Consider the following 57,671-nt stretch of genomic DNA (forward strand, 5'->3'; position numbering starts at 1 on the left):
AGGTGAATTTATTTGAAAGGAAGCTCTTAAAGGCTCTGTTTTTACCTGACAAAAAGTGGAATAAGCAAGAAGAACCTCAACTGAGGTTCTTCTTGTGATATTTGTGGGACAGCAGTGCCTCTGAATCTCTTTCTAGTAGGTGCTTTTTTAAAATATATCACTTATTTTTTAACCCTATTGGGCTACAGTGTGAACTCAATGTTCTAAGCACATATTTTCATCTTTTTCAAAATGAAAAGAGCAACTAAGTTAGTTATAAATATACAGCTCCAGAAAAATATAGTGATATTTCAGATAAGAATAAAATCAAAGCATCGAATGGCGAGAATATGTAGAAAATCTTACAAATAAATAAAGTATTATTTATAAAGTCCAATGATTTTCAACTAGGGGCATATAAAGAAGTTCTTATTAACAGGCGCTCTTTCAATTCAAACACAAAACTCTAGACTTTATATTTTAATATTCAACGACAATTAATAATTTAATAAATGAGAATAATTCTCTTTCATTTTATGGGTTATTTCTTTATATTTATCCCGTTTTTCCAACTATATAAATATTTAGGGGTACTAGTGAAACACTCTTTCATAATTCTTACTTTGGGGCTGTTAATAACTACACTTTCTGGTTGTGCAACATCTCGTGGACTGATTCAAGTCCCTACACCTCATAATCCTACATCTTATCAAGAAGCAGCAAATTCTAAAAAAGTAGTGATTGCACTCGTTGAAGATGACCGAACTTTCGAAGATAAACCTGCAACTGCCGACATCCCATCTTTAAAAGATGGCTTGGCTAAGGCAACTGAAGCAGATAAAGCAAAAGCTGTTGCTCGTAAAAGAAATGGATATGGAAAAGCTTTAGGTGATATTTTGTTAGAAAAAGAAACTGTCTCAGAATTATTACAAAAACGTACTACCCTCGCTCTCGAACGATCTGGGTATGTAGTTCTTGAAAATAATGAAACTAACCGAGCAAATGCCGACTTTGTTCTCAACATTAAAATCAATAAGTTTTGGTCATGGTTCCAACCAGGATTTGCATCCATCAAAATCCATTCTGAAATTGACACAGATATTAGCAATACAAAAAATTTAGCTGCTGAACCTGTTCATGTTTACAGTAAAGTAGTTAAATCTGCACAAGTTGCCAATGGCACCAAATGGATTGAAAATATTGACAATGTCCTAAATGACTACGAAACCAAATTAATATCATCCTTAACAAAAGTAACGCCATAACAGCTTAATTCATATATCCAAGTATAATTTAGATGAATAAAGCCCTAAAAAAGGCTTTATTCATCCACATATTTAGTTTTAAGATAACCCCAAAAGAATCAAACATTGCAAGCCGTAAAGATTAATCAATAAATCAGCTACTCACTTTTATTTTTCTATCATAATGAGTGGGTGTGTCAGATTAATCTAGCCATTTTTTATTAAATTCCTCCTCTATATAGATGAAAAATTTATGATTCCCCATCAAATAAGTATTTTAATTAAAAAAGGATCTTTTTAATATTCAGCTTAAAATAAATATTTGCAGTAAATACATAGTTATTCTATTCAACATACATGCTTTTCTAAGGGAGGAAATCATTAGTGTGAAATTCACCAATTGATTTTATGACTTTTCCACTAACTATTAAGTTCAAGAAGCTTTAGGACTGCTGTCTGCGCATTTTTTTGCTGAATTTCTAATAATTAAATAGCATTACTTCTAAAAAATCATAGTAATGCACAAGTTTAAACCACGTTAAATAAATTCCGATACTCGCATTTTGGGTAAAATTTCTATAAACCTATTAGTTTTATTATTATTTTCAGCAGAAGGATCACATTTTTTGTGAGGATGTTAGAAACAAAAAAGCTTACCAAGGCTCTCTCCTTCCTTGATAAGCTTTTGTATTACAAAAATTATTTTGCAACCGATGCTTCAGTCGTGATATTCACTGTGATCTTATCACCTACGTTCGGCACATAAGCTCCTACACCAAATGCAGAACGGTCGAATGAAGTTGTCGCATTGAAACCAATAGATTGAGCTTTCGTCATTGGATGCTCACCTTGCTTATTCAATACAGCATCCAATACAACAGGCTTAGTCACGTTTTTAACAGTTAAGTCACCTGTGATTTTGTATTTGTTTGCACCAACTGCTTGTACTTTAGTACTTTTAAAAGTGATGTTTGGATATTTTGCTGCATCAAAGAAATCTGCACCCTGTAAGTGCTCATCCAAAGCTTTTACATTGGTGTTCAAGCTAGATAATGGAATCGTTACATTCACATACGAATTTGCAGGTTTTGCATTATCAACATTAATGACACCCTGAATGTCGCTAAAGTTTGCAGATGGTGTTGAAAAACCGAAGTGGTTCCATGAAAACACTGTTGCAGTATGTGTAGGGTCAATTTGATATGCTACAGGTTTCGCCATAGCAAATGTCGTTGCAGTTGCAACAGCCAAACCGATTGTTAAAGCTTTAAAGTTCATGTTTTTATCTCACACTGGAATACTGTTTAGTTTATAGAGTTTTACAGCGAATACACCCATAAAGATAAAACGATATGTTGCAAGTTTAGAACGATAAATTTGTTCTAAAATGTAGTCTTAGCACTACATTTTATATTGAATAAAACCTGTTTTCTTCGCGACTTTATTATAGAGTTGCTGAGCGACTAAATTATCCTGATGGGTAAGCCAATAGACTCGATCACATGCTCGCTTTTCAGTATGCATTTTGACATGTTCGATTCAAGCTCTTGCACCCCCTAGCCCACGATAGCCCTCATGCGTAAACAAATCTTGTAAGTAGGCATAAAGCTTTAGCATCTAACAGCTATCATGTTCTACCACATGCACATTACCTACAATTTGCTCATCGAGTTTCGTGGAAAAATCATACATATGTACAAGCTTAGGATCGGTAAGTTTATTCCATGTATGTTCAAAGATTTACTGATCCAGATCAGCCAGATAAAACGTTGATAGGCCTGCCACAACACCAGCCAATAGGACTGATTTATTTCGTCCAGTCGCACAATATGAATATTTTGTACTTTCATTTTGCTCTCAAAGGGATGTTAATTTTTTGTATGGCTTATATTTAAACTGAAATCGTCATAAAGAAAAAGCCTTATTGAATCACTTCAATAAGGCTTCTTTTAGACGTGAAAACCATCATAATTTTTCAATCAAAATCCGATCAATCAGCTTCATACCCGTCTGTTTTTCATGGTTTTTACGGCGAATCTTAATTTGCTTATCCTCTGCCAAGTCTTGCAATAGTAGTTCAACCGCCACCATCGCTTCCAAAGGTAGATCTGGTCCAATCCACTTCTGTTCGCCCGCATCCATTAACACGACTTCGTCATGAATTTGATCATATAAGCTCATATCTTCACCTAAAATTTATGCAACTACTGGCATCAGTATTTTGCATGTTGTATATGTCATTCAAAATAAAAAACGCCCCTAAACTGGGGCGTCTTTTTAACAGTCAACCGAGGGGGATTAAGCTGTCAATTCTTTTACTGCAGCAACGACCGCTTCAGTGGTAATACCGAAGTATTGGTATAAGTCTTTCGCTGGTGCAGATTCACCATAAGTCGTCATACCAATTACACGACCATCAAGACCTACAAACTTCCACCAGTAATCTACGTGCGCTGCTTCAACAGCAACACGTGCACGAATATTTGATGGAAGAACCGCTTCACGGTACGCTACATCTTGTTTCACAAACTCTTCTGCGCATGGCATAGATACGACACGCACACCTTCAAGCTGTGCATGTGCTTCCATTGCTAAAGATACTTCAGAGCCTGTCGCGATAATAATCGCTTTTAATTCGCCCTTTTCTTCAGCCAATACATAACCACCTTTCGCTACATTTGCAATTTGTGCATCTGTACGTGCTTGGAATGGTAGGTTTTGACGAGAGAAGATCAACGCAGTTGGGCCTTCTGAACGTACAAGTGCAGATTTCCAAGACACAGCAGCTTCAACGGTGTCACATGGACGCCAAGTATTTAAGTTTGGTGTACCACGTAAAGATGCAATTTGCTCTACAGGTTGATGCGTTGGACCATCTTCACCCAAACCAATTGAGTCATGTGTATATACATGGATTACACGTTGTTTCATCAACGCAGACATACGTACTGCATTACGCGCATATTCCATAAACATAAGGAATGTTGCAACGTAAGGAATGAAACCACCGTGAAGCGCAACACCGTTTGCAATTGCAGTCATACCAAACTCACGTACGCCATAGTGTACGTAGTTACCCGCTGGATTGTCTTGAACGCCTTGGCAACCTTTCCAAAGTGTTAAGTTAGAACCAGCCAAGTCCGCAGAACCGCCTAATAATTCAGGCAATAATGGACCGAATGCTTGCAATGTGTTTTGGCTTGCTTTACGTGTAGCAATGGTTTCGGCTTTTGCATTAGTTTCAGCAATAAACGCATCGGCTTGAGCAAGGAATTCAGCTGGCAATTCACCTGAAAGGCGACGTTTCAATTCAACTGCTTCAGTTGGATATTTTGCTGCATATTGCGCAAATAACTCATTCCAAGCCGCTTCAGAAGCTGTGCCTTTTGCTTTTGCATCCCATGCTGCATAAACGTCAGCAGGAATTTCAAATGGACCTTCTGCCCAACCTAATGCTTCACGTGTTAATGCGATTTCGTCATTACCAAGTGGCGCACCGTGACAGTCTTCTTTACCTTGTTTGTTTGGTGAACCTAGGCCAATAATCGTTTTGCAGATAATGATCGTTGGTTTTTTCGTTTCAGCTTTTGCTTGCAAAGTTGCAGCACGTAATGCATCTGCATCATGACCATCAGCTTTAAGAACTTGCCAACCGTAAGCCAAGAAACGTTGCTCTGTATCGTCAGAGAACCAACCTTCTACTTCACCATCAATCGAAATACCGTTGTCATCATAGTAAGCAATCAGTTTACCCAGACCTAAAGTACCTGCAAGTGAACATGCTTCGTGAGAAACACCTTCCATTAAACAGCCATCACCTAAGAAACAGTAAGTGAAATGGTCAACAACACTTAGGTCATCTTTATTGAACTGCGCTGCTAAAGTTTTTTCAGCTAGAGCGAAACCAACTGCGTTTGCAATCCCCTGACCAAGCGGGCCAGTCGTAGTTTCAATACCTGGTGCATAACCTAATTCTGGGTGACCCGGCGTTTTAGAGTGCAGTTGACGAAATGCTTTTAAATCTTCAATTGATAAATCATAGCCCGTAAGGTGCAATAACGCATATTGCAACATAGAGCCATGACCATTTGATAGTACAAAACGGTCACGGTTCGCCCATTGTGGGTTAGTCGGGTTATGGTTGAAAAACTCACGCCATACCACATCAGCGATATCAGCCATCCCCATTGGCGCACCTGGATGTCCAGAGTTTGCTTTTTGCACAGCATCCATTGCCAATACACGAATTGCGTTTGCAATACGACGTTCGTTAAGCGGGGTTGTCATAGGTCAGAGTCCAAACAAATGATTTAAAGAGTAAGATGAATAGAATTCAAAGATAGGTGTATTGTCTTAAAAAAAGAGGAATGGGTAAAGCCTAATGGACAATATTTCGCTATTTATTCATCATCAATGTCTAATAAATGCAGGCATTGCCTAAAATCACAACAATTTCACTCAGAAATGCCTCACTAGCTTTTCTCTAGTTCAAATCCCATACGATAGAATCTTCAACTTTTAAAAACAAAGCTCAAGCATCCTATTCACTAATCAGAACAAACCGCTATCTTTGAGTATCAAACACATCACAGCATACATTTGTATTTTTTACATACAATTAAACACGCATGGTGAATTTTATTCATTTTTTTAGATTTTTCATGAATTAGTACAAATTATTGATTATTTTCTGATGCTTATTTTGAGCATTTTTTATTTACCAACTTAACACCCAAGCCAACAAAAATTTAAACAAGCTATTGTTTTACAATTAGATAGAACCAAAGCACAAAATCTCATGATAGGTACCTGTATACTTTGAACCAAAACCCGTTATTTTGTCATTTCGAACTAAAAATAAACGCTATATCAATTTTTTAGATGCTTATATCAGATAAAAAGTCGTTGAATTGAAATAAATTCAGTCATTTTGGTCGTGTAGAACTGGCTCAAATGGCTAAGTCGATGTACCATATTGCGTCTTTTAAATTAACTGTGATAGGACTTATGCGCGAGTACGCTGTATTTACCTCGGAATCTGTAAGCGAAGGCCATCCAGATAAAATGGCTGACCAAATCAGTGATGCTATCTTGGATGCGATCTTAAAAGAAGACCCATATGCGCGGGTTGCTTGTGAAACGCTTGTAAAAACGGGTGCGGTAGTACTTGCCGGTGAAATCACAACAACTGCAAATGTTGACTTTGAAGCAGTAGTACGCCAAACCGTAAATGGCATTGGCTATCACCATTCTGACCTAGGTTTTGATGGTTCAACCTGTGCTGTGATCAACATGATTGGTAAACAGTCACCAGAGATTGCTCAAGGTGTAGACCGCCAAAAGCCTGAAGATCAAGGCGCAGGTGACCAAGGTTTAATGTTTGGTTATGCAAGCCGTGAAACTGACGTGCTTATGCCTGCTCCAATTTCATACGCACACCGTTTAATGGAAAAGCAAGCTGAACTACGTCGCAGTGGTGCTTTACCATGGTTACGTCCAGATGCAAAAAGCCAAGTGACTTTTGCTTATGAAAATGGCATGCCTGTTCGTTTAGACGCAGTGGTTCTGTCTACCCAGCACGATCCTGAAATTTCTCAAAGCAACTTAAAAGAAGCTGTTATTGAAGAAATCGTGAAAAAAGTAATTCCTGCTGAGATGTTCCATGCAGACACCAAATTCCACATCAACCCAACAGGAATGTTTGTGATTGGTGGCCCAGTGGGCGACTGTGGTTTAACAGGCCGTAAAATCATCGTAGACACCTACGGTGGTATGGCACGTCACGGTGGTGGTGCTTTCTCTGGTAAAGATCCATCTAAAGTTGACCGTTCTGCTGCTTACGCAGGTCGTTATGTTGCGAAAAACATTGTAGCTGCGGGTCTTGCAGACAAATGTGAAATCCAAGTGTCGTATGCCATTGGTGTGGCTGAGCCAACGTCTATTTCAATCAATACCTTCAATACAGCAAAAGTATCTGAAGAGCTGATCATTGCATTAGTCCGTGAACACTTCGACTTACGTCCATACGGTATCACTCGTATGCTTGACCTCATTCAACCGATGTATAAGCAAACTGCTGCTTATGGTCACTTCGGTCGCGAAGGTTCAGATACTGCATTTACATGGGAAAAAACTGACAAAGTGGAAGCGCTTAAAGCTGCAGCTGGTCTATAAGTTTGATTCCAAAAGAAACCCGCTTAATGCGGGTTTTTTTATTTTCACTGATGGAAAATAGCCCATCAGTTCAATCGTGAAGTCATTGAACATCACTTACTTTGGTTTATTTTCATGATTAAGCACATCAAAAAGTGAAGTCACAGCGGTAGGTTCACTATTTCGATCCGTCAAATAAACTTGTACAGATTTAACAATAATGGCCGCTGCTAAACATGCAACAATACAGAAAATCCAAAATCCAAAAGGGCTTCTAATATTGTGTGATCCACAGTTTGGGCAGTCTTTGTCTGTTGATGCGACAACTGTTTCGCAACAAGCGCAGTGATATTGATAGAGCATAACTTTCCCCCTTTGTTTTCTTACTTTCTTGTTTTTATTGTCCATCACCCTGCCTCACAGAATGTTAGATTAATTTATCTTATGTGAGTATTTGTTGAGGCACAAGTACCATTAACCTGAAATGCTGTCAGCAAAAACTTACACCGTAAAACTAATCAACTGAATTAAAAACAATTCCTTGTTATAACACCCAATCATGACAATTTCATTTTGTAACATAATAGTTTTTGACGTATTCCATCATATTTGCTTAAAACCCTTTAGTTTTCTAGCGATTGTTTATTAAAATACGATGCAACGATGAGGAAGAAAGAATGGTTCAGTTGATCAAAAAAGGCGGTTTACGCGAACGTGCCAACCGTAGTCGTAGCTATAAGGGCTCAGAAAATACCGAAGCGACATTGCAGCCTAACCGTTATACACAGAGTAAAAAAGACGAGGCCTCCACCTTGGAACAGATCCCATCATCTAAAGAACTTAAAGAGAACTTAGATGTAGATTGCAAGAGCATCATACCAAAGCCATAAAGCAAAAATCAGGAACAACCCACCAGAAAAAATGTCGATATAACATCCTGAACGCTGATAAGCCGCCTTAATTTTAGGTAATGACAAAAGCATCATCAACAATGCAAAAGTCATAAAAGTTTGAATTGGAATAATCACCGCAAGCTGCATTTTTAAGTAAGGACTTGCGCTAGAACTCAAGGCTAGTGAAAACACACTACTAAAATAAATCAGCGTTTTCGGGTTGGACAAGTTCGTCAGCAAACCTGACATGAAATAATGGTTGGCCTTCGGTGTAGCCAGTTTTTGACCATCATCCAGCATTGCGTCTTGCTGTATTGTGTTGATGCCTGTTTTCAACATGAACCAGCCCATACGTGCGAGAAACACCCCACCAACCAACATCAATAGCTGTTGAATCCATGGCATTTTGTCGATGAGTACAGTAAAACCTAACAAGGTTAAAACCACCCAAACCACGATGCCAACGGAAATACCTAAGATAGTTTTTAACGTATTTTTTTGTGTGGTCGAAGCTGAACTTTTGGCAATCAGCAAAACATCAGGACCGGGACTAAGCTGTGCAACAAAATGCAAAGCACAAATCGTGAAAAGCAATGACATAAAAAGAAGTATAATTTTAAAAATTAATTATATCGTTTGTTATATTTATTTTAAATCATCAACACCTCAACATTTTTAAAGCAATAAAAAAAGCCGAGTCAAACTCGGCTTTAAGATTAAATATGAAATTATTTGTTCACATCTTTCATTTCAATTTTTTTCGCATCGGGTGTTACTTCTCGTGCTTCACCATCAATAATACTCGAGTCACGGTAGCCTGAACCACCCTGCTGTTGTTGCATTTCCTGCATCTGACGCATGATGTCTGCAAATGGGTTTTGACCTTGAGCACCACCGCCCATGCCATTCATATCGCCCATCATGCCACCCATCATTTTTTCCATCATCGTTTGTTGACGCTTCATCATCACTTTCATCAATGCGCCTGTCATGGCTTTTTGGACAGCAGGGATAAGTAAAAGCACAGCTAGCACGTCCGTTAGCAAACCAGGAATCAATAAAAGAAAACCTGCAATAATTTTAGGTAGATTACTGGTTAGTGCAGGATCACCGCTCATCTGCCCTGTTTGCATTTGCTGCATTTGCGGCATTAAACCTGCTGAGTACTTGCGAATCAGGCTCATGCCAATAAAGAAAGCAGCAATAAACCAGAAGAATACGTACCACATACTACCAACGAGGTCGCCCACGCCAATCCATACGAAAACTTCGAGAATGACACCAGCCAATATAAAAAGAAATAATTTCATGAAAATTAATCTAATCTCAACAAAATGAATAAGGTGCAATGATCAACTGCTCAATCTACATCAAGCTTTTTTCATCCGCTTATGTAACAATATGGGCATATATTTTTTTTTAAAGGGCTTGCATGTCATTAATTATTGGTATTGACCCCGGTTCTCGCCTCACAGGCTACGGTATTATTCAAAAAGAAGGTCAAAAACTAATTTTTGTCGATGCTGGCACGATTCGTACTGAAACAGCTGATATGCCTGAACGGCTAAAGCGTATTTTTGCAGGGATTGATCGTATTGTAAAATTTCATGGTCCAACTGAAGCTGCTGTTGAACAAGTCTTTATGGCACAAAACCCTGACTCCGCACTGAAGCTCGGGCAAGCACGTGGTGCCGCAATTGCTGCACTAGTAAACCTAGACTTACAAGTTGCAGAATACACAGCCCGTCAAATTAAACAGTCTGTGGTCGGTTACGGTGCTGCAGACAAAGAACAAGTACAAATTATGGTGATGAAACTTTTAAACCTGAGCATCAAACCACAGCAAGATGCCGCCGATGCGCTTGCTGCTGCCATCTGTCATGCGCATGCTTCGGGCAGTATGACCAAACTTGCTGTACTCAATGCTTTAGGCGGCATGGCACGTGGACGCAGCCGTAGTAGCTCTCGTCGACGCTAATGAATTAAGTGACATAGCCTTTAAAATCTTTACGCATTTCACGTACTGAAGGTGCTTTGGGATAGGTGGCGATCAGCATTCTTCCTGAAGTGCGCAAATTTTTCTTTTGAGCAGGGTCAATACGGATAAAGACCAACTCTTCTGGTTCATTGCGATGGTTGATCTCACAAATCATAATGGTGTAATTTTTTTCAATCACTTTATAACGACTAAATGCCTGTTGCACAATTTGCTTAAAGTTTTTTTGCCCACCTGTTGGTGCAAGTTGAGTGTAAATCACCAAAAGTATACATGCACCAACCACCAAGGCGACCAGTAAGTATTTATCCATTCTTCCCCCATTTTTATTTTTGAATTCAATAGTTTCTATTCAAACGCTAGAAACATCATAAGATTGACCAATAAAATATGCAAAAAAGATCACCAAAAGTTTCATACGAGAATAAGATTAAATCAATCATTTACGTCCTATTCAGGAGGCACTTTTCTAAAGCTTGAATATTTGCAGAAATTAATTCTTTTCTCCAAATTAATTCAATCTGGATGCGTCCTAATGCTGAATCTATATAATGTACGGACAATAAATCTTGATTTGGAAAAGTATCTAACATCGTTTTGGGAATAATCGCAATCCCCATGCCCGCGGCTACACCACCTAGAATTGCGTGATAGGATGCAACCTCAGCTATCCTTTTTGGTGTGATATTAAAGGACTGATACCAGTTTAAAAGTCGATCCCGATAAGAACAACCCTCTTTAAATGCAAGAATAGTTGCACTTTCAGCATCTGAAGGCATTAAAATTTTAGGATGCCCCTTAGGTGCAATAATTATAAGTTCTTCATCATAAATGAGCGAACGATTCAACAGTGGATTTTGAGGAGCATCTCCAATTAGAACAACATCTAACTCGCCATCCAGTAAAGATTGATATAAACCATCGCGTATACCTGTAACCAGTTCCAATTTAATTGCAGGATAAATCGAATATAACTGAGCTAGTGGTGCGGGTAATCTTGTTGCCGCCATACTTTCCAATGCCCCCACTCGTAAAGGCCCACTAGGCTGATCAGCTTTGATTGTATTTTCAGCTTCATACGCCAGTGCTACGATTTGCTTTGCATATTGATATAGTAATAATGCTTTGGGTGTCGCAACTAAACTTTTTTTCTCTCGAATAAAAAGTGACACTCCCAAATACTCCTCAAGCTGTTGTAAGCGAATAGTAATTGCGGAAGGTACTCGGTTTAACTTTTTGGCTGCACCAGTAATACTTCCAGTTTCAATAAGCACAATAAGTGTTTTAAGTTGGCTAATTTCCATGATTCAATAAAATTAAACGATTTACTCAATATTATTTAATTTTATTGAAGAAAAATACCCTCTAACATTCGAGACCTTAATTTTATAATGTGTAGAAGATGTCGATGCCTTTCGTAAATGTGAAAGTGACAGGTGGAAATGAAGCGCCTACGATTGAACAAAAGAAGCAAATTATTGACGGGATTACTCAGCTCTTAGTCACCGTTTTAAATAAAAATCCAGCAACAACGATGGTCATTATTGATGAAGTTGAAATGGACAATTGGGGTGTCGCGGGAAAAACCACAACAGAACGTCGACTAGAGGCTCAAAAATGAAAAAACTTGGATTAATTGGTGGTATAGGCCCCGAATCTACCCTGCTTTATTATAAAAAACTGGTTTATTCCTTACAGGAAAAAGTTGGACCAACATTCTTCCCCAACTTAGCAATCGAAAGCCTAAATGTATTTGAAGTTTTAGCGTTCTGTGAGCATGAAGATTTTGAAGGGCTGATTTCATACTTAATGAAAGGAATTAATAGCCTCATTGCTGGTGGTGCAGAAATTATTGCCTTAACAGGCAACACCCCTCACATTGTGTTTGATCAACTTCAAGCAAATTCGACAGTACCCTTAATAAGTATTGTAGAGGCGACAAAAAAGGAAGCACAACGTCAAAATTATGCAAAAATTGGGCTATTCGGAACACAGTTTACAATGCAGGCAGCGTTTTTTAAAAAGCCTTTTGTAGAAGCTGGAATAAATATTGTGATGCCTCACTCGGATGAGCAGTTATTTATTGCAGACAAAATTTCTAACGAATTAGAGCATGGGATTGTTTCCGTTGAAACACAAAAACAGATGCTCCAAATTGTGCAACGAATGCATGAAGAAGATGATATTGATGCCATTATATTAGGCTGTACGGAACTGCCTTTAATATTTAAGGATACTATTTTACCGCTCCCTACTTTGAATACCTTAGAGATTCACATTCAAGAGTTAATCAACGTAATTTGTAATTAATATACCCCCTAAAAGTGACTTCATCTAGATTCCCAGAAAGTTCCAATTGTGCAAATAGAGATTAATGGATTTTATATATTTACTCCTAAACCATCCATTTTATAGTGTAATAAGTATATTAAATATATCTAAGACACTGATTATCAAATATTTCAGGAGAATTATAGCCTTTCAGTTCTATGAGTTGCTTTATATAAAAATTCAACTAAGTAAAGAAATACTGAATTATATATTTTTACTCTTCGCATATTGAAAAGCTTTCGTTCCTGTCTATCTAACGTCTCTTTTTTACTCTGCATCTAAAACAATAGACCTCTTGTGTAAGTACTATTTTCAATCATTTTAGAATTGATCAAACTTAATAAAATCAACGCTTACACCTGATTATATTTTGACTTTTGCAAGAGGTCTAATATAAAAAAGCCCATCAAATGAGATGGGCTTTTTTACAACTGGTTTAATCTACACCGTTCAAACTTACTTTTTCTTTTTAGATTTTAGATATTCCTGATAAGACTCTTCCGCAAAACGTCGTAATGAATCACCAATGGCTGCATATTGAAATTCATTCAGATTTGCTAAGGATGCACGTGCAGAAGGATGTTGTACGCCAAAACCTGAGCCTGGAAGTAAAACCACGCCCGTTTCATCCGCCACACGGAAAAGTAATTCAGTTGGGTTTTTATTTTTCATAACCCAGTCTGCAAACTCATCACCATAAAGCGTCCGCGAAGTATTTTCCAAATTCACCAGTGTATAGTAATCGACTGCATTTGGATCTTGAGGAACATCAACACCCAGTTGTCGATACAGTGCTGCATCACGCTCACGCACCACAGATTTAACTGCTTTTTTATAACTTTGACGTGAATCCATTAAGTTAAATAACGCAAATAAAACCATTTGAACCTGTTGTGGTGTAGACAGTCCAGCGGTGTGATTTAAGGCCACATTACGACTATCTGCCACCAGACGATCAATAAATTTGATACTCGATGGGTCAGTCGTAAGTGATGAATAGCGTTCTTCTAGTTCTTTTTTGTCTTTTTTAGATAATTCAGTAAGCTTCTTATCCAAAATATTATTGTTGGTCATGGCGATGACCCCAAGACGCCAGCCTGTCGCACCAAAGTATTTGGAGAACGAATAAACCAAAATGGTGTTATCTGGACAAATGGCGAATAATGATTTGAAATTATCAGCAAATGTTCCATACACATCATCGGTCAAAATAATCAGATCAGGACGTTTTTTAACAATATCTGCCAAAATCGCCAAGCCTTCATCACTCATTTTAACTGAGGGCGGATTACTTGGATTCACCAAGAAGAAAGCTTTAATTGATGGATCTTCTAGTTTGCGAAGCTCTGACTCTGGATATTGCCATCCTTGTTTTGGATCTGCCTCAATCAATACTTCTTCTAGCTGATAATCATTGAGTTTTGGAATTTCTAAATAAGGGGTAAAAATCGGGGTACCGATGGCAATTCGATCACCCGTAGCAATAATTTTATTTTCTTTAAGCGAGTTAAAAATATATGCCATTGCTGCTGTTCCGCCCTCTACGGCAAACAGGTCTAAGCCATCTTTTGGCATACCTTGCACGCCCATTTCACGTAGCACATATTCTTTAATGATGGTTTCGCTGAGGCGTAGCATCCGATCTGGAACAGGATAATTACAACCCAAAATACCTTCAACCATTTCCAGTAAAAATGCATCTGGGTCTAAGCCCAGCTGGTCTCTGACGTAAGAAATTGCTTTTCCTAAAAACACTACGCCTGGCTTATCACGATTTTCAAGTACAAAGTTATCAAAGCGAGATTGCAAACCGACAGGTCGTGGAAAACCCCCGAGCCCTTCTGGCATATATGAAAATGAAAACTCAGATTCGGTTGCAGAAAATAAACCCAGTTGGAAAAAAGCCCTACGAGGCACAGTTGCAAGGAAGTTTGGGTTTCCTCGACCTGCGTTCAGCATCATCCGATCAGTTCGACTTTCTGCGAGTGCAATCAGTTTATCTTTTAATTCAAATGGGCTTAGTTTTGCGTATTTTGAGTAATCAACGTTCCCCATGGGAAGTCTCCTTTAATTATAGTGAAGCCAAAGATTTATTGTTAAACATCAATTTTTAAGCTAAACCCACAATCAGTGGACCCAACAAGGTGAGGAAAACATTGGCCAATGCATAGGTAATTGCAAAAGGAACCGTAGGAATTGAATTGCCTGCTTTATCAAGCACTCCACCAAATGCTGGGTTTGCACTGCGTGAACCAGTTAAAGCACCTGCCATGACTGCGACATTGTCATAACGCAGGACATAACGTGCGAAAAGCATCGAAAGAATGAGTGGCACAACGGTGACCACCACACCAATCATAAATAATGACAAGCCACTGTCTTTAATGGTTTGAATGGCCTGTAAGCCTGACTGCAAGCAAACTGCCGCCACAAATCCTGCAAGACCTAGATCTTTAAGTAACTGCGAAGCGGCTAAAGGCATATTGCCATGAACTTGATTTCGGCTACGTAACCAACCAAACAACAGACCTGATAAAAGTGCTCCACCGCCAGCACCAAGCGTCAGCGGAACATCACCGATACGCACGACAAATAAGCCAATTAATAGACCCACCACTAAACCCGCGCCATGGAAGATCCAGTCTGTTTTTAAGCTCTCTGGTAAGGCTTTACCTGCTTCTTTGACTAAACGCTCAAGATCACTTTTGGTTCCGTATACGGTCACCACATCGCCTTGACGCAACATGGTTTCATCATTTAAGAGTTGTGTTTCGTCCTGACGTTTAATGCCCAATACATAAATACCGTGTTTAAGATAATCAGGCGTATTGGCTTTGACATCGCCTAGTGTTCGATTGATGTATTTAGAATTTCTTAAAATGACATCCGTCGTATCCATGACCATTTCCATGCCTTGGGACGATTGGAGTTCTGAACCAATATTCTCTGCAATAGAAACAACACTTGCTCTGCGACCGACAATGAGAACCACATCATCTGTTTGTAACGTAATTTCAGGAGATACATCAATAAACTGATCTTTACGTTTAAGCCGCTCAATGGTAATGCCTGATTTTTGGGCTTCTAATTCTGCAATTGTTTTTCCAGAGGCTTGTTGGACTTTATAAATTCGTCCTACAATTTCTGGCATCGCCAGTTCTTGACCTGGGGCAAGTTCAAAAGCACCTTTTAAACGCTCAGACTGCGCTTTAAGTGCATCATCATGAATTTCTCGCCCCATAAATTTCGGCAAGATGTTCACACAAATAATAATCGCACCTAGAGAACCAAAAATATAAGTCACGGCATAGCCAATTGCGACATTGGCTTGCAGTCGTTGAATCTCTGCCATTGGCAAATCTAAGCGCGAGAGAGCATCGCCTGCTGTGCCAATAATGGCAGACTGTGTCATACCACCTGCGGCTAAGCCTGCAGCCAAACCTTTATCTAGATCAAAGATTTTTGCCATAGCAAGCACGGTGATAAGTCCGCAAATGGCCATAAAGGCAGCCAGTAAAATTTCTTTAATCGACTGAGGTCCGAGAGATTTGAAGAATTGCGGCCCACTTTCAAACCCAACCGCATAAATAAATAGGGCAAATAGAATAGCTTTCACACCATTATCAACAGGGATACCAATCAAACTGAGAATCACTGCAACCAGCAATGATCCTGCGACACCACCAAATTGAAACTTACCAAATTGAAATTGACCAATCCAAAAGCCTATTGCCAAAGACAAAAACAATAGAATTTCGGGACTATGTTTTAATTCACCTTGTAGCCACTCAATCATATTATGGACTCACTTTTATTATTAGGCTTATTGTTAAAACTAAGAATTATTTTCCAACTGTTAAAATACGCCTCAGAAAATATAAATGCAAATATATTGGTTGTATTTATAAAAATGAATATTATTTATTTCAAAATTATTTAATTTTTATATCACCAACCAAAATAGTCGAAATTAATGTTTTTTCGTGTAACAAAAACCCCATGTAATATTTAAAATAATTTTTATTATATGTATTTTGTTTTTACATATTAATATAAATATATGATTTATTTATTTTTAAAAAAAAATCTTGTTTTAATAATCCATTTTTTATATTGTGATTTAGTTCACAACTAGAATTTTAAAATTGCTCGCATCCTTGCGAATTTTACTCAACCATATTTTGTAGCTACTTTGAAGCCCTCAAGTTTCGAAATTGAACTGTGCAAAAAATATAGAAAGTGCATGTTGCGCAATTTCAGCATCTTGAAAAGATTTTGCACCTGATACTCCGATTGCTCCAACCAATTGCCCTTCATACATAATCGGTTCGCCACCTTCGAGCATTCCCGAAAAGCTTTGCATGCTCAGAAAACCCATCTGCCCAGATCGAATCAAGTCTTCAAATAACTTTGATGGGCGACGACTCATTGCTGAACATTTGGCTTTTTCAATACATAAATTTGCTGTCATAGGCGATGCTCCATCCATTCGCTTCATTGTCAGTAAAACTCCTGTTTCATCTACAACAGCAATACTTACATTAAGTTCATGCGTCTGAGCATAATCAAAAGCATGACTTAGTATAAATTCAGCATCTACCAACGTTAAACAATGTTTGATTTTCATTTTTCATTCCTCCAAATACCTAATACAAAAAAGCCCATCAATTAAGATGGGCTGTATAATGATAGAACTGAAAATTTACTTCATGCTGGCAAAAACATCTTTTGCGGCCTGAAGAGTAAATTCAATGTCTTCATCTGTATGTGCGGCAGAAATAAAACCTGCTTCAAATGCTGAAGGTGCAAGGTTCACGCCACGGTCTAACATGCCATGGAAGAATTTACGGAATGCGTCGATATCGCACTTGAGCATCGAGTCGAAGCTGGTAATGTCTTCTTGATCGGTAAAGTACAAACCAAACATACCACCTACTTGTTGTGTTTTAAAAGCAATACCTGCTTCATTGGCCGCTACTTGTAAACCAGCAAGAAGTTTTTCTAGCTGCGCTGTCAATTTTTCGTAGAATCCCTCTTGGCGCAGGTGCTTAAACATCTCAATCCCTGCACGCATTGCAAGTGGATTCCCCGACAATGTTCCAGCTTGGTAAACTTTACCCAGTGGAGCAATACACTCCATCACTTCTCGTTTACCGCCAAATGCACCAACAGGTAAGCCTGCACCAATAATTTTGCCCAAGGTGGTTAAATCTGGGGTCACGCCATAGTGAGCTTGCGCACCGCCTAGCCCAACACGGAAACCTGTCATCACTTCATCAATGATAAAAACAGAACCATATTCATCACACACATCACGAATCGCTTGCAAGAATCCATCAATTGGTTTCACAAGGTTCATGTTTCCTGCTACAGGTTCAACAATCACCCCTGCAATCTCGGAACCAAACTTAGCAAAGCACTCTTTTAAGGTTGCAATATCGTTATACGGAAGTGTGAGCGTATGTTTGGCAAAGTCAGCAGGAACGCCCGCTGAGGTGGCTTCCCCCTCACCATTGGTTAACAAGCCTGAACCCGCTTTGACCAATAATGAGTCTGAATGACCGTGGTAACAGCCTTCAAATTTGACAATCTTGTCACGACCTGTGTAGCCTCGCGCAAGACGAATCGCAGTCATAGTTGCTTCAGTACCTGAATTGGTCATACGTACCAACTCAATTGACGGCATAATTTCGCAAATAATGTCGGCCAAAGTCGTTTCATGTACAGTAGGTGCACCAAAACTTAAACCATCTACCGCAGCACTTTGTACAGCTTTAATAATTTCAGGATGAGCATGACCTAAAATCATTGGTCCCCATGAGCCTACGTAGTCCACATAGCGTTTACCATCCACATCATACAAATACGCACCTTGCGCCTTTTCAATAAAGACAGGCGTTCCACCTACACTATTAAAGGCACGTACAGGTGAGTTCACACCACCTGGAATATGTTTGCTAGCTTGTTTAAACAATTGTTCTTGCTTTGGAGATAAGCTCATGAAATTACTCAACTCAAAAAATAAAAAGACATCTAAAACACTTAAGCTTTAGATGCAAATAAATCAGCCCACTGTTCAATACGATCGGGAATCGCAGACATTGATCGACCTAATATATCACTAATCACTGCGCAAAGGTCGGCACCCGCATCAATCACTTCACTTGAATTTTCAACTGTTAAACCGCCAATTGCACAAATGGGCACATTCAATCTGGCTTTGGCTTCTTTTAAAGTCTCCAAACCAATATGACCTGCTTCTGGCTTGGTATGAGTTGCATATATTGCACCAAAAGCCACATAAGTTGCCCCTTCAGCAATCGCTTTTTCAGCAAGTTCAATCGAGTTTAGACAAGTACGACCGATAACCACGCCTTGAGGCAAACGGGCAACAGCTTCAGCAACTTCACCATCATCTTGTCCCAAATGCACCCCAACGCCGTACTTAACCGCCATTTCCAAGTCATCATTAATCACAAAAGGAACTCGATATTCAGCACACATAGCTTTCATGTACTCAACTTCATAGTCTTGCTGTTCTTTGGGTACTTTCTTACGACGATATTGCAAAATCGCAATTTCACCAGTTGCCATCGCACCCTCCAACTTAGCCAAAAGTAGCTCTAATGGATCATCATTTGTAATTAGATATAAACCGCGCATTTAATTCTACCTTTGGGTTATGTTGTTCTATTATAAAGCTAAAAATCAATCTAACCTTAATGAATTGAGATTGAAAACATACTGCTTTGTACAAAAAAGTCGCGACTAAACAAGTGCCGTCTAAAAATACCTATTATCAGTGATAGCCACCCCAACGCTTTCGCAGTTTAATGGATACATAAGGTAACAAGAACAAAATTAAAATAACAACTTCATAACAAGAATAAGAGATGAGCAGCGATCTAAACGGCTTTTTAGCTTTTTAAACCAGTGATGTTCAAACAACATCATAAAAAGCTAAAAAGCCGCGTATTTTATTTGAATATGACATAAAAAAAGCCTAGAGAAGGTCACTCTAGGCTTGGAAAACTCAAAGCAAAGATAAGCTAAATGTGCCTACTTGCAATAAGATGAAAATATATACAACGACTTCATTATTAGAACATTCACTTTAACATTGCAACTGTTAATTTCGGGTTGCGACGAATATTTTCATCATTTGGTCATAAAGTACTTCACTCACTTGGAATTTTATCAAAAGTACGATCTTGTAAGCTAAGGTTTCCGCGTAACACATCGAAGAACATGCGCCAATCCGAGATAAAACTATACACAGGCTGTTTAAAACTGGCTGGCTTATTTTTTTCAAAAACAAAATGACCTACCCACGCACAGGCATAGCCAGAGACTAAGCCGTAGACAAAATAACGTGGTTTGCGTTTAAGTATGGCTTTAGAGAAAAAGTACAGCCCCATCGAACTGCCCGTGACGTGCAACCGACGGCTCATGATATTACGGTGTTCTGTTAGATAAAAACGATAAAACTGCTGAAAGTCCTTAATCGGCAACTGAAAATTAGGTTCTACATCACGTTCCTGTTTCGGTTCAACCTGTGCATTCATCTGTCATCATCCTGATGGTTTTCTACCAACATAGCCGAAAATGTTCAGTCTGCAAAGTGCAATCGCCTCTAAGAAAGTTTCCAATAAAAACAGAATTGTTTTTTGATCAATCTCTCACTGCAACTTTGTTTTATTGTGTCGTCAAGTCTTACATACGGTCTCTTTTTCGCTACAATTCAGTTGTCCATTGGTGTGCCTTTAGCGCACATAAAACAAACTACAGATCATGCATCTAAATACATAAAGGCTTGGCACTGACCTAGCCCCTCGAATTAGGAATTTTTCATGGTTGAAATTGAATTAAAATTTCAGATTAGCGAAGCACGACGTACCGCCCTTCTTAAAGCTTTAGATCCTAAAAAATCTGAAAATATTCAACTTCAAGCCAAGTATTTTGATACGCCTGACCGCCTTTTGGCTCAACACGGCGCTGCTTTGCGTCAGCGTCTCGAAGGCACTTGCTGGATTCAAACACTCAAAGCCGCAGGTAAAAGTCATTTACACCGTTTTGAACATAATCACAATTTGGGTGAGTTAGAGTCATCTCCTGAACTCGACCTCAGTATTTATGAAGCTATTCCAGAAGCTCAACAGATTTTAACCCAAGCTTTAGGATCAGATGCAACTGCGTTAAAGCTCACCTTTGAAACGGACATCCAACGTACCTATCGCGTTATTGAGTTTGAAGATGCTGAAATTGAAGTCTGTTTGGATGTCGGTGTAGTTCGTGCATCTGGTCGAGAACAGACCATCCATGAAGTAGAGTTTGAACTCAAATCAGGCTCTGTGCAGTCGCTTTTGGCTTTTAGTTTTGAATGGGTGAAGAAGTATCAACTGTGGTTAGATGTTCGTAGTAAAGCCGAAATGGGTAACTTACTGGCACTTGAGCAAACAGTGAGTCCAGCGCGCTTTGAAAAGGAATTTATCTTATCAAAAAAAGAAAGTGCGGCACATAACCTGAGTTTGCTGATTGGTCAGCAAATGCAGCACTTACTGCCCAATATTGCCGCAATTTCGGCAGGTGTTGCTGAGCAAAGTCATATTGATCAAGCACAAACTGCTTTAGAGCACTTACAACTAACGCTAGCGTTATTCAAAGACTGGAATAGCAATATTTCTGATAAATGGGCAATGCAACTGGGCGCATTTAAGCATCAATTCGACCAACTACAGCATTTGCAACACATGCAAGATACCTTAGGTGCATTTTTACAAAATCCAACCACAACAGAAAATCTTGCTAAAGACATATTGTATGCTCAAGAAAAGCTTGGAAATTTAGTTAAATCGACCCAAAACGTCCATCATTATCTTGAATTATTAACGTTTAGTTTAAGCCCACATGATCAAGTGCAAAAGCAAGATTTAAAAACCTATGCACATAACACCCTGCAAAACCAATATCGACAGCTACAAGAAAGCTTAAATGCTGCGGATATTAGTCACTTTGAAAGCTTAGATGTATTGGCACAGAAAATTAAGGAACTGAAGTTTAGCTTTCCTATTTTAACGTCAATTTATGATGTGAAAAATTTGCAGAAATACAGTAAAGCGTTAAATGACGCCCAACAAGCCGCACATGAATATCAAATCTTAGCGACTTCTGCTGCGTACATTCAACAGACAGAACTTGAAGCCAGTGATTGGTTTGTTTTGGGCTGGCTCACAGCAAAACTTGAAGTCTATGCAGATAAACTTTTAGATGCCACAGAACAGTTCTTAATCAGCCGTAAATTCTTGAAATAACGCTCTGCATACCATAATAAGCAGTTATATTAATATATGACTGCTATCGCCCCTCCACAAGACCTGAAAAGTCGTAAAACCACGATAGAAAATCGTGGTTGTTATCTTCCAAACCACTAATTTATCTATGGCAAAACGGCCTATCATCAGAACAATACAGGTTATATCCATTTTTATTCTTAAGAAGTAAGGCGATACATTCCTACTCAATGTAAAGTTATCGTCACTTCACGGCAACCATCAGTACTTATTAATCCTCATACATTTAACTTCCACCTCATTATTTTAAAAGTGACCTCTATCACACTGTTTCTGCTCTTTTAGCTTATATTTATTCAAAATTGGTCTTTTTTTATTCGATTTAGCATATAGTTAAATGCAGGTCGTTATGAGTAAGCGCTATGCAAGAGATTGAGTTTAAGTTTCAAGTTCCAGTTAAGAAGCGTAAGGCCTTACAAAAAGCTTTTAGCTTGCTCAAGGCTGAACCGATTCATCTGGCAGCACAATACTTTGATACAGCTGAACAAACCCTTGCTAAACATTGCATCGCGATTCGACGTCGTCAGGAAAATGATGAATGGAAACAAACCTTCAAAGCCGTGAACAACGCTAAAGCGCTGAGTCGATTTGAACTTGAATTTGATATAGCACCACCTGAAACAACGACTCTCGACTTACATAGCTATGATGCTTATCCTGCTGTCTATAAACAATTAAAGCGCGCTTTGGGGCTTCCACTTCCAACCCTTAAGTTGATCTTTGAAACTAACATCCAACGTTTACGTGTTTTGCAGGATGTTGGGAACAGTACAGTTGAGATTGCACTCGATATTGGAAAAATTTTTAAAGAACAAAGCAGTGTAGATATTTTCGAGATAGAATTTGAATTAAAACAAGGATCTATAGAGGATCTTATCGCATTTATACGGCCTTGGATTCAAAAGTATCAACTGTCGCTCGACACACACAGTAAATCTGACTATGGACTTCTAGCTGTCCGTCAGCAAAGTTACTTTTCTGCGCAGTATCAAACATCTCTTGCACTGAACAGAAGCTCAAGCGAAGTTGAGGCTCTGCAAAGCATAGTGGCCAATTGCTTACAGCACCTACTCCCTAATGCTAGTTCAATTGCGCGACAGCAACACTCTAGTGAACATGTCCACCAAACCCGCGTGGCAATCCGCCGATTACGTAGCGCACTGAAAAGTTTTGCTGCATGGTCGGACGCCATTCAACTACACTGGAAAACGGAACTTACCACTATTTTTCAAGCCTTAGGTGGAACCCGCGACATTGATGCCTTAAATGAAGATTTACTTCCTCAACTGATTGAGGCAGGTTATCCATTAGATCATCTTGCGCCAAGTACAGAAGTCATCACTGATATCTCTGCCCTATTTCAACGACCCGAAACGACGCAACTTTGGCTTGAATTGATTTTATTTACAGAGCAACAACTAGATTCACCTTCAAAAGCCAAACTGAAAAAGCATGCACTCAAAGTAATCCATGCTTTACACCATAAAATATGCGCACATGCCGAGCACTTTAGCCAGCTTGAGGATGAGGAAAAACACCGCATTCGTAAGCAAGTCAAACAACTACGTTATAGCATTGAGTTTGTGGCGTCTTTACTCGATGCAAAAGCGTTAAAAACCTATTTAAAAAAACTCAAAGTAGTGCAAGAAAGCTTGGGATACTATAACGATTTGGTCGTTGCAGAAGCCTTATTTCAACAAGCTACAGAACCCAATGTTGCCTATAGTTTTGCTGCGGGCTGGATTGCTGCGGAAAAAAATAGAATGCTGAAATTGCTTGAACAACAACTGATGCAGTTCAGTCAAACCAAAAAGTTGAAATAGACGTTTAAATCAGAACACACATCAGCAGTGAAAGCTTCTTCTATAAGTGAATTCTGCCAGCACCTAAGTTAGCGATACTTGCCGTATACTTTCCACGTGTTGTTATCTGCGAGTGGATCATTATAACTATCGCTACGCTGTTTACGTGGTTTGTCTCGCGCATCGACCAACTCAAAGTGTGCTTCGGTACTTAACACGATACCATTTACATAAAATCGGGTACGGGTATATTCACTCTGCCCATGCTGAAACACATAGGTTCTGAGGTCAATAAACTCCCTATGCGCAACCAAGGCTGCGTTATCATCGCTGTCTAACCAAGTGCGCATAGCTTGGATTTGCTCGGGTTCAAACTGCCCACATTTTTCGATTAAGCTCGCAATACCGCGAAAACTTTTAGACTCTTTGGCACGGGTTTTATTAATCCGAATACGATCGACGTGAAAATAAAATAGCGGTAAATTCAAATGACTGGGTAAATGAATCGCGTCCAGTACCTCATCTTCCATAAAGGGTTGGAATAAGTCTTGCGCCCGCTCAATCAAACCCGTCCACTGACGGTAGTAGTCTTCGACCTCTGCTTTTGTAGCGTAATAGATCGGTAAGCCTTCGACATTGGCCAAATTTTGTGGTGGCCAAATGTTTTGACGCAATAATGCAATATCACTTTTTAAACTTTGTACCGCAATCGCATCTTGCATGAATATTCTCTATTTTACTGCTTAGGCTATTTTTAGATTAAGGCAAAGGTTTAGTTTCTGCAAGGCTTTGCCTATAATGCAGTCTGAGTTATTTATGTATTTTAGGACAAGTTCATGGTTCAGAAGATTGAAGCAACAGATGTAACCGAAGAAGAAGCGTTGAATGCTAAATTCTTTGAACGTGCAGATGAATTTATTAAGCAAGCAAACGATTTTTGTCGCACTGAAAAAGGTTCACAAGTGAAACCTGCTGAAATGCGTGGACAAGTGAGCGCAGCAATGTTGTTTGGTACAGCCCGTTTTAACACGTGGGTAGCAGCCAACAACTTTAAAGATGGCGACGAAATGCGTGATGCCAAAGAGCAAGTCATGTCTTATATTTTGCAGCAATTCCAAATGATGCTGGAAGACAACTATGATGAATATTGTGAACAGTTTGAAAACTATCTTCGTTTCCGTCATAACGAAGAATTTCATGCCAATAAGCATGACCACAAACACGATCACTGATCAATCAAAGCCTGCCTCGTGCAGGCTTTTTTCATTTCGTCGTATTTGAAATGAAATACAATGTTGCAATACCTCAATTTGCAGTAAGGTAATCCTGAAAGAATATAATTTAGGGAAAAACATGCAGCATTTGGACTTTGCACTCATTGATCCGCACATTCACCAGTGGGATCCCTATAACACGCCACATGCAGCGGCTTTGGCAGTCAAATTATTGGGCAAGCATCCTAAGCTCTTGGACAAAATGGTTCGTTTGGTGAAACCTAAAGATCTGATTGAAACTGTCGGTCTAACCCGTCATATCACACGTCCTTATTTGCCTCATGACTATAAACACGATACTGGCCCATACACAGTAGAACAAGTGGTACATGTTGAAGCCAGTTGGCATCACAGCAAAGGCAAAGGTGTGGTTGAGGAAACTCAGTTTATTGAGTCTTTAGCTTTTGGGGCAGATACGGTCAAATTGGGTGGCATTGTCGCAACAGCTGACCCGCGGGATCGTAACTTTAAGAAGATCCTAAAATTACACCATAAAGCTTCACCACACTTTCGTGGTATTCGTAAAATGGCGTCTTTTCATGAAGACAAAGCAATCCATGCGTGGACAGATGAGCCACACTTATATCGCAATAAAAAATTTCTCAAAGGCTTCGAAGTACTGTCCCAATACAACTTGAGTTTTGATGCTTGGGTTTATTCCACACAGCTTGAAGATGTGATTTATCTGGCCAAGCAGTTCCCTGAAACCTCCATTGTGCTAGACCATTTGGGGACACCCGCAGGTTTATTTGGCCCAATTGGCGCAAATACAGGGATGACACAGACGGCACGGGAAAATATTTTCTTCCGTTGGAAAGACGACTTAGCTGAGCTTGCAAGCTGTCCAAACGTCTATACCAAAATGTCGGGACTCTTCATGCCGGTATTAGGACATCGTTTTCATAAAGAAGACCGGCTGGCGTCCAAACAAGAAGTCTTTGATCTGGCACATCCCATGATTACGCATGCCCTCGCCTGTTTTGGCACCTATCGGGTGATGTTTGCCTCTAACTTTCCGATGGATTCGGTCAGTACATCGTTGGTCAATATTATTGATGCCTTTAGTGATGTCGTCGCAGCCTATGACCCTGATGCTTTAGAGCGTATATTCCATCACAATGCCAAACAGTTTTATCGGCTTGAATAGAAAACTAAGAAAACTGCTTCATAAGACTTATGACAAAAAACCCCTCTATATTGAGGGGTTCTTTTTCGGTGAAAACTGAAATCTTTACTTTTTCAACGCTGGCTGCGCTTTGCCATATTGGTCAGCCATCACTTCAACCAACTGATCCAGCTGAATATATTTCTGAATCACGGCATCAACATCGGCTTTACTGATTTTGGCCAAAGCTAAATCGCGTTGCTCACGATCCAGTAAAGTACGATTGCGCTTCATTTGAGGAATCAACATGCGATGGATATTGCGACTATCTTCAAGTGCAGTCACACGCTTTTTCAAAATATCAGCTTTCGCAGCTTCGACTTCCTGTTCAGTAACGCCTTTTGCCAGTAACTCATTCAACACTTTATACACGGCTTGAGACACTTGAGCCGATTTGCCTGCGCTATAGTTTGCATCAATCGTCAGCGCTCCTGACTCCGTCCAATCATCCAGTGAAATGCTACTGCCAAAACCATAGACCAAGGCATTCTTTTCACGTAGCTCTTGCGCCAAACGAGAGGACAACTGCGACTCACCTAAGATATGCTCAAGTACCTGTAAAGCAGGCGCATCGGGGTGGTACGTACCCACAGGGAACGTCATAATGCTCTGATAGCTACCAAACTCACGCTGCTCTGACAGCGCATGTACCCGCTGCGCTTTATATGCAGTAAAATCAGAAGTAATCCGCTGATAAGGCGCTGCCGAATTCCAGTTTGCAAAGGCCTGATTTAAAGTCTTTTTCATCTTTTTCGTATCAATCACGCCCGTCACCGAAATTTGTGCATGATTCATCGCAAAAAATTGCTGATACAGCTGTTTAACCTGTGCTTGTGTTGCAGCCTGATACTGCTTCTTGGCATATTCAGGCTCGAAGTGATGGCGAATATCCCCAATTGGATAAGTTTCAAGTAAACGCGCAATGGTTAAAGCTGCTACAGTTTCAGGCTCAGTATACGGTCGATCTAGACTTGCTAAGCTTTGTGACTTAATCAAATCAAACTGGCTTTGTTCAAAAGTTGGATTTTTAAGGACATCTACAACAAAGTTAAAAAATTCATCAAACTTTTCTTTCTTCGCCACGATTGAAATATTGATGCCGTTACCATTACTTGCTGCACTTGCACCACCGCCAGCATCAATAGAATGATCGGCAATGTCTTGCAAACTATATTGAGTTGACGCTCTGAGCAGTAAATAAGAAGTCAGGTCTAATAGCTCGGCCTTATTAAACAAACTTTCTGCCGTACCAAAGTCAATCGAAATGGTGGCATAGGTCTTATCGTCACGCGTGGTACTCGGGTACAGCGCATATTGCATACCATTTTTTAGCTTGCCACGCTGAATTTGTTTTTCAGCACTTTCTAAATATTGCTTTGAACTTTTTACATACTCAGCAACTTCCGCTTTATACACACTTGCATCTTTCAATGGCTCTTCAGCAACGGCTTGCTGATCTAAAGTTTTTGCTGGGGTGGCTGCTGCCGCTTGTTCAAGTGCTTTTTTCTGATCTTCTGGGGTAGGTAAAATAGTACCTGAAATCCGATGCTCTGGGATCAAAAAGTCATCTAAACGTTGATTAACTTGCGTAACGGTAAGCTGTTGTAACTGTTGCTGATCTTTAAAGTATTGTGTCCAATCACCATTGGCAGAAACCACATAGTCACTGAGCATGCCACCGACTGCCGTTGCACTACTGAACATGCTTTCTTGTGCATTTTTAATCATGCTCTTCACGCGGTTGAGCTCAACCTCGTTGAAGCTTGGTGTTTTTTCGACCCCAGCAACCAAAGCTGACTCGACTTTCTTCACATCATGGTTGGGGGCATAAACTGCGCCCATAAACACCATATTGAAATCTTGGTCTAACCACGTGGTTGACTGAACTGCTGTCGCCGTTCCCGTCTCTACAATATTTTGGTACAAATGCCCACTAGGTTGCATGGTATATAAATACGGTGACACCGCCAACGCAGTTTTAATGTTCTCGTTTTTACCATTTAGGTAAATATTGTATTTGGCGAAGTTACTGCCTTTTTTCACCACAAACTGGCGATCTTTAATCTTGCTGGCATCTAAGACAGGTACTTTAACTTTCGCAGGCACAACGCGCGCTTGAATCGCACTAAACTTTTCATCAATCTGCTTTAGTACAGCAGCTTGGTCAAACTTCCCTGAAATGACAAATACCGCATTATTTGGTGCATACCAGTCACGATAAAACTTATTCAGTTCAGCCATTTTGATTGACTGTAACTCGTTTAAATCACCAATCGGTAAACGCCCTAAATATTGATTACCATAAGCAGACTTCCACATCTGATCCATGAGTACCGAAAAAGGCTGATCCATACGGACTTCACGCTCGCGTTTTACAATCGCGATTTCAGACGGTACATATTTTTCTTGGAGCACCAAGCCATCCATACGCTCAGCTTCAAGATGAATCAGCTCATTAATCGCATTTTGTTCAGGACGAACCACATTAATATATTTGGTTGAATAATAATCTGTACTGGCATTATTCATTAAACCGTATTGATCTAAACGGCGCTGAAACTCGTCTCCTGGCACATTTTTAGTTCCCTTGAACGCTAAGTGTTCCAATAGATGCGCTAAACCGCCCTTTCCTTTAGGATCGTTCAATGAACCAGTCAAATAGACCATATTCATATACACTTTATTTTCTTTATCGTTTGGCGCAAGAATAATGCGTAAACCGTTATCTAATTTATATTCTTCAATTTTCTGTTCCGATTTTACCAATACGGGTTGTGCCCATACTGTGCCCCCAAAGCCAAGTAGCAATACCGACAAACTCAATGTTTTAAAACGCATTAACATTATTTTTCCAAATAATTCGACAAAATATGAATGATTCTCAACATCATAGAGGAAAGTGAAATTATTTTTATAGTAATTTGGTGAAAAATAGCATTTTAATCAATGCTTATTTTTCACCAGTAGTTTTATTTTAAGAGAATTATAACTTAATCTAAATACAATTCAGCCGTCATATATAACTTGGCATAGCCAGAAATTTGGATCCGCGTTTCAGACTGAATATCGCAATAAAGCAATCCTCCACGGCTCGATGCCTGATAGGCAATCAATGAGGTTTTACCCAACTTCTCCGCCCACAAGGGTGCAAGACCGGTATGCATGGAGCCTGTCACAGGGTCTTCATTGATGCCTTTATGTGGCGCGAAATAACGCGCGATATAATCATAATCTTGAGACTTTGAGGTCAAGGTAACATCCAAGTTTTCAGCGGTAATCGCGGTACTGACTTTATGCTTTTCTGCCATTTGACGAATTTTATCCAAGTTCGGTTTGGCATCCTTAACTGCCTGCTCAGACTCACACACTAAAATATAAGCCTGCGGATTTAAATAGACTTCTTTAATTTCACAATCGACCAACTCATGAATTTCCGCAGGATAGTCTTCTAACTTTTGCGGTGCACGAATTGGAAAATTCATATGAATCTTGCCGTCTGCATCTTGATTAATGATAAAAATACCCAAGTCTTTTACATGAAACTGGATACGTTTGGCATCGGTATAATCCCGAAACAGGACGAAACTACTGGCTAAAGTCGCGTGCCCACAAAAGTCCACTTCAACCTGAGGAGTGAACCAGCGAATTTCAAAGTTTTCAGCATCAATTACTTTCACAAAAGCCGTTTCTGCCAAATTGTTTTCCAAGGCAATATTCTGCATCAAATCTACTGCTAACCATTCATCACGCACAATCACAGCGGCAGGATTACCTTTGAATAATTCAGTTGTAAAGGCATCGACTTGATACATTTTCATCGTTTTTCTCCTAAATTGAGGCTTTATTTTGCAAAAAACTGAGTAAAAAAGTAGATACAGTTTTTAGTCATTTATGGATACACGCCCAATAAAAAGAAGCCTAATCATTAAGATAGGCTTCTTTCCAGTTCATAAGCGATATATTACTCAGCTTAGACTTCTTTTAAGTCCACATTGTCTTGCTCAAAAATACGCTTATCGGTTTGACCTAAGACTTGGCTGGTCACGACACCTGCAGTCATCGAACCATTCACATTCAAAGCCGTACGACCCATATCAATCAAAGGCTCAATTGAAATGAGCAGTGCAACTAAAGTCACAGGCAAGCCCAACATTGGCAGGACAATCAGCGCTGCAAATGTTGCACCACCACCTACACCTGCCACCCCAATCGAGCTCAAGGTCACGACACAAACCAAAGTCAAAATCCAAAGCGGATCGAGTGGATTAATACCTACTGTCGGTGCGACCATAACAGCCAACATTGCAGGATATAGCCCCGCACAGCCGTTTTGCCCAATGGTCGTACCAAATGAGGCTGAGAAGCTGGCAATTGACTCAGGTACGCCCAGACGTCGTGTTTGTGCTTCAATATTTAAAGGAATACTGGCAGCACTTGAACGGCTGGTAAACGCAAAAGTCAGCACAGGCCAAACCTTTTTAAAGAACTGAATTGGGTTCATACCTGTGAGCGCCAAAATCACGGCGTGCACGATAAACATAATCGCCAAGCCGATATAAGACGCAACCAAGAAGCCACCTAAGTTTAAGATGTCCGCCATTTTAGAGTTGGCCACAATATTGGTCATGAGTGCGAACACACCGTAAGGAGTGAGCATCATAATCAAACGCACCAACTTCATGACCCACGCTTGTAAGATGTCAATTGCAGACAACAGCTTTTTCCCTTTCTCAGCATCCGCTTTCATGAGGTTCAAGCCTGCAATGCCTAAAAACACTGCAAAAATGACTACACTGATAATGGAAGTTGGATGTGCCCCTGTCAGCTCGGCAAAAGGATTGCTCGGAATAAATGACAGAAATAAATCAGGCACTTGCAAGTCAGCCACTTGCCCGACATAGTCAGTTTGAATCGTATTTAAGCGTTCAGTTTCTTGTGTCCCTTGTACCAAACCTGCCGCAGTTAAGCCAAACAGATTGGTCACCACCACACCAACAAACGCAGCAATCGCTGTGGTAAATAACAAGGTTCCAATGCTAATAAAACTAATTTTACCCAATGAGCCTGCATCGTGTAGCTTGATCACAGCGCCTAAAATGGAAACAAACACCAAAGGCATCACCACCATTTGTAATAGTTTGACATAGCCTTTACCGACCACATTAAACCATTGCACCGACTCTTGCAGTACAGGCGAGTGCGTACCATAAAACCCATGTAAAGCGAGACCAAAAACAATACCAAGACAGAGACCTGCCAGTACTTTCTTCGCTAAACTCCAATCGGTTTTACGGGTTCGACCAAGTAAAATAAGCAATGCAATAAAAATGATGACATTGACGATTAAGGGGATATTCATATTGTTTCCCTAAATGATGCTGTCATAATTATAAATCAAAATTGAAACGGCCTTACGGTTTTGCGCCACATTCCCCACTGAATGTACAAATTTAGACTGAATCGGCAGTTTTAGAATGTGGTATAAAGCACTTAAAACGGCTGTTAAAGTGTGCTTTTACATGAATCAATCTCTGCTTAATCCTCACATTCTGCCCGTTCCTTTAGAAAAAGCATATCGGCTACTCAACCACGGCCCAACCGTGCTGGTTTCCAGTCAAGATGATGAAAGCACTGATGTCATGACTGCAGCTTGGGCATGCGCCGTAGAGTTTAGCCCCGCCAAAGTGACGGTCGTACTCGATAAATCTACGAAAACCCGCAGTATCATTGAAAAATCGGGTCTATTTGCGCTGCAAGTCCCTACACTTAAACAGCTGAAAATGGTTTACGCACTCGGCATGATCAGTCAATATGATGCTCCTGAAAAGTTGCGTCAGTGTGGGGTCGAACTTTTTCAGTTTGGTCACAGCCCAATCCCCGTGGTCAAAGGCTGTAGCGCATGGATTCTGTGTGAACTCATTCCTGAACCGCATAATCAGCAGCAGCATGATTTATTTATTGGCAAAGTCACTGCCGCTTATGCAGATGATCGTGTTTTTAGAGATGGGCATTGGTACTACCATGAAGCTGCAGAGGAATGGAAAAGTATCCATCATGTTGCAGGCGGACATTTTTATACCATTGGTGATGCAGTGGATATCAATACACTTAAAGACACTGAGTAAATTGGCTTCACCTTTACTCCGCTCGACTAAAGGCGAACATTACTCGATTGTTTTATTGTAAATTTCACCTTATAGTTCAAGTGTGTTTTTTAAACAAATAGTCAAATGATGATGAACAGGACGTTCTCGAGCACCGTACAACTGAGTCTCTTTCTCTGCCTAAGTATGTGCTTGGGAATTGGCATCTTACGTTTTTCTTATACCGCTCTACTGCCGTCCACTCGTGAAGCCTATGAATGGTCACACAATTTCGCCAGCCTACTCGGCAGTGCCAATCTACTGGGCTATCTGATCGGCGCGTTCTGGGCGATGAAGCTGCCACAAAATGCAAAAATGCCGATCTATATCATTTTTGCTGCGCTGTTTGGTTCAATCAGCCTGTTTGCCTGTGCATTTGCACATTTTAATGAAGTTTGGTATTTGGTGTGGCGCATCATTTCAGGTATCGGCGGTGGTTTGCTGATGATTCTATCTCCTAGTATTGTGGCGCAGTGCAGTGAGTTACAGCACCGTTTTAAAATTAATCTAATTGGATTTAGCGGAATCGGGATTGGTGTATTGGCAGCCACGCTGTTTATGCCATATTTAGACCGTATTGCTATCAGCAGCGCATGGTTCATTCTCTGTGGCTTTGCATTTGTCATTACATGGTTATTATGGACACTGGTTCGTCCTTTCCAAAAGCAACTGCACAGTATTCCTACAAACCAGCCCCAGACTCATACAGTAAATAAAATTTACTATAGCTTACTCATTGTGTATGCCTGTAGCGCCTTTGCGTATATTCCCCATTCTTTGTTTTGGATTGATTATTTAAGCCATGTTTTAACGCTAAATTTATATTGGATCAATTTTAACTGGATTTTATATGGCCTAGGCAGTGCTCTAGGTGCTGCAACTGCCTATGCTTTAGCACGTAAATTTGGCAACTTTCTGGCTTTAAAGATTTTATACAGTGTCTATATTGCGGCAGTTTTTATGGCGGTTCTGAGTTTTTCGCCTGTATTTACGCTCATGTCCTCTTTTCTCACAGGCCTACTGAACCCTGCGGTAGTCTTTCTCACCTCCTACACCATCTTACAACTCTACAGCTTGGCCTATAAAAAACTGTGGAGTATGGCAACACTCAGCTTTGCAACTGTACAGCTGGTTGGTGGTTTAAGTTTTAGTACCTTGCAGCATTTGGGTTGGTCATATCACTTTCAGTTTATGCTTGCTGCGGGAGTCCTCGGTTTAGGAACACTGCAATTGTTTTATTTTACGCGTACGACCTCTACCTCCAATCCAACCAGTAAAAAGAAGGCCTTTTAAGCCTTCATATTAAGGAGAATCAAAAAAGCAACCTACTTGCGTTAGTAGGTTACTTTATAGAGGGTCGTCCATGTTAAATACCTGTGATATTTTAACTTACCCCTAAATATTACAAATGAACGATGTAAGAATAAGAAAAAAATTGATGAACCATCTATGAGCAAAACAATGAATGCATTCGAACTTTTACAACTGTAGATCAAAACTTGGCTATTTCAATGCATTTAAAGTTAAATACGGATAAGGATTCACAGCTCCCTTTCCAGTCTTATAAATTCCATAGTGCAAATGTGGTGGCGTATTCTTAGCATTGCCCGTGTTTCCGACATAGCCCAATACCTCTCCCACTTCAACCCAATCCCCCGTTTGAATATCAGGCGCATAAGCATCTAAATGTGCATAGTAGTGACGGCTTAAGTTAGGTCCCATCACCCACACCACTTGTCCACCTAGACTATTGATCCCGACATCCAAGACGATGCCTGATGTGGCGCTTAAGACAGGCGTACCACGTTTAGCAAAGATATCAATACCTTGATGTTTTCGTCCCTGCCCACGTGCAGCCCCCCAAGTGTCCTGTATCTGCTTGTGGCTTACTCCTTCTACAGGCACATTTAAATTTTTCGCTAAAGGCGTCTTATATAACTGCCAATATAAATAGGGGTAACTCAAACCCGCTGCTTCACCCGAAGCCGGTGGCTGACATCCAATCATCAGCAGATTTGTACTTAAAATAGCTCCACTCAGAACTAAACGAGACATGATTCAACTACTCAGCTAATTTTTAGATATTCAAATAAGATAAAGTTACTTATTCATACTAAATGCTTCATATATTGAAAGATATCTTATATATGTAACGGCAAAGCCCTCATATAAAATGAGGGCTTTGCTTCAAATAAACTACGTAAAACTACTTACGCTTCTTCAGTTTTTTCTCTAAGGCTTTCAGCTTAGACTGATGCTTAGAGATCTTTTTTAAACGAGCTTTGATCTTCTGTTTTAATGTTTTCACAACATTATTCGACATAGAGTCCTCCTGTTAGTTCAATTCCTTTTGCGTGATTCCTCCGTGCTGTGTTTTAAGATAAATTCATTAAATCACGACAGCTTTAACGTTGCTGATTTGGATTCTGTTGGTTTTGGTTCGGTTGTTTTTGCTGGCCCTTATTTGGCTGCTGTTGCTGTTGTTGCTGATCTGGCTTTTGTTGCGGTTGATTGGGTTGCTGTTGACGCTGCTGCTGATTTTGTTGATTAGCCACGAGACTACTCCTTTGATCATCTGCCGTAACATTCGACAAAGACCACCATACAACACTGGCTCAAAAACCCAAGCTATAAGCTGTATCAAAGTACTTCAATGTAATGACAAATCTAATTTCCCTTTATAAATCAAACTATCAAATTGTCATGCTGTACTTTCACTCACCTAAAGCACGAATGCCTTAACCTAGTCTTACATTGCAAACATATTTCGACCGCTATATTCAACTTATAAAAGGCTTTGTTGCATAAACATTCAAAAGCTGAATTTTCCCCAATCCTTTCAAATTTAAGTGACAACTTGGGTGTGAGGTCTACCTAATTCCGTAAATCTATTCAGAACTGCCACACGCGCATGAATTTCATTGACCTGACTTTGAAAATGTCTTGCCGTCAGCTTATCTCCTAATAATTTGATGCAATGCATCTTGGTTTCCACCAAACTGCGACGGTGATAGCCCGACCATTTTTTCCATAGGGTTCTGCCTAAATGTTTAACCGTTTGAAGTAACTCATTTCGTTCTATTAAACTGATTTTAGAATCTTTCCAGCACTTCGTGTCGTACGCCCCATCGGTATAGACAGAATCTATTCGCTCATCTAGTGGGATTTGATCCAGTAAATCACCTAGTACTTATGAATCACTGACATTATTTGTCGTAAGCTGAACGGCACGTATTTGCAGTGTTTCAGCATCTATAGCAATATGCAGTTTACGCCATTGCCGACGGTATTCAGGCTGATGTTTCTTACGCTTCCATTCGCCTTCACCTAAAAATTTTAAACCCGTAGAGTCGACGAATAGGTGTAACCCATCACGACTTTTCTAATAGCTTATCGCAATATCAATATGCTTTTGTCGTCTACAGAGGGTGGAGTACGAATATCACTGATATTCGGGGCTGTCCAATTCAAGCCACTGAGTTTAATCAGGCTTTGAGCAAAGCCAGTGACCATACGTAAAGAAAGACGGAATAGAGATTTGATCATTAAACAGCATTGAATCGCTGTATAGGAATAAGTTTGATTTCGTCCGTGCTTGCCTTGTGGTTGTGCATACCATTGGGTCTTAGGATCAAACCAGATTGAAATATTCCCTCACTTGATTAAAGCTTGGTTATACGAGGACCAATTGGTTGTACCGTAGATTTTAGGTGCAGGCTTCTTCATCTGGAAATTATATTGCTGAAGAAGCCTTCAAGAATAGCTTTGTGCAACAAAGCCTTTATGGATTGACTCAACGACTCTACCCGTCTGTAAAAATCAACGTATCCAACGCCATAAATCATTAGTGAGAATTGCGTCTCGCAGCAAAAGCTCGATGGGTTGGTTTTATGGCTGTAAATTACATATTGCGATGAATCAATTTGGTGAAATCGCTTGTTCTGCTTTATCCAATGGACATATTGCTGACATCAAAATGGTTGAACATTTGGTTGAAGGTTTAGAAGCAAAGCTTTATGCAGATCGTGGCTATATCAGCCAAGATTTAAAAAGCAGGTTAAAGCATCAAGGTACTGATTTAATTACGTATCATCAAAAGAACATGCAGACTGTTCAACTCTGTGCATAAGATGAATATCACTTAAAACAACGTAATAAGATAGAAATGTTATTCAGCTTATTGAAAGGACGATACAATTTAGTGACGAGTAAAGCACGTAGTATTCGCGGATTTCTAAGTGGGATTTACGCATCGTTATGTGCCTATCAATTAACCCATCGAAATAAGCCAACAATTCAAATTATGGAATCAGTGGCTTAAACAGGATTCGGGTTAAAATAATATATTAAAGAACCCCTTATTTTAGGGGTTCTTTAATAGGCCAAGTCCCACTCAATCGTTCGACATCAATTGCGTGGCCATCTGCTTTTTCTGCCATGCTTTGATATTCTGCTGTGCAAGATTCGAGTAACTCACTGTTGGTAATGGTGTACTCAATGATGGTTTCTCGGAGAGCTGTGGACAGACGTTTGTTTGCTTCACCGAGTTGGATTAACCTCCAATTCATCACCGAAGAATTTGCACCATTCGTCATAGGCAAATCAGGTACCACCAAAACTTTCACGGCGGAGCAAGCCTCTACCCTTTATCAAAGTCTTGTGCACGTTGGGTATTCAGACGAAATACTAAATTCAATTTCAGTGAATTCAAGGGAGGCGGTATGATTGAGATTGATCATAGAATTCGAGCTAAAGAGTTTATGCAACTGTTAGCTATTGGAAAAGATAAGTTTTACAACATGATTAATGCAGGAGATATCCAGCAACCAGTTAGACTCTCTAATAAGGATGTGTTCTAGTATTCCTCCTACGTTAAGAATAAAGTTGAGGAGCATAAGCCTAAATCTGATATAGTAGCCCACAATTTAGTGGGCATTTTATTCCTAATTTTCACCCTACCTCATCCAAAACGGGTACTTAAACGGGTAATCAGGAAACCGCATCAGAATTAATTGATATATTTTAGTAGGTTATAATGAAAATCGTCATCTTGAATAAACCCTATGACGTCCTCTCCCAGTTCCGTAAAGATGAAGCACATATGACGATGTCTGACTTTGTCAGCGACTCGACTTTGCGCTTGGCTGGCCGTTTGGATATGGACTCTGAAGGCTTAGTATTTTTAACTGACCATGGTGGTTTAAACCAATACATTACCAACCCTGCCAATAAAAAATTTAAAACCTATTTGGTTCAGGTCGATGGTGATGTCACTGAAGAAGCCCTTGAGCAGTTGCGTAAAGGTGTGGAACTTAAAGATGGTATGACTTTACCTGCTGAAGCATCTAAAGTTGAACAACCTGAATGGTTATGGGAACGTGATCCTCCTGTACGTTTTCGTGCATCCGTGCCGACATCTTGGGTTGAAATTTCAATTTGTGAAGGCCGTAACCGCCAAGTACGTCGTATGACTGCTGCTATAGGTTTTCCTACTTTACGTTTAATCCGTACTAAAATTGGTGCAATTGATTTGGTTCAAATGGGTTTACAACCAGGCGAAACCAAAGAAATCGAGCCACTTTTATACCCTGACTTTCAAAACATTCCTGCTGAAGAACCTTACCGTTCACGCTCTTATGTAAAAAAACCGGGTGGTACAGGCGGTAAGCCTATGGTTCGTAAGAACAAAGATGGTTCTGTGAAAAAGTCAGGTACAAAGCGTATTTGGCAAATGGACGAAAGCGAGAAGCCAAAACGTAAAACCAATGGTACTACTCGCCCCAATACGAAAGCGCCACGTGGTCGCGGACGTAATGGTCGTTAAGATTTGATTGTTTTAAAGCCCACGAAAGTGGGCTTTTTATCATAAATATCTAAACAATAATCTTATCTCTTTATAATATTTACTCGCTCTGTTTCCCATGAATCTTCAATAAAATATACCTTAATTTCATAATGCTCTTTTATTTGAGAGTTGAATTTATTTGCACAAATAAGAGTAAACTCAATATTTAAAAAATCTAAATTTTTAGATAGTTTAACCAGATCAGGTTCAAGATAAATTACTACATTAATGACTTCATCTACAAAAATTCTTTCACTTATCAAAAATTTTTTATTGTTTACTTCTATCCTAATATCTAAAGCTTCCCCAATACCTTTATTAAATATTTTGAGGTTTAAACTACATAAATTATTGACTTCGTTTTCTTCCTCTGAGTATCCCACAGAGTATATTTCACACTCACATGAGCTAATCAATAAATTGGGATTGGAAGCATAATTGATTGCATCAAATTGTTTTTGCTGAATTTCTGCTAATTCAGTTTATTGCTTAACACTTTCTCGCATTTCCTCAATTTGCAAATTGAGCGCCTTTTCTTGTTGTTCCAAAGCTCTCGTGTTTTGATCTAACTGCTTACCTTGCTAGATATAACCTAAAATTAACCAAGGAAATGCAATAGGTGCAAAAACACCTGCAAGGAAATCACCTAATTCATTGAGTGATTCTGGTGATTTCAAACTTCCAAATATCCAAGTTAAGCCAATCCCACCCAACCAAATGACTGTAATTGCTATAACCCTATTCAAATTTTTCTTATTCATCTTTTTAGCCATTTGAAATATTTTTTAGTATAAAAAAAGCCGATGTTTTCACATCGGCTTTTTTTACTTCATCGGCAAATTTACCGATTTAGTTTTGACTTAGACCGCTTCAAGTACTGCATTCAAAGTCGTGCTTGGACGCATTACAGCATTTACTTTAGCTGTATCTACAGCATAGTAACCACCGATGTCCGCAGCTTGACCCTGAACTTGAGAAAGCTCAGCAACAATCTTATCTTCATTTTCAGCAAGCGCTTTTGCAAGAGGAGCGAACTTCGCTTTCAAGTCAGCATCTTCGTCTTGGGCTGCTAAAGCTTCAGCCCAGAACTTCGCTAAGTAGAAATGACTGCCACGGTTATCAATCTCACCAGTACGGCGTGATGGAGACTTATCATTATCCAGTAACTGGCCTGTCGCTTGGTCTAAAGTCTTCGCAAGAAGTTTTGCTTTCGCATTATCTTCTTTAATACCCATCTCTTCTAGAGATACAGCAAGTGCCAAGAATTCACCTAAAGAATCCCAACGTAAGTGGTTTTCTTCAACAAGCTGCTGTACGTGTTTAGGCGCTGAACCACCCGCACCAGTTTCGTACATACCACCGCCCGCCATAAGCGGAACGATAGACAACATCTTCGCAGATGTACCAAGCTCCATAATTGGGAACAAATCAGTGAGGTAGTCACGCAGAATGTTACCCGTTACAGAAATCGTATCTAGACCACGTGCAACACGTTCAAGTGTATAACGCATCGCGCGGACTTGAGACATAATTTCAATGTCTAAACCAGTTGTGTCATGATCTTTCAAATACGTTTGTACTTTCTTGATCAGTTCATTTTCGTGTGGACGGTATGGGTCAAGCCAGAAGATCGCAGGCATACCTGAGTTACGCGCACGTGTTACTGCTAGTTTCACCCAGTCACGGATTGGTGCATCTTTCACCTGACACATACGCCAGATGTCACCCTCTTCCACGTTCTGAGACATCAACACTTCGCCAGTTTCTAAGTCAGTGATGTTTGCAACACCTGCCTCAGAGATTTCAAAGGTCTTGTCGTGTGAACCGTATTCTTCCGCTTTTTGCGCCATCAAACCAACGTTCGGCACTGTACCCATAGTACGTGGGTCAAAGTTACCATTCCACTTACAGAAATTGATCATTTCTTGGTAGATACGTGCGAAAGTTGACTCAGGCATGACTGCTTTACAGTCATAAGGTTTGCCGTCAGCGCCCCACATTTTACCGCCACCACGGATCATTGCAGGCATAGAAGCATCTACAATTACATCGTTTGGTGAATGGAAGTTCGTGATGCCTTTCGCAGAATCAACCATTGCAAGTGCTGGACGGTGTTCTTGGCAAGCGTGTAAGTCTTCAATGATTTCTTCACGTAACGATGTCGGTAAAGTTGCGATCTTCTCGTAAAGACCCGCCATACCGTTGTTAACGTTAATACCTAGCTCATCAAATAATTTACCGTGTTTTTCAAAAGCATCTTTGTAGTAAATTTTCACACAGTGACCGAAAACGATCGGGTGTGAAACTTTCATCATGGTTGCTTTCACGTGCAAAGAGAACAAAATGCCTGCTTCTTTACAATCATCAAGTTCTTTTTCATAGAAATCGCAAAGCGCTTTCTTGCTCATAAACATTGAATCAATGATTTCGCCATCTTGAAGCGCAACTTTTGGCTTAAGAACGATGGTTTCACCAGACTTTGTCACGAGTTCCATTTTCACATTGCGGGCACGGTCTAAAGTCATTGATTTTTCACCATGGTAGAAGTCACCTTCATCCATGTGAGAAACGTGAGTTTGAGACCATTGCTTCCACTCGCTCATAGAGTGCGGGTGTTTTTTCGCATAGTTCTTAACAGCAGCAGGCGCACGACGGTCAGAGTTACCTTCACGTAATACTGGGTTCACTGCTGAACCAAGACATTTACCATAGCGTGCTTTAAGCGCTTTTTCGTCTTCAGTAGTAGGGTTTTCTGGGTAATCAGGAATCGCGTAGCCTTTTGATTGAAGCTCTTTGATACATGCTGTTAGCTGAGCAACAGAGGCACTAATATTTGGCAGTTTGATGATATTAGTATCAGGATCTTGTGTTAGACGACCAAGTTCTGCAAGATTGTCTGGAACTTTTTGTTCTTCTTTTAGGTATTCAGAAAATTCTGCGAGAACACGTGCGGCAACAGAGATATCAGTTTTAACGATCTCTACACCAGCAGGTTTAGTAAAGGTCTCAATGATCGGCAGTAGCGAGTAAGTCGCTAGCAATGGCGCCTCGTCGGTCAGTGTGTAAATGATGGTTGACTTTCCACCAGCCATATATAGCCCCTTGCGTTAGATTGAGTTTTTTAGGGTGATGAGCTTCTGGCTCAGCCCCTGCGAACCGATGTGCTTGAATAAAACCCTGAAAGTATCGGCTTTCATTGCTTTTCAGTCAACGTAATATCCTGTGATAACGACATTTCGAAAAAAAATGATGCTGAATATTTACTCTAATCCTTCCTGTTTTCCGCAAACGCTCTACAATCTTCTGGCAAATTGACAACAAGATCCCTAAAACAGTGCGAATTTAGAGAAAAATAGAATCACTTGCTTCATTATAGAGCTTAGACTCGCAAACTCGATGAAGAAAAAAGCCAAAAAATTTATTTCTTATTAAACCAATTTTACATTTTTAAACCTATGATTTTTATGAGTTTGGTTAAACTTAATACTTTTATGCAACATTAAGGATCAATTAGATGATGAAAATACTCCTTCCTCTCATTGGACTTGGTTTTTCTTCATTATGTTTTGCACAGAACCCATTAAGTGTACACGTACTGAATTTAGAAAATGGTTTACCATCAGCTAATGTCAAAGTAACGCTTGAAGCACAACAAAATGATAAATGGACTGAAATCAATTCAGCGGCAACGGATGATCAAGGGCGTATCAATGATTTATACCCTAAAGATACCAGTCTACAAAAAGGTGTCTATAAAGTTACTTTTAAAACAGGTGATTGGTTTCGTCAAAAAAATCAGCGCTCTTTTTTTCCAGAAGTACCTGTTGTCTTTGTGATTGATGGCTCATTGGATCATTATCATATTCCGTTATTGATCAGTCCGTACGGTTATTCAACTTATCGTGGTAGTTAACATTCACAAACGAACAAATATAAAAACCGATGCCTAGGCATCGGTTTTTACCTCAACAGAATGACAAATAAAGTGGGTTAAGCATTAAACCTTGAGCCACTTCTCTGCTTTCGCTTGATCTTCGACTTTCAATTCAACTTCGGTCAGTTCTGAACCAGCAGCTTTTACATCAAAGCTCAGCAACTCATCACGGCGGAATGCCAGAATGCTATAGGTATCGTCTTGCTTGGCGTATTTTTCTACCAATTTCACCGTTGCTTTGAGACCATCAATCGCAATGATCACATCATGGGCAGAAAGACCAGCTTGAGCAGCAGCGCCATCACGACGCGCACTTTGCACCAACACACCCTCTGGCTTATCTACAAGCTTTAAACCCAACGGTAATGACTTGTCATTTTTCAGGCTATAACTTAAACCAAACTCAGGGAAAAGTTGATCCAGTGGCAACTCATCTGTGGTGTTAATTAAGTGATTGATTTGCTCAATCCAGTTATCACCCGTCAGTTCATTACACAACTCAACAATTGTACGCTCATGTACTTGTATGCCCTTTTGCGCGTTTTCATAAAGTTTACGCATAAGCGCATCTAGACTTGAACCACGTAACCGTAAACCCAAGTCTAAGCATAGCGCTACCAAACAACCTTTGTTGTAATAGCTGGTGCCTGCATTGTTCGAGTTTTCATCCTGACGGTAAAATTTCACCCATGCATCAAAACTTGACTCAGACACAGACTGAACAAAACGACCCGGATTTTGTAAATAACGATCAATCTGAGTTTTGAGTAATTTGATATATGAGGCTTGGGAAATCACACCGCTACGCAGCAAAATCAGGTCATCATAATAAGACGTGAAACCTTCAAAAATCCAAAGCAAAGAGGTATAGCCTTCTTTGTTTAAATCATAATTGACAAAGTTTTCAGGACGAATGAATTTGACCAACCATGAGTGGAAGTATTCATGACTACATAAACCTAAGAAACGTTGATAGTCTTCAGATGGCTCTTCAGGCTCATTAACTTTGGGCAAGTCTTCACGTGGACTAATCAAACTGGTTGAATTTGGATGCTCCAAACCACCATAACTATTTGCTGTAGCCATCGTCATAAAGGTGTAGTTTGCAAATGGCGCTGAACCAAACATTGAGATTTCTGTTGCGCAGATTTTTTCAATGTCTTGCTGCATACGTGCAGCATTCATGGCATGTTTGCCTGACACTACAAACTCGTGTGGAATGCCATTGGCTTCAAAAGCAAAACGAGTCTGCTCTGCCAACTCAAATGGTGCATCAATTAGCTCAGCATAGTTTTTGGCTTTTAAGGTAAAACGACCTTTAACAAGGCTTTTTGAAGCCATACCTGTCGCTAATTGGAAGTGCTTCAGCTCATCAGGAAGGAATAGTTCAACTTCAACGGCTTTGTCCTCTTGACCCTCCAGACCTAAACATGCACATGCAGGATTGACATATAAACGGGTTTGATCTACATACGCACCGCGCACCGACAGATCATAGGCATAGACATCATATTCAACTGTAATCAATTCATGATCGGTATTAAAAAGACGCCATTTATTCTTTTCAAATTTTTGGATTTGTAATAACCGCCCTTCTTCATCATAAGCACGAACCGATTCAATATGCTTTGAAAACTCACGAATGAGGTAACTACCCGGAATCCAAGTCGGTAATGAAAGTACCTGCGTTGGGTCTGCTACAAAACGTAAAGTCACGTGTATAAGGTGCTGACGATAATCGTCAAATTCGATCTGATAATGCAACATAATGGGCGATACAAAATAAAATGAAATGAGTTATAACTTAGCTTAGCATTATTTAAGCCAGTTTTGCGTCACAGTCACATTTGTCTGCATTTTTGACTGGTCATTGGCGAAAAAAAGGCATAGCATTTGCAGCTGTTTTCGGTTTAAAAGTCACGGAATGGCTTAGTTAGGGAATTTCATTGAAAGCTGTCATCTACTTTATCGCTACACTCTTCGCCTTGTGTTCAAGTTTCACTCAAGCCGCATTACTCAACATTGTTCCTGAAACAGTTGAAGCTCAAGCTTGGACCGTTTTTGACAGCCAATCAGGGCAAGTCATTGCAGAGCATAATAGTCATGTTCAACGTGCACCCGCTTCGCTCACCAAAATGATGGTTGCCTACATTGCACTGAAAGAAATTAATGCAGGAAAACTAAACAAAAGCGAAATTCTTACCGCGACACCTGTGGTTAGTACGGTGATGTGGGATGAGTCGCAAATGTATTTAAAACAAGGTGAACAGATTTCAGTTGATCAGCTTTTAGCGGGTTTAGTGGTGATGTCGGCCAATGATGCAGCGGTGACTTTGGCAGAACGTATTTCTGGTGATATTCCTCACTTTGTGGCACGAATGAACCAAGAAGCCAAAGCACTGGGAATGACTGAAACACATTTTCAGAACCCAGCAGGTATTACCATGCCCGAACACTATTCGACTGCACATGACTTAGCGCTGTTAGGTCAAGCCTTAGTGAATGAAACACCCGACTATTTGTACTATTCAAAACAGCAAAGTTTTAGTTACAACCAACGCTTTCACCGTGCGACCAATCTTCTGTTAAAACAAGACCCAACAGTCGATGGCTTAAAAACGGGTTATACCAAAGCAGCGGGATATAACCTAGCCCTAACAGCGAACCGCCCAACAATGAACCCTGAAAACCCAAACCGTCGTTTGGTGGTGATTGTATTAGGAACGCAAAGTGCAGCAAAACGTGCAGAGGTTGCGCACAATCTCATGAATTTGTCTTATACCTATACACGCAACGAAGTTGCGCTGAAAGATAAACAAATCATTGCGGAACTTCCCGTTGTCAAATCAACTTTGAAAATTTTCAAAGTCGAAAGCAAACAACCGAAAATTGTGACCACATCATTGTACGATCAACCTTATGCAATTGATTTACATGCCTTTGATCAAACCAATCAACGTATTATGCTCAATACAGGCAATGGTACAATCCAACCGATCGCACCTTTAGAATCGACTAAAACACATTTTAATATAGAAGTTTTACAGAACAAACTAACCGCACCACTTGCAGAAGTAATGCAACTGGCTAAAGTTCAGGTTTATCAAAATAACCAGCTTATTCAAACTTTTACTATAGAAGATGACGTACATATTGAAGAAGCCAATATTTTCCAGAGACTCATGATCTGGTTCAAAAGCTTGTTTCCATTTTTATCGAGCGATGAACCTCAGGCCAAAACCTATACTCTAGGCTAGGTTTAAAACATATCTTGAGTTTTATACTTTATGTAACTTGTAAGACAATCTAATTATCATTAAATCAAGAAGATGGCATATTCAATGTCATCTTCTTTTTTTTAATAATAAAATAGGTTGCTTCATATGGCTGTACAAACAGAACAAGTGCCACACCATATTGTCATTATTGGTGGCGGTGCAGGTGGTCTAGAGTTAGCAACACAACTCGGAGACAGCTTAGGAAAATCCAAACAAGCAAAAATCACCCTTGTCGATCAAAACCTGACGCATATCTGGAAACCGTTATTACATGAAATTGCGGCAGGTACACTCAACCCTAGTGTTGAAGAAATCAATTACTTTGCCCATGCCTCTAAACATCATTATGAGTTTGTTTTGGGTCGTTTTGTCGGCTTAGACCAAGAACATAAACAAGTAAAACTTGAAGCACGCCAATATGCCAAACAAAGCAGTGAAACCACGCAGTTTGAACTCAACTACGACAGCTTAGTCCTTGCAGTTGGTTCGACCTCTAACGACTTTGCGACCGAAGGCGCTAAACATTACTGCCATTTCCTCGACAGTCGCCAACAAGCTGAAATTTTCCAGCAAGACCTTCTACATTTGTATTTAGATGCACAAAACCGTCCCGAAACACGCGCACTCAATATTGCTATTATTGGTGCAGGTGCCACAGGAGTTGAGCTTGCTGCCGAATTGGTCCATGCGAAAAGCACCTTTTTTAAATACGGTCTCAATAAAATTGACCCAAACAAAGTGAAAGTCACCTTGATTGAGGCAGCGGATCGTCTTCTTCCCGCCCTATCCACCAAAATGGCAAATCACACCCATGCGCAATTGGAAAAGCTTGGTGTTGAAGTCCTCACTCATCACCGTGTTGCAAAATTAGACAAAGACCATATTTATTTTGCCGATGGTCAACAAATTGATGCTGATTTAAAAGTTTGGGCGGCAGGTATTAAAGCACCTCAAGTTTTAAATAGCCTTGAAAGTTTCCAAAAAGACAAGATTGGTCGCTTAATCGTCTACGCGACATTGCAAACTCGTACTGATCCCAATATTTTTGCCTTTGGAGACTGTGCGCACTGCCAACCTGCTGCCGATGAGCCAGTCCTTGGCCCACGCGCTCAAGTGGCTAGTCAACAAGCTGCCTTTTTGGTTCGAGCGCTCAAAGCGCGCATTCATGGTCAGTCTTTGCCGATGTTTAAATTTTCTGACAAAGGTTCTTTGGTTTCCCTCAGCCAATATAAAGCAGTCGGCGAACTCCTTGGACAAGTCAATGTGCAAGGCGTGCTGGCAAAATCCATGTATGTTTCTTTATATCGACTCCATCAAGCGACCCTACATGGTTATACTCAAGCTGGATTAATGACCGCAAAGGATCTGATGAATAAAAAAGTCGGTCCAAAAATAAAATTGCATTGAAATCTAAAAATGTGTCCCCACTAATAAAAAAACGCCATAAGAACGTGGAAAATGCAGTTTTTTACTAAATTTAGTCTACAAAAGCTGCTTTTCACTTTATGATATACCCCTTAAATTCTAAATGAATGGACGAAAAACATGACTGCTATCGCAAATGATCACGTGGTTTCTTTCAACTACAAATTGACTAACGCAGAAGGCGAAACGCTAGACCAATCACAAGGTGAACCACTTGCATATTTGCACGGCGCAGGTAACATCATCCCAGGTTTAGAAAATGCATTGCTAGGCAAAACTGTAGGTGAAAAATTCACTGTTACTGTTCCTGCTGCTGAAGGTTATGGCGAATACAACCCTGAACTTGTTCAAGAAGTTCCAGCGCAAATGTTCCAAGGCGTTGACAACATCCAAGCGGGTATGCAGTTCCAAGCTCAAACTGATGATGGCGTTCAAATCGTAACTGTAAAAGCAGTTGAAGGCGAAAACGTAATTGTTGATGCGAACTTCCCACTTGCTGGTCAAGACTTAACTTTCGAAGTTGAAATCGTAGAAATCCGCGATGCAACTGAAGACGAATTACAGCACGGCCATGCGCACGGTGCTGGTGGTCACCATCACTAAGATTTAACACGCTTAGAAAAAAGGCGGAAGTTAAACTTCCGCCTTTTTTATTTTGAATACTTAGTCATTCGCGACGTATTTCAAAAGCGGTAAATGATTGCTGTTCTGAAGCCAGTTCTACGATGACTACATCCTTGACTACCGCATGAGTTGGCCCGACTTTAGCATGATTCACCAGTTCGGCAACCGTACCATCATCACCCAAAAGCAATGCTTCAACTGCACCTGAATCCAGATTGAGTACATAACCCTTTAAGCCTAAAGCAACAGCATGTTGTGCAAACCAACGTCGATATCCGACACCCTGAACTTTTCCCGATATAGTCAGTTTTACTGCTTTCATACCGTATGCTCTCGGTTCACGACCGTATAAATAGCCTGACTCATGTGCTGTGCTTGTAAACCACGCTCACCTTGCTGAGCCAAGAGGTCGCCTGCTTGGGCATGTAAAGTCACAATTTGATGTAACGCAATGTCATCTTGCAACTGTGCTTTTAAACTGGCAATCATGCCTGCCAATACATCCCCCATTCCACCTGTCCCCATCCCCGGATTACCTGCGGTACAAATCCAAAGTTGCGTATCTAAAATCAAGCTTCCTGAACCTTTCAGCACCCATTGCCCTGCATATTTTTCTTGTAAGGCATAAATAGCTGCAATGCGGTCAGATTCTACCGCCAAAGTAGTTATGCCCAGTAAAGTCGCCGCTTCTCCCGGATGCGGTGTTGCGTAGATCTGTTTACCAAGCTTTACTGGCTTTGAGGCCAAAAACCATAAGGCATCTGCATCTAGCACCACCTGTAAAGCACTGATCTGAATGAGTGGAAACCATGCCTCAAACTGCTGTTGAGCCCACGAGTCTCGTCCCAACCCCATACCAAAACTGACTGCATCCACATGTGCCAGCAACGCTTCACGCTCTTGGAGCGACATTTGGTTAATATCACGCAGCATAATATTCGGTGCACGGGCTAAAATTGCAGTATGGTGTTTTGCATCACACACCACCGTCACCTTACCTGCACCCGCATGAAAGGCAGCTTCTGCAGCCAGCATCACTGCACCGCCCATCTGTGCATGCCCTCCAATCACAAGTACATGCCCATAACTTCCTTTATGCCCAAAGGCTTGACGCCGTTCAAGCTGCACATGCTGTGGAGCAAGTGACGCTAAAGACTTTAATTCGCTGTCTACTGGAAGCAGTGAAACAAGCGTGACTTCCCCCGCAAAAGCCTTCCCCTGTCCAGTAAATAAACCTGCCTTTAAACCGAGAGCCGTAAAGGTATAATCAGCGACAATAGCACAAGGTAAAGCCTGCCCCGTGTTGGCTTGTAAACCACTCGGAAGGTCGATGGCAATTTTTAAACCTGATTGTCTATTGATTTGCTGAATCACTGCTTGCCAGTCTGAACTGAGTTCACGGTTTAAACCAATCCCAAACAAAGCATCAATATACGCATCATAAGCACGTTGAAAAGCAAAGCCTGTATGAATCACTATCCCCTGTTGCACAGCCGCTGCATGCGCTTGTTGCAGTGATGTAGATGCACCCAAAGCCGCTGCATAAATTTCAACATCATAACCTTGAGCAGCTAGATGAGATGCAATTAAGTAACCATCACCTGCATTGTTGCCTTGACCACAACACACCGCAACACTTTTGACTTGCTGCTGTTTAAGCCTAGGCAGCACCTGCTCAGTTGTTGACCATGCGACTTGTTGCATCAACCCATAAGCACTATTTTGCTGCGCAAACCAACGCCCTTCCCATGCTTGAATCTCACTGCTGTGGTACACTTGCTGATGCATGATTTTTCCTTTGTTCTTGGTTATGACAACACTCATATCTTCCTCAAAAATCCCTGTAGATCAATATGATCCAGAGCAAATTAAGGCTTGGATTAAATCTGAAGCGCTGGCTTTGGGGTTTTCTGATTGTGTCATCGCCAAACCAGATGCTCAAGTTGAATTGCCGCGTTTTAAAAAATATTTAGAGCTTGGTTATCATGGTGACATGCATTTTCTTGCTGAAAACTTAGAAAAACGTGCAGATCCAACCCTGCTTGTTCCAGGCACCAAAAGTATTATTTGTGTGCGTATGGATTATTTAGTTGCCGTGCCTGAACCCCGTCTTGTGCCTTTTGCACCAAATAGTGCCATTATTGCGCGCTATGCACGTGGACGTGACTATCACAAAGTCATGCGTGGACGTTTAAAGACCCTTTCGCAGAAAATCAAAGCCAAAGTGGGTGATTTTGAATCTCGCCCCTTCGCAGACTCAGCACCCATTTTTGAAAAATCATTGGCTGAAAATGCAGGTATGGGCTGGGTGGGTAAACACACCTTACTCATCCATAAAACATCAGGCTCATTTTTTGTCTTAGGCGAACTCTTTACCTCTTTAGAGTTACCTTTTGACCAAGCAACGACCAAACACTGTGGCTCATGTAGCGCATGTATTGATATTTGCCCGACTCAAGCGATTGTTGAACCTTATTTGCTAGATGCACGTAAATGCATTGCCTATTTAACCATTGAGTTCCAAGGCATTATCCCTGTAGAACTACGCCGTGGTATCGGCAACCGTGTGTTTGGTTGCGATGACTGCCAGCTCATTTGCCCGTGGAATAGCTTTGCCAAAACCACGCCGATTGATGATTTTAACCCGCGTCATGGCTTGGATGACATCCAACTGCTTGACCTTTGGCAATGGGATGAAAGTACCTTTATGGCAAATACCGAAGGGAGTCCTCTGCGGCGAACAGGCTATCAAAGCTTTATGCGTAATGTCGCGATTGGTTTGGGCAACGCACCATTTTCGGATGAAATTTTGCAACAATTACACACTTCTCGCTCAGAGCTTAACGATATTGTGCAAGTCCATATTGACTGGGCCATCCAAGAGCAACTGATGAAAAAGTCGTAAAACTTGCTTCGAACACACTCCATCCAAAAGGGTTTAATCAAACAGCCAGTTGCTTGCATAATTTTATCTATTTTATCCATTTAGCTGCATTTTCAACACATCCATAGATTCATAGAAATAGAATTTTGCAGCCAAATTTCGAGAAAAGTGCTCAACTTTGCAACTATTTCCATAATCTCATAAAAAGATAAAATTAGAAAAACAATCGGGAGATACTATTAAAACTGAGCAATAATGCCTTTTAAGTTGGCACGTTAAATGTATGATGTATACAAGTTAGAATTAAAAATGGATCGCCATTATGAACCTACGCAATGATTGGACGCGTGAAGAAATCGAAGCTTTGTATGATCAGCCTTTTCTTGATCTCGTCTTTCAAGCGCAGACCGTACATCGCCAACATTTCCAAGCCAATACCATTCAAGTAAGTACTTTATTGTCGATTAAAACAGGTAAATGCCCTGAAGATTGTAAATACTGCTCTCAGTCAGCACGTTATGACTCAAAACTTGAAGCAGAAAAACGCATTGCTGTAGACAAAGTCATCTCTGAGGCAAAAGAAGCGTTAGCATCAGGCTCATCTCGTTTTTGTATGGGCGCAGCTTGGCGTAATCCACATGAGCGCGACATGCCTTATGTACTAGAAATGGTTAAAGAAGTAAAAGCACTCGGTTTAGAGACTTGTATGACTTTAGGGATGCTGAATGAGTCTCAAGCTGGACGTTTAAAAGATGCTGGTTTAGATTATTACAACCATAACCTCGACACTTCACGCGAGTATTATTCACATATTATTAGTACACGTACCTTTGATGACCGTTTAAATACCTTAGAATATGTCCGCCAAGCAGGCATGAAAGTGTGTAGCGGTGGTATTGTTGGTCTAGGTGAAAAGAAAGAAGACCGTATTGGTTTATTACAAGAACTTGCAACAATGCCAATCCACCCAGAATCTGTACCTATCAACATGTTGGTTCCAATTGAAGGCACACCATTGGCAGATGTCGAAAAACTCGATGTGACGGAATGGATTCGTACTATTGCTGTTGCACGTATTATTATGCCGCACAGCTATATCCGCTTATCCGCAGGTCGTGAAGCACTGTCTGACTCAGACCAAGCGCTTGCGTTTATGGCGGGTGCAAACTCGTTGTTCTCGGGTGAGAAACTACTGACCACGCCAAATGCAGGCGAAGGTAAAGACCGTCAACTGTTCAGCAAACTAGGTTTAGTGGCTGAAAAGCCAAAACCGACAGTGGCAGACCTTAGCCTAGATGCCATGGCAAGCTAATTCCTAAGATTTGCTAAGCACAAAAAAGCCCCTTATTCAGTATGGGGCTTTTTAATCTCTATCTGTTTAACGTTCAGATGACTGAGCAAAATTATGTGCAGTAATTAAAATACCATAACTGGCATTCAGATAATCGCCTTGGAAGATCTCATCTTCACCATTGGCATGGCGTACAATTAATGCTTGGCGAATCGCATCATAGTGAAAAGAATCAAAACACTCTTGATGCTGACACAGCCAGCTTAAGGTATCACTCAAATTATCATCAACAATATAAGTCTGTGCTTGAAAATTTTTAGTCATCATCTAGGTACGCTAAACACTGTGATCAGACTATTGTAAGCAATTTTGACTGCATTCAGTCAAACTAAGCCATAAAATATAGACATTAAAAAAGTGAGCCTGCGCTCACTTTTTTTACTTAATTTAGTCGGTTTTAGAATCCCCACACTTGCGGCATTCCATATGCTCCCCGATTTCAGTCATTTGTTCATATTCATAAACGTGGATGCAAAATAATTTTTTAAACAACTGAAGCATTTTTAACTCCTGTAAGTGATTTTTTAAAAATTAGCTTCTTAAAACGAGTATATCGTCCTGAAATACCCACAACTCATGTTTCATGAGCTATACACATTTTTAAACATACTTTTTATAAATTTCAAGTGCCTTTTGTCGAATAACAGCATAAAGTGATCAATGGTCATTTACTTTTTTAAATGATGCTTTTCATTTACTTGTAGTTCTGCTTCACATCACTTTTAAAAATGCGGCAGAAGATGAAACAAAACTTGATTTAAATTTGGATCAAGCTAGGATAAAAATACAATGAATGCTCAAAGCAGATGTTTTGAGAAACCAATAAATAATTTGATAAAAAAGCAACGATAAGGATATTTATACATGCTTGGACGTATGATGTTTCAACCGCTATTGATTAGCAATCTGATTGATCACGCAGAACGCTATCATGCCGACACAGCCATTATTTCTAAAAATACAGACGGCAGTATTACTGAAACCAACTGGGCCAAAGTCGCAGCCAACTCTAAACGATTTGCCAATGTGCTTAAAGGTTTAGGGCTTTCGCAAAGCGACCGTGTGGCGACCATCGCATGGAACAATCATCGTCACCTAGAATCTTGGTATGCCATCTCTGGTAGTGGTTATATTTGCCATACCATCAACCCACGCTTGTTTCCAGAACAACTGATTTTTATTATCAATGATGCGCAAGATCGTGTGGTGTTATTTGATAAAACCTTTGCGCCACTCATTGCTGCGGTAAAAGCACATTTACCACATGTTGAACACTTTATTTGCCTAGATGCCTCAGATGAGGCTATTACAGAAAAAATCGCCGATGTGAAATTTTATGATGACTTGGTCAGCAAAGAGTCTGAACAGTTCACATGGCCAAGCTTTGATGAGCAAACCGCAAGCTCTTTGTGCTATACATCAGGTACAACAGGAAATCCAAAAGGTGTGCTATATAGCCACCGCTCCACCATTTTGCATAGTTTTGCCATCAGCCTACCCGACTCACTTAATCTGTCTGCAAATGACATCATGTTGCCTGTAGTGCCAATGTTCCATGTCAATGCTTGGGGTACACCTTATGCCGCTGCTATGGTAGGTTGTACAGTTGTATTGCCTGGACCTGGTTTAGATGGGCCGAGTCTAGTGAATATGATTGACTCGTATAAAGTTACTGTGGCTTTGGGTGTTCCAACTATTTGGCAAGGTTTACTGGCAGCAGCAAAACAATTAGGTAGTCAATTGACAAGTATGAACCGCAACGTTGTGGGTGGTTCAGCCTGCCCACCCTCCATGTTAGCGGCGTTTAAAACCGAATATAACTGTGAAACCATCCATGCATGGGGCATGACCGAAACCAGTCCACTCGGCTCTGCCAACCAGCTGAAAGCCAAACATCAACAGCTCTCTGAACAAGAACGTTTCCAACTGCGCTTATCTCAAGGTCGTCCGCCTTTTGGCGTGGATTTACGTCTTACTGATGAGGAAAAAGGCAACAACGAAATTGCACGTGATGGCGAGCAGATTGGCAATCTACAAATTAAGGGTCACTGGATTATTGACAGCTACTTTGGTAAAGCTGAATCCGCACTCACAACCGATGGCTGGTTTGATACAGGCGACATCGCAACCTTAGATGAAGACGGCTTCTTATACATCAGTGACCGTTCTAAAGATTTGATTAAGTCTGGTGGTGAGTGGATTTCATCGGTTGAGCTTGAAAACCTTGCAATGGGTCATCCAGACATTCTTATGGCGGCTGTCATTGCTGCAGAACATCCAAAATGGGATGAGCGTCCAATTGTGATTGCGGTGAAACGACCTGAAAGTACAATCACTGAACAAGACCTTTTGGAGTACTATACCGACAAAATTGCGAAATGGCAGATTCCCGACCGTGTGATTTTTGTCGACAGTATTCCACTGAGTGGCACGGGTAAAATGCTAAAACGTGAACTCCGCGCCCAATATGGCCAAGTGCTACTAGAACACAACCCTGTTTAACGTTGTTTAAAATAAAAAGCCTGATCATATACGATCAGGCTTTTTCATGTTCGGATGGTTTAAATGCCATCAATACCATTGATTTGAAAGCACGTCTAATAAAGACGCCTTAAACACCTCACCATGCTTTAAATTTGGATAGATTAAAAATTTAGCATCCACTCCATGTTGCTTAGTTATAGCAAGCACCTCTCTATTGTTGTTGATACCACTTGCATCAAAATTAGGACTCTGCTGGCTGCCTACATTTGCTAAAAGATCACCTTCCATCAGTAATAGATGCTTTTTCGAATCTTGGGCTATTTTTGCGTTCTTAGTTTTTTTCATTATACGCTGATCAGCCCAAGATAGAGACGGGCTTGCGGCAAAGAAATGACTAAAGTAACGCCCATCAATCAAACTATCAAGGACAAATAAACCACCGTATGAATGTCCCCACAGTGCTCTTTTTTGTGCATCAAGCTTTACATTTTGCTCAACCCAAGGCGCGATATCGCTCAAAATCACATTTCTAAAATCAGCACTTCCCCCGCTCATTCGCTCTGGATTTCTTGGATCATGCGCAGGTTTTCCAGTCGATAGATCCGCTGGCGTATAGTCGAGCGAGCGAAATGCTGTGGCAAATGGCAAATTGGTTTTATAACCTATAGCAACCAATATAGGCGCATCATTTTCCAGTAAAGATTTCAGCACATCCTCATTCAAATGAGACATCGCAGAATTCCCATCCAACATAAAAACAGATGGATAAGCTTTTTGTTCATTTTGTGCTGTTTTAGGAATACCTAACCACACTCTATATGTTTTTTGTGGGTCTTTAGATGCAAACTCTTTAATTTTAAAATTATAATACTCAGAGCCCACTTCTGCGATATTCGCAGCTAGAGGTTTCATTTCTGGCTTTGCATATAAACCTGAACTGAACCCCAACAGGGATAACGAAGCCAATACAATATTGAAAGTCTTTCTATAAAAATGAGTCATTTTTCATGTACAAAATCATGTGATAACGAATATTAACATACAATAATGGTTATCATTTTCAACGAGTAATTCATTTTTAATAAATATTCACTTAAACAATATTGTGGTCAGTTCGACTTCTTAAAAATATACTTTCAAAGTCAGCTTTCCTATAAAGCACATACGTCGAGTGATTTCCTACAAAAAAGCCACCACATTCAAGTGTGATGGCGATCTTTACCTTATCTTGAGATTTTTACAACTTTTTCCAAGTCATGTTGCTCACACCCTTCGCATCTTTTGCTGAAGCTTGTACTTTCAGTTGGTCTTTGCCTGCGTTGATTTGTGCCGTATTGATATTATATGTACGACCATCTTGAGGATTTATCCATACGCCTTTTGCAAACGTCTGGCCTGTTTTATCAGCTACTAAACCGCTTAAAATTTGCATACCAAAGATTGGTTTATCCTTGAGCCCACCCTGACATTTTGTACAAACATCACTGATCGGTGCGCCAGCCAAAGGATAATATTTCGTCACTACTGCGCTATATTGTGCTGTTTTTGAATTCTTACGAATCACAATATCTGAAATATAAGAACCTGTTCGGTCATCAATAACCTTCCACGTCCCAATCAGTGGGTCAAAAGGCATAGCAAAGACAGAGTTAGACAACCCGAAACATAGTGCAGATGTACACAAAAATTTAAGCTTCATAAAATCAATTACAATTGAGAAAAATAAGAATGAAAACGGTCGCAATTATAGCAACTATATTTTTCTATTTATAAAATATTTCATGAAAATTAAACATTTATATGAAATTAAAAAATCATCACAACAGTCCAGACATCTAAGCACTTTTTTGAAACAGATATTGATATAAAAAAAGCCTCCGAAGAGGCTTTTTTGTTGACACACTTATGCAGCTGTACGCTCTTCAATTGGCACAACTTTACGTAGCTCAGGCCCAGTATAGTCTGCACTCGGACGAATAATACGGTTATCCGCACGTTGTTCCATCACATGTGCTGCCCAGCCTGTTACACGACTCATCACGAAGATTGGGGTAAATAATTTGGTTGCAATACCCATAAAGTGATATGCTGATGCATGGAAAAAGTCTGCATTACAGAACAATTTCTTCTCACGCCACATCACCTCTTCACAGCGTACCGATACTGGATAAAGCACTGTATCGCCTACGTCTTTGGCTAAGCGCTCTGACCAAATCTTAATGATGCCATTGCGCGGATCATTGTCTTTGTAGATTGCATGACCAAAGCCCATGATCTTTTCTTTACGCTCCAGTTTACCCAACATTTCACGCTCAGCTTCGTCAGCTGATGTCCAGTTTTCAATCATTTCCATCGCAGCTTCATTGGCACCACCGTGTAATGGACCACGTAGTGAACCAATTGCACCTGTAATGCATGAATGCATATCGGATAAAGTTGAAGCACACACACGTGCAGTAAATGTAGAGGCGTTGAACTCATGCTCTGCATAAAGGATCAAAGATACATTCATTACCTGCTCATGCAATTCGTTTGGCTTTTCACCATGCAGTAAATGCAGGAATTGAGCGCCAATTGAATCATCATCAGTATTTTCTTCAATACGCACGCCATCATGGCTAAAACGATACCAGTAGCAAATAATCGCAGGCAGTGTTGCAAGAATACGGTCAGCAACATCTTGTTGTTCTGCAAAAGAGTGTTCCGTTTCTAGATTACCCAGCATGGACACGCCTGTGCGCATCACATCCATTGGGTGTGAGTCTGCAGGAATACGCTCAAGCACTTCTTTCAACGCTTGCGGTAATTGGCGTAGTGATTTAAGTTTCGCTTTGTAGGCTATAAGTTGTTCTGCTGTTGGTAGTTCACCAAAGAAGATCAAATAAGCGACTTCTTCAAATTGACAATTTTCTGCCAAATCTTGCACATCGTAACCACGGTAGGTTAAGCCTGCGCCACTTTTACCTACAGTTGAAAGTGCCGTTTTTCCCGCAACTTGTCCACGCAATCCTGCGCCTGTAAGGACTTTTCCTTCTGCCATTTTTAATTCTCCTGTTTAAACAGCTTATCTAATGTGTTTTCAAAGGTGTGATAATCGAGAAATTCATAGAGTTCTTTTCGTTGTTGCATTTTATCCAGTACATTGACCTGCGTACCGTCATTGCGAATAGCATGCATCACTTCCAGTGCTGCCTTTTGCATAGCGCGGGTCGGTGACAGCGGATACAGCACCATCGAGATGCCTTGTTCTGCAAGTTGTTCTTTGGTGTAGTATGGAGTATCGCCAAATTCGGTAATGTTCGCCAGTACAGGGACACCGACTGCATCACAAACGGTCTTGTACATCGTGATATCTGTCATTGCTTCGGCAAAAATCGCATCAGCACCTGCTTCCACACAAGCACATGCACGGTCAATCACTGCTTGTAGACCTTCCTTTTGTAGGGCATCAGTCCGTGCCATCACCACAAAGTTTGAATCCGTTTTGGCATCAACAGCAGCTTTGACACGATCGAC

The 57,671-nt window shown here is 40.3% G+C and carries 52 protein-coding genes and 4 pseudogenes (1 of these 56 running past the window's edge); 22 read left to right on the top strand and 34 right to left on the bottom strand.

Going from position 1 to position 57,671, the window contains the following annotated elements; all coding sequences use genetic code 11:
• Positions 1 to 590 precede the first annotated feature (590 nt).
• Complete coding sequence (locus ACE01U_RS03805; protein WP_110975886.1) at positions 591 to 1,244, top strand: flagellar biosynthesis protein; 654 nt, start codon at positions 591 to 593, stop codon at positions 1,242 to 1,244.
• A 678-nt stretch (positions 1,245 to 1,922) separates the two neighbouring features.
• Here the strand turns inward: ACE01U_RS03805 and ACE01U_RS03810 are convergent.
• The 4 genes and pseudogenes from ACE01U_RS03810 to tkt all read right to left on the bottom strand — a co-directional run bounded on the left by ACE01U_RS03810 (position 1,923) and on the right by tkt (position 5,510).
• On the bottom strand, positions 1,923 to 2,501 hold the full coding sequence (locus tag ACE01U_RS03810; RefSeq protein ID WP_086210178.1) for a YceI family protein: 579 nt from the start codon (positions 2,499 to 2,501) through the stop codon (positions 1,923 to 1,925).
• Between the two features lie 123 nt (positions 2,502 to 2,624).
• Positions 2,625 to 3,073, bottom strand: a pseudogene (locus ACE01U_RS03815) (GNAT family N-acetyltransferase).
• Between the two features lie 115 nt (positions 3,074 to 3,188).
• Positions 3,189 to 3,404, bottom strand: coding sequence for a hypothetical protein (locus tag ACE01U_RS03820; RefSeq protein ID WP_004696769.1), 216 nt, complete (start codon positions 3,402 to 3,404; stop codon positions 3,189 to 3,191).
• Positions 3,405 to 3,521: 117 nt separating this feature from the next.
• Positions 3,522 to 5,510 (bottom strand): transketolase, encoded by a 1,989-nt coding sequence (gene tkt, locus ACE01U_RS03825; protein ID WP_395578749.1) that lies wholly within the window; start codon positions 5,508 to 5,510, stop codon positions 3,522 to 3,524.
• A 720-nt stretch (positions 5,511 to 6,230) separates the two neighbouring features.
• Here tkt and metK point away from each other — a divergent pair.
• Positions 6,231 to 7,397: a methionine adenosyltransferase gene (metK, locus tag ACE01U_RS03830; RefSeq protein ID WP_086210181.1), complete on the top strand. Its 1,167-nt coding sequence runs from the start codon at positions 6,231 to 6,233 to the stop codon at positions 7,395 to 7,397.
• Positions 7,398 to 7,493: 96 nt separating this feature from the next.
• On the opposite strand, the gene ACE01U_RS03835 is transcribed toward metK, so the two are convergent.
• The gene (locus ACE01U_RS03835) at positions 7,494 to 7,739 is read right to left on the bottom strand and encodes a hypothetical protein (RefSeq protein WP_162900260.1); all 246 of its coding nucleotides are present in this window, start codon (positions 7,737 to 7,739) and stop codon (positions 7,494 to 7,496) included.
• Positions 7,740 to 8,053: 314 nt separating this feature from the next.
• On the opposite strand from ACE01U_RS03835, the gene ACE01U_RS03840 reads away from it, so the two are divergent.
• The gene (locus ACE01U_RS03840) at positions 8,054 to 8,266 is read left to right on the top strand and encodes a hypothetical protein (protein ID WP_086210183.1); all 213 of its coding nucleotides are present in this window, start codon (positions 8,054 to 8,056) and stop codon (positions 8,264 to 8,266) included.
• Here ACE01U_RS03840 and ACE01U_RS03845 read toward each other — a convergent pair.
• The gene (locus tag ACE01U_RS03845) at positions 8,228 to 8,869 is read right to left on the bottom strand and encodes a LysE family transporter (protein ID WP_395578750.1); all 642 of its coding nucleotides are present in this window, start codon (positions 8,867 to 8,869) and stop codon (positions 8,228 to 8,230) included. The two genes, ACE01U_RS03840 and ACE01U_RS03845, sit on opposite strands and share 39 nt — an antisense overlap.
• A gap of 128 nt (positions 8,870 to 8,997) precedes the next feature.
• Complete coding sequence (locus ACE01U_RS03850; RefSeq protein ID WP_086210185.1) at positions 8,998 to 9,579, bottom strand: FxsA family protein; 582 nt, start codon at positions 9,577 to 9,579, stop codon at positions 8,998 to 9,000.
• A 122-nt stretch (positions 9,580 to 9,701) separates the two neighbouring features.
• On the opposite strand from ACE01U_RS03850, the gene ruvC reads away from it, so the two are divergent.
• On the top strand, positions 9,702 to 10,247 hold the full coding sequence (ruvC, locus tag ACE01U_RS03855; RefSeq protein ID WP_395578751.1) for a crossover junction endodeoxyribonuclease RuvC: 546 nt from the start codon (positions 9,702 to 9,704) through the stop codon (positions 10,245 to 10,247).
• A 4-nt stretch (positions 10,248 to 10,251) separates the two neighbouring features.
• On the opposite strand, the gene ACE01U_RS03860 is transcribed toward ruvC, so the two are convergent.
• Together ACE01U_RS03860 and ACE01U_RS03865 are read right to left on the bottom strand one after the other, a co-directional pair.
• Positions 10,252 to 10,578, bottom strand: a complete 327-nt coding sequence (locus tag ACE01U_RS03860) for a hypothetical protein (protein WP_086210187.1) — start codon at positions 10,576 to 10,578, stop codon at positions 10,252 to 10,254.
• A 130-nt stretch (positions 10,579 to 10,708) separates the two neighbouring features.
• A complete protein-coding gene (locus tag ACE01U_RS03865; protein ID WP_395578752.1) occupies positions 10,709 to 11,569 on the bottom strand; it encodes a LysR family transcriptional regulator in 861 nt (286 codons plus the stop codon).
• A gap of 104 nt (positions 11,570 to 11,673) precedes the next feature.
• On the opposite strand from ACE01U_RS03865, the gene ACE01U_RS03870 reads away from it, so the two are divergent.
• Entirely contained in the window at positions 11,674 to 11,886 is a 213-nt protein-coding gene (locus ACE01U_RS03870) for a tautomerase family protein (RefSeq protein WP_086210244.1), read from the top strand.
• The gene (locus tag ACE01U_RS03875; RefSeq protein ID WP_395578753.1) at positions 11,883 to 12,575 is read left to right on the top strand and encodes an aspartate/glutamate racemase family protein; all 693 of its coding nucleotides are present in this window, start codon (positions 11,883 to 11,885) and stop codon (positions 12,573 to 12,575) included. The genes ACE01U_RS03870 and ACE01U_RS03875 overlap by 4 nt, the downstream gene beginning before the upstream one ends.
• A 477-nt stretch (positions 12,576 to 13,052) precedes the next feature.
• On the opposite strand, the gene ACE01U_RS03880 is transcribed toward ACE01U_RS03875, so the two are convergent.
• The 6 genes from ACE01U_RS03880 to ACE01U_RS03905 all read right to left on the bottom strand — a co-directional run bounded on the left by ACE01U_RS03880 (position 13,053) and on the right by ACE01U_RS03905 (position 20,161).
• The gene (locus ACE01U_RS03880) at positions 13,053 to 14,651 is read right to left on the bottom strand and encodes a bifunctional aspartate transaminase/aspartate 4-decarboxylase (protein WP_086210190.1); all 1,599 of its coding nucleotides are present in this window, start codon (positions 14,649 to 14,651) and stop codon (positions 13,053 to 13,055) included.
• 55 nt (positions 14,652 to 14,706) lie between these two features.
• Positions 14,707 to 16,392 carry an aspartate-alanine antiporter gene (gene aspT, locus ACE01U_RS03885; protein WP_395578754.1) on the bottom strand — a complete coding sequence of 562 codons (1,686 nt, stop codon included), beginning with the start codon at positions 16,390 to 16,392 and terminating at the stop codon, positions 14,707 to 14,709.
• 405 nt (positions 16,393 to 16,797) lie between these two features.
• Positions 16,798 to 17,223: a GlcG/HbpS family heme-binding protein gene (locus ACE01U_RS03890; protein ID WP_086210192.1), complete on the bottom strand. Its 426-nt coding sequence runs from the start codon at positions 17,221 to 17,223 to the stop codon at positions 16,798 to 16,800.
• A gap of 75 nt (positions 17,224 to 17,298) precedes the next feature.
• On the bottom strand, positions 17,299 to 18,597 hold the full coding sequence (hemL, locus tag ACE01U_RS03895) for a glutamate-1-semialdehyde 2,1-aminomutase (protein WP_086210193.1): 1,299 nt from the start codon (positions 18,595 to 18,597) through the stop codon (positions 17,299 to 17,301).
• A gap of 41 nt (positions 18,598 to 18,638) precedes the next feature.
• A complete protein-coding gene (gene thiE / locus ACE01U_RS03900) occupies positions 18,639 to 19,259 on the bottom strand; it encodes a thiamine phosphate synthase (protein WP_086210194.1) in 621 nt (206 codons plus the stop codon).
• Between the two features lie 515 nt (positions 19,260 to 19,774).
• Positions 19,775 to 20,161, bottom strand: a complete 387-nt coding sequence (locus tag ACE01U_RS03905) for an Mpo1-like protein (protein WP_395578755.1) — start codon at positions 20,159 to 20,161, stop codon at positions 19,775 to 19,777.
• Positions 20,162 to 20,446: 285 nt separating this feature from the next.
• Between ACE01U_RS03905 and ACE01U_RS03910 the strand changes: the two genes are divergently transcribed.
• Positions 20,447 to 21,907: a CYTH domain-containing protein gene (locus ACE01U_RS03910; protein WP_119063388.1), complete on the top strand. Its 1,461-nt coding sequence runs from the start codon at positions 20,447 to 20,449 to the stop codon at positions 21,905 to 21,907.
• A 401-nt stretch (positions 21,908 to 22,308) separates the two neighbouring features.
• Positions 22,309 to 23,769: a CYTH and CHAD domain-containing protein gene (locus ACE01U_RS03915; protein WP_395578756.1), complete on the top strand. Its 1,461-nt coding sequence runs from the start codon at positions 22,309 to 22,311 to the stop codon at positions 23,767 to 23,769.
• A gap of 68 nt (positions 23,770 to 23,837) precedes the next feature.
• On the opposite strand, the gene ACE01U_RS03920 is transcribed toward ACE01U_RS03915, so the two are convergent.
• Positions 23,838 to 24,470, bottom strand: coding sequence for a hypothetical protein (locus ACE01U_RS03920; RefSeq protein ID WP_086210198.1), 633 nt, complete (start codon positions 24,468 to 24,470; stop codon positions 23,838 to 23,840).
• Between the two features lie 114 nt (positions 24,471 to 24,584).
• Between ACE01U_RS03920 and ACE01U_RS03925 the strand changes: the two genes are divergently transcribed.
• Complete coding sequence (locus ACE01U_RS03925) at positions 24,585 to 24,980, top strand: DUF3144 domain-containing protein (RefSeq protein WP_086210199.1); 396 nt, start codon at positions 24,585 to 24,587, stop codon at positions 24,978 to 24,980.
• Between the two features lie 121 nt (positions 24,981 to 25,101).
• Positions 25,102 to 26,169, top strand: a complete 1,068-nt coding sequence (locus ACE01U_RS03930; RefSeq protein WP_395578757.1) for an amidohydrolase family protein — start codon at positions 25,102 to 25,104, stop codon at positions 26,167 to 26,169.
• A gap of 84 nt (positions 26,170 to 26,253) precedes the next feature.
• Here the strand turns inward: ACE01U_RS03930 and ACE01U_RS03935 are convergent, their stop codons facing one another.
• The 3 genes from ACE01U_RS03935 to ACE01U_RS03945 all read right to left on the bottom strand — a co-directional run bounded on the left by ACE01U_RS03935 (position 26,254) and on the right by ACE01U_RS03945 (position 31,546).
• A complete protein-coding gene (locus ACE01U_RS03935; protein ID WP_395578758.1) occupies positions 26,254 to 29,031 on the bottom strand; it encodes a M16 family metallopeptidase in 2,778 nt (925 codons plus the stop codon).
• A gap of 146 nt (positions 29,032 to 29,177) precedes the next feature.
• Positions 29,178 to 30,005, bottom strand: a complete 828-nt coding sequence (locus tag ACE01U_RS03940) for a PhzF family phenazine biosynthesis protein (RefSeq protein ID WP_395578759.1) — start codon at positions 30,003 to 30,005, stop codon at positions 29,178 to 29,180.
• Positions 30,006 to 30,157: 152 nt separating this feature from the next.
• Entirely contained in the window at positions 30,158 to 31,546 is a 1,389-nt protein-coding gene (locus ACE01U_RS03945) for an L-cystine transporter (protein ID WP_395578760.1), read from the bottom strand.
• 160 nt (positions 31,547 to 31,706) lie between these two features.
• Here ACE01U_RS03945 and ACE01U_RS03950 point away from each other — a divergent pair, with 160 nt between their 5' ends.
• Together ACE01U_RS03950 and ACE01U_RS03955 are read left to right on the top strand one after the other, a co-directional pair.
• Entirely contained in the window at positions 31,707 to 32,312 is a 606-nt protein-coding gene (locus ACE01U_RS03950) for a flavin reductase family protein (protein ID WP_395578761.1), read from the top strand.
• 108 nt (positions 32,313 to 32,420) lie between these two features.
• The gene (locus tag ACE01U_RS03955) at positions 32,421 to 33,623 is read left to right on the top strand and encodes a YbfB/YjiJ family MFS transporter (RefSeq protein WP_395578762.1); all 1,203 of its coding nucleotides are present in this window, start codon (positions 32,421 to 32,423) and stop codon (positions 33,621 to 33,623) included.
• A gap of 210 nt (positions 33,624 to 33,833) precedes the next feature.
• On the opposite strand, the gene ACE01U_RS03960 is transcribed toward ACE01U_RS03955, so the two are convergent.
• The 3 genes and pseudogenes from ACE01U_RS03960 to ACE01U_RS03970 form a co-directional block, all read right to left on the bottom strand.
• Positions 33,834 to 34,385, bottom strand: coding sequence for a M23 family metallopeptidase (locus ACE01U_RS03960; protein ID WP_395578763.1), 552 nt, complete (start codon positions 34,383 to 34,385; stop codon positions 33,834 to 33,836).
• 350 nt (positions 34,386 to 34,735) lie between these two features.
• Positions 34,736 to 34,885 carry a hypothetical protein gene (locus tag ACE01U_RS03965; RefSeq protein ID WP_395578764.1) on the bottom strand — a complete coding sequence of 50 codons (150 nt, stop codon included), beginning with the start codon at positions 34,883 to 34,885 and terminating at the stop codon, positions 34,736 to 34,738.
• A 290-nt stretch (positions 34,886 to 35,175) separates the two neighbouring features.
• Positions 35,176 to 36,056: pseudogene (locus ACE01U_RS03970) on the bottom strand (IS5 family transposase).
• Positions 36,057 to 36,099: 43 nt separating this feature from the next.
• Here ACE01U_RS03970 and ACE01U_RS03975 point away from each other — a divergent pair.
• Positions 36,100 to 36,651 (top strand): annotated as a pseudogene (locus ACE01U_RS03975) (IS982 family transposase); the annotation flags it as partial.
• A 37-nt stretch (positions 36,652 to 36,688) separates the two neighbouring features.
• Here ACE01U_RS03975 and ACE01U_RS03980 read toward each other — a convergent pair.
• On the bottom strand, positions 36,689 to 36,955 hold the full coding sequence (locus ACE01U_RS03980) for a hypothetical protein (protein ID WP_395578765.1): 267 nt from the start codon (positions 36,953 to 36,955) through the stop codon (positions 36,689 to 36,691).
• 99 nt (positions 36,956 to 37,054) lie between these two features.
• Between ACE01U_RS03980 and ACE01U_RS03985 the strand changes: the two are divergent.
• Positions 37,055 to 37,252 (top strand): annotated as a pseudogene (locus ACE01U_RS03985) (helix-turn-helix transcriptional regulator); the annotation flags it as partial.
• A 113-nt stretch (positions 37,253 to 37,365) separates the two neighbouring features.
• Positions 37,366 to 38,154 (top strand): pseudouridine synthase, encoded by a 789-nt coding sequence (locus ACE01U_RS03990; RefSeq protein WP_395578766.1) that lies wholly within the window; start codon positions 37,366 to 37,368, stop codon positions 38,152 to 38,154.
• 62 nt (positions 38,155 to 38,216) lie between these two features.
• Here ACE01U_RS03990 and ACE01U_RS03995 read toward each other — a convergent pair whose 3' ends face one another.
• From ACE01U_RS03995 to ACE01U_RS04005, 3 genes are all read right to left on the bottom strand, one after another.
• Positions 38,217 to 38,558, bottom strand: coding sequence for a hypothetical protein (locus ACE01U_RS03995; protein WP_395578767.1), 342 nt, complete (start codon positions 38,556 to 38,558; stop codon positions 38,217 to 38,219).
• A 198-nt stretch (positions 38,559 to 38,756) separates the two neighbouring features.
• Positions 38,757 to 38,936 (bottom strand): hypothetical protein, encoded by a 180-nt coding sequence (locus ACE01U_RS04000; RefSeq protein WP_395578768.1) that lies wholly within the window; start codon positions 38,934 to 38,936, stop codon positions 38,757 to 38,759.
• A 99-nt stretch (positions 38,937 to 39,035) separates the two neighbouring features.
• A complete protein-coding gene (locus ACE01U_RS04005; protein WP_151707536.1) occupies positions 39,036 to 41,267 on the bottom strand; it encodes an NADP-dependent isocitrate dehydrogenase in 2,232 nt (743 codons plus the stop codon).
• Positions 41,268 to 41,689: 422 nt separating this feature from the next.
• On the opposite strand from ACE01U_RS04005, the gene uraH reads away from it, so the two are divergent.
• A complete protein-coding gene (gene uraH / locus ACE01U_RS04010) occupies positions 41,690 to 42,088 on the top strand; it encodes a hydroxyisourate hydrolase (protein ID WP_086210213.1) in 399 nt (132 codons plus the stop codon).
• Positions 42,089 to 42,172: 84 nt separating this feature from the next.
• On the opposite strand, the gene ACE01U_RS04015 is transcribed toward uraH, so the two are convergent.
• The gene (locus tag ACE01U_RS04015; protein WP_395578769.1) at positions 42,173 to 43,876 is read right to left on the bottom strand and encodes a M61 family metallopeptidase; all 1,704 of its coding nucleotides are present in this window, start codon (positions 43,874 to 43,876) and stop codon (positions 42,173 to 42,175) included.
• 179 nt (positions 43,877 to 44,055) lie between these two features.
• Here ACE01U_RS04015 and ACE01U_RS04020 point away from each other — a divergent pair, with 179 nt between their 5' ends.
• The 3 genes from ACE01U_RS04020 to ACE01U_RS04030 all read left to right on the top strand — a co-directional run bounded on the left by ACE01U_RS04020 (position 44,056) and on the right by ACE01U_RS04030 (position 47,415).
• Positions 44,056 to 45,366: a D-alanyl-D-alanine carboxypeptidase PBP6B gene (locus tag ACE01U_RS04020; RefSeq protein ID WP_119063376.1), complete on the top strand. Its 1,311-nt coding sequence runs from the start codon at positions 44,056 to 44,058 to the stop codon at positions 45,364 to 45,366.
• A gap of 126 nt (positions 45,367 to 45,492) precedes the next feature.
• A complete protein-coding gene (locus ACE01U_RS04025; RefSeq protein WP_086210216.1) occupies positions 45,493 to 46,794 on the top strand; it encodes an NAD(P)/FAD-dependent oxidoreductase in 1,302 nt (433 codons plus the stop codon).
• 138 nt (positions 46,795 to 46,932) lie between these two features.
• Positions 46,933 to 47,415 (top strand): FKBP-type peptidyl-prolyl cis-trans isomerase, encoded by a 483-nt coding sequence (locus ACE01U_RS04030; RefSeq protein ID WP_058951812.1) that lies wholly within the window; start codon positions 46,933 to 46,935, stop codon positions 47,413 to 47,415.
• A 64-nt stretch (positions 47,416 to 47,479) separates the two neighbouring features.
• On the opposite strand, the gene ACE01U_RS04035 is transcribed toward ACE01U_RS04030, so the two are convergent.
• Together ACE01U_RS04035 and ACE01U_RS04040 are read right to left on the bottom strand one after the other, a co-directional pair.
• Complete coding sequence (locus ACE01U_RS04035) at positions 47,480 to 47,758, bottom strand: acylphosphatase (RefSeq protein ID WP_395578770.1); 279 nt, start codon at positions 47,756 to 47,758, stop codon at positions 47,480 to 47,482.
• Entirely contained in the window at positions 47,755 to 49,224 is a 1,470-nt protein-coding gene (locus tag ACE01U_RS04040; RefSeq protein WP_395578771.1) for an NAD(P)H-hydrate dehydratase, read from the bottom strand. Before ACE01U_RS04040 ends, ACE01U_RS04035 begins: the two co-directional genes overlap by 4 nt.
• Positions 49,225 to 49,246: 22 nt before the next feature.
• Between ACE01U_RS04040 and queG the strand changes: the two genes are divergently transcribed.
• Together queG and bioB are read left to right on the top strand one after the other, a co-directional pair.
• Positions 49,247 to 50,341: a tRNA epoxyqueuosine(34) reductase QueG gene (gene queG, locus ACE01U_RS04045; protein ID WP_119063481.1), complete on the top strand. Its 1,095-nt coding sequence runs from the start codon at positions 49,247 to 49,249 to the stop codon at positions 50,339 to 50,341.
• A 301-nt stretch (positions 50,342 to 50,642) separates the two neighbouring features.
• The gene (bioB, locus tag ACE01U_RS04050) at positions 50,643 to 51,632 is read left to right on the top strand and encodes a biotin synthase BioB (RefSeq protein WP_086210219.1); all 990 of its coding nucleotides are present in this window, start codon (positions 50,643 to 50,645) and stop codon (positions 51,630 to 51,632) included.
• A 66-nt stretch (positions 51,633 to 51,698) separates the two neighbouring features.
• On the opposite strand, the gene ACE01U_RS04055 is transcribed toward bioB, so the two are convergent.
• Positions 51,699 to 51,935: a hypothetical protein gene (locus ACE01U_RS04055; protein ID WP_395578874.1), complete on the bottom strand. Its 237-nt coding sequence runs from the start codon at positions 51,933 to 51,935 to the stop codon at positions 51,699 to 51,701.
• 600 nt (positions 51,936 to 52,535) lie between these two features.
• Between ACE01U_RS04055 and ACE01U_RS04060 the strand changes: the two genes are divergently transcribed.
• Positions 52,536 to 54,173 carry a long-chain-fatty-acid--CoA ligase gene (locus ACE01U_RS04060; protein WP_395578772.1) on the top strand — a complete coding sequence of 546 codons (1,638 nt, stop codon included), beginning with the start codon at positions 52,536 to 52,538 and terminating at the stop codon, positions 54,171 to 54,173.
• A gap of 69 nt (positions 54,174 to 54,242) precedes the next feature.
• On the opposite strand, the gene ACE01U_RS04065 is transcribed toward ACE01U_RS04060, so the two are convergent.
• From ACE01U_RS04065 to prpB, 4 genes are all read right to left on the bottom strand, one after another.
• On the bottom strand, positions 54,243 to 55,157 hold the full coding sequence (locus ACE01U_RS04065) for an alpha/beta hydrolase (RefSeq protein ID WP_395578773.1): 915 nt from the start codon (positions 55,155 to 55,157) through the stop codon (positions 54,243 to 54,245).
• Between the two features lie 235 nt (positions 55,158 to 55,392).
• Positions 55,393 to 55,854: a DUF2147 domain-containing protein gene (locus tag ACE01U_RS04070; RefSeq protein WP_110974101.1), complete on the bottom strand. Its 462-nt coding sequence runs from the start codon at positions 55,852 to 55,854 to the stop codon at positions 55,393 to 55,395.
• Positions 55,855 to 56,058: 204 nt separating this feature from the next.
• Positions 56,059 to 57,195 carry a bifunctional 2-methylcitrate synthase/citrate synthase gene (gene prpC, locus ACE01U_RS04075; protein WP_110974102.1) on the bottom strand — a complete coding sequence of 379 codons (1,137 nt, stop codon included), beginning with the start codon at positions 57,193 to 57,195 and terminating at the stop codon, positions 56,059 to 56,061.
• A gap of 2 nt (positions 57,196 to 57,197) precedes the next feature.
• On the bottom strand, positions 57,198 to 57,671 hold the 3' portion of the coding sequence (prpB, locus tag ACE01U_RS04080; protein WP_086210224.1) for a methylisocitrate lyase. Its footprint extends 411 nt past the window's final position; 474 of the gene's 885 nt are visible here — the last part of the coding sequence; the start codon falls outside the window, past its right edge; it ends in the stop codon at positions 57,198 to 57,200.

The organism is Acinetobacter halobius, from assembly GCF_044130335.1.
Taxonomy (GTDB): Bacteria; Pseudomonadota; Gammaproteobacteria; order Pseudomonadales; family Moraxellaceae; genus Acinetobacter.

Coding starts and splice junctions, on each gene's coding strand:
- ACE01U_RS03810 (WP_086210178.1), bottom strand. CDS start 2,501: ATGAACTTTAAAGCTTTAACAATCGGTTTGGCTGTTGCAACTGCAACG.
- ACE01U_RS03820 (WP_004696769.1), bottom strand. CDS start 3,404: ATGAGCTTATATGATCAAATTCATGACGAAGTCGTGTTAATGGATGCG.
- tkt (WP_395578749.1), bottom strand. CDS start 5,510: ATGACAACCCCGCTTAACGAACGTCGTATTGCAAACGCAATTCGTGTA.
- metK (WP_086210181.1), top strand. CDS start 6,231: ATGCGCGAGTACGCTGTATTTACCTCGGAATCTGTAAGCGAAGGCCAT.
- ACE01U_RS03835 (WP_162900260.1), bottom strand. CDS start 7,739: ATGCTCTATCAATATCACTGCGCTTGTTGCGAAACAGTTGTCGCATCA.
- ACE01U_RS03840 (WP_086210183.1), top strand. CDS start 8,054: ATGGTTCAGTTGATCAAAAAAGGCGGTTTACGCGAACGTGCCAACCGT.
- ACE01U_RS03845 (WP_395578750.1), bottom strand. CDS start 8,869: ATGTCATTGCTTTTCACGATTTGTGCTTTGCATTTTGTTGCACAGCTT.
- ACE01U_RS03850 (WP_086210185.1), bottom strand. CDS start 9,579: ATGAAATTATTTCTTTTTATATTGGCTGGTGTCATTCTCGAAGTTTTC.
- ruvC (WP_395578751.1), top strand. CDS start 9,702: ATGTCATTAATTATTGGTATTGACCCCGGTTCTCGCCTCACAGGCTAC.
- ACE01U_RS03860 (WP_086210187.1), bottom strand. CDS start 10,578: ATGGATAAATACTTACTGGTCGCCTTGGTGGTTGGTGCATGTATACTT.
- ACE01U_RS03865 (WP_395578752.1), bottom strand. CDS start 11,569: ATGGAAATTAGCCAACTTAAAACACTTATTGTGCTTATTGAAACTGGA.
- ACE01U_RS03870 (WP_086210244.1), top strand. CDS start 11,674: ATGCCTTTCGTAAATGTGAAAGTGACAGGTGGAAATGAAGCGCCTACG.
- ACE01U_RS03875 (WP_395578753.1), top strand. CDS start 11,883: ATGAAAAAACTTGGATTAATTGGTGGTATAGGCCCCGAATCTACCCTG.
- ACE01U_RS03880 (WP_086210190.1), bottom strand. CDS start 14,651: ATGGGGAACGTTGATTACTCAAAATACGCAAAACTAAGCCCATTTGAA.
- aspT (WP_395578754.1), bottom strand. CDS start 16,392: ATGATTGAGTGGCTACAAGGTGAATTAAAACATAGTCCCGAAATTCTA.
- ACE01U_RS03890 (WP_086210192.1), bottom strand. CDS start 17,223: ATGAAAATCAAACATTGTTTAACGTTGGTAGATGCTGAATTTATACTA.
- hemL (WP_086210193.1), bottom strand. CDS start 18,597: ATGAGCTTATCTCCAAAGCAAGAACAATTGTTTAAACAAGCTAGCAAA.
- thiE (WP_086210194.1), bottom strand. CDS start 19,259: ATGCGCGGTTTATATCTAATTACAAATGATGATCCATTAGAGCTACTT.
- ACE01U_RS03905 (WP_395578755.1), bottom strand. CDS start 20,161: ATGAATGCACAGGTTGAACCGAAACAGGAACGTGATGTAGAACCTAAT.
- ACE01U_RS03910 (WP_119063388.1), top strand. CDS start 20,447: ATGGTTGAAATTGAATTAAAATTTCAGATTAGCGAAGCACGACGTACC.
- ACE01U_RS03915 (WP_395578756.1), top strand. CDS start 22,309: ATGCAAGAGATTGAGTTTAAGTTTCAAGTTCCAGTTAAGAAGCGTAAG.
- ACE01U_RS03920 (WP_086210198.1), bottom strand. CDS start 24,470: ATGCAAGATGCGATTGCGGTACAAAGTTTAAAAAGTGATATTGCATTA.
- ACE01U_RS03925 (WP_086210199.1), top strand. CDS start 24,585: ATGGTTCAGAAGATTGAAGCAACAGATGTAACCGAAGAAGAAGCGTTG.
- ACE01U_RS03930 (WP_395578757.1), top strand. CDS start 25,102: ATGCAGCATTTGGACTTTGCACTCATTGATCCGCACATTCACCAGTGG.
- ACE01U_RS03935 (WP_395578758.1), bottom strand. CDS start 29,031: ATGTTAATGCGTTTTAAAACATTGAGTTTGTCGGTATTGCTACTTGGC.
- ACE01U_RS03940 (WP_395578759.1), bottom strand. CDS start 30,005: ATGAAAATGTATCAAGTCGATGCCTTTACAACTGAATTATTCAAAGGT.
- ACE01U_RS03945 (WP_395578760.1), bottom strand. CDS start 31,546: ATGAATATCCCCTTAATCGTCAATGTCATCATTTTTATTGCATTGCTT.
- ACE01U_RS03950 (WP_395578761.1), top strand. CDS start 31,707: ATGAATCAATCTCTGCTTAATCCTCACATTCTGCCCGTTCCTTTAGAA.
- ACE01U_RS03955 (WP_395578762.1), top strand. CDS start 32,421: ATGATGAACAGGACGTTCTCGAGCACCGTACAACTGAGTCTCTTTCTC.
- ACE01U_RS03960 (WP_395578763.1), bottom strand. CDS start 34,385: ATGTCTCGTTTAGTTCTGAGTGGAGCTATTTTAAGTACAAATCTGCTG.
- ACE01U_RS03990 (WP_395578766.1), top strand. CDS start 37,366: ATGAAAATCGTCATCTTGAATAAACCCTATGACGTCCTCTCCCAGTTC.
- ACE01U_RS04000 (WP_395578768.1), bottom strand. CDS start 38,936: ATGAATAAGAAAAATTTGAATAGGGTTATAGCAATTACAGTCATTTGG.
- ACE01U_RS04005 (WP_151707536.1), bottom strand. CDS start 41,267: ATGGCTGGTGGAAAGTCAACCATCATTTACACACTGACCGACGAGGCG.
- uraH (WP_086210213.1), top strand. CDS start 41,690: ATGATGAAAATACTCCTTCCTCTCATTGGACTTGGTTTTTCTTCATTA.
- ACE01U_RS04015 (WP_395578769.1), bottom strand. CDS start 43,876: ATGTTGCATTATCAGATCGAATTTGACGATTATCGTCAGCACCTTATA.
- ACE01U_RS04025 (WP_086210216.1), top strand. CDS start 45,493: ATGGCTGTACAAACAGAACAAGTGCCACACCATATTGTCATTATTGGT.
- ACE01U_RS04030 (WP_058951812.1), top strand. CDS start 46,933: ATGACTGCTATCGCAAATGATCACGTGGTTTCTTTCAACTACAAATTG.
- ACE01U_RS04035 (WP_395578770.1), bottom strand. CDS start 47,758: ATGAAAGCAGTAAAACTGACTATATCGGGAAAAGTTCAGGGTGTCGGA.
- ACE01U_RS04040 (WP_395578771.1), bottom strand. CDS start 49,224: ATGCATCAGCAAGTGTACCACAGCAGTGAGATTCAAGCATGGGAAGGG.
- queG (WP_119063481.1), top strand. CDS start 49,247: ATGACAACACTCATATCTTCCTCAAAAATCCCTGTAGATCAATATGAT.
- bioB (WP_086210219.1), top strand. CDS start 50,643: ATGAACCTACGCAATGATTGGACGCGTGAAGAAATCGAAGCTTTGTAT.
- ACE01U_RS04055 (WP_395578874.1), bottom strand. CDS start 51,935: ATGACTAAAAATTTTCAAGCACAGACTTATATTGTTGATGATAATTTG.
- ACE01U_RS04060 (WP_395578772.1), top strand. CDS start 52,536: ATGCTTGGACGTATGATGTTTCAACCGCTATTGATTAGCAATCTGATT.
- ACE01U_RS04065 (WP_395578773.1), bottom strand. CDS start 55,157: ATGACTCATTTTTATAGAAAGACTTTCAATATTGTATTGGCTTCGTTA.
- ACE01U_RS04070 (WP_110974101.1), bottom strand. CDS start 55,854: ATGAAGCTTAAATTTTTGTGTACATCTGCACTATGTTTCGGGTTGTCT.
- prpC (WP_110974102.1), bottom strand. CDS start 57,195: ATGGCAGAAGGAAAAGTCCTTACAGGCGCAGGATTGCGTGGACAAGTT.